This window comes from Mycobacterium gordonae, assembly GCF_001417955.2.
GTDB classification, from domain to species: Bacteria; Actinomycetota; Actinomycetes; order Mycobacteriales; family Mycobacteriaceae; genus Mycobacterium; species Mycobacterium gordonae_B.
The window spans coordinates 1-55,305 of sequence record NZ_LKTM01000179.1; the positions used below are offsets into that span (position 1 = coordinate 1).

At 67.5% G+C, this 55,305-nt stretch carries 60 protein-coding genes (1 of these 60 only partly in view); 33 read left to right on the forward strand and 27 right to left on the reverse strand.

Annotated elements, in window-relative coordinates; translation table 11 throughout:
• Together AO501_RS14545 and AO501_RS14550 are read right to left on the reverse strand one after the other, a co-directional pair.
• The coding region (locus tag AO501_RS14545; RefSeq protein ID WP_156452563.1) for a PE family protein at positions 1-854 on the reverse strand (854 nt) is incomplete at its 3' end.
• 161 nt (positions 855-1,015) lie between these two features.
• Positions 1,016-1,468 carry a limonene-1,2-epoxide hydrolase gene (locus tag AO501_RS14550; protein WP_055578393.1) on the reverse strand — a complete coding sequence of 151 codons (453 nt, stop codon included), beginning with the start codon at positions 1,466-1,468 and terminating at the stop codon, positions 1,016-1,018.
• A 43-nt stretch (positions 1,469-1,511) separates the two neighbouring features.
• Between AO501_RS14550 and AO501_RS14555 the strand changes: the two genes are divergently transcribed.
• Both AO501_RS14555 and AO501_RS14560 read left to right on the forward strand, forming a co-directional pair.
• Positions 1,512-2,678: a glycosyltransferase gene (locus AO501_RS14555; protein WP_055578394.1), complete on the forward strand. Its 1,167-nt coding sequence runs from the start codon at positions 1,512-1,514 to the stop codon at positions 2,676-2,678.
• 17 nt (positions 2,679-2,695) lie between these two features.
• On the forward strand, positions 2,696-2,890 hold the full coding sequence (locus tag AO501_RS14560; protein ID WP_055578395.1) for a DUF3046 domain-containing protein: 195 nt from the start codon (positions 2,696-2,698) through the stop codon (positions 2,888-2,890).
• 14 nt (positions 2,891-2,904) lie between these two features.
• Here the strand turns inward: AO501_RS14560 and AO501_RS14565 are convergent, their stop codons facing one another.
• Complete coding sequence (locus AO501_RS14565) at positions 2,905-3,558, reverse strand: (2Fe-2S)-binding protein (protein WP_055578453.1); 654 nt, start codon at positions 3,556-3,558, stop codon at positions 2,905-2,907.
• 168 nt (positions 3,559-3,726) lie between these two features.
• Between AO501_RS14565 and recA the strand changes: the two genes are divergently transcribed.
• The 4 genes from recA to AO501_RS14585 all read left to right on the forward strand — a co-directional run bounded on the left by recA (position 3,727) and on the right by AO501_RS14585 (position 7,498).
• On the forward strand, positions 3,727-4,767 hold the full coding sequence (gene recA, locus AO501_RS14570) for a recombinase RecA (protein ID WP_055578396.1): 1,041 nt from the start codon (positions 3,727-3,729) through the stop codon (positions 4,765-4,767).
• Positions 4,733-5,257: a recombination regulator RecX gene (gene recX, locus AO501_RS14575; RefSeq protein ID WP_055578397.1), complete on the forward strand. Its 525-nt coding sequence runs from the start codon at positions 4,733-4,735 to the stop codon at positions 5,255-5,257. Before recA ends, recX begins: the two co-directional genes overlap by 35 nt.
• 134 nt (positions 5,258-5,391) lie before the next feature.
• Complete coding sequence (gene miaB / locus AO501_RS14580; RefSeq protein WP_269435176.1) at positions 5,392-6,897, forward strand: tRNA (N6-isopentenyl adenosine(37)-C2)-methylthiotransferase MiaB; 1,506 nt, start codon at positions 5,392-5,394, stop codon at positions 6,895-6,897.
• 19 nt (positions 6,898-6,916) lie between these two features.
• Positions 6,917-7,498 (forward strand): hypothetical protein, encoded by a 582-nt coding sequence (locus AO501_RS14585; protein ID WP_055578398.1) that lies wholly within the window; start codon positions 6,917-6,919, stop codon positions 7,496-7,498.
• Here the strand turns inward: AO501_RS14585 and AO501_RS14590 are convergent.
• Positions 7,495-8,865 (reverse strand): DUF349 domain-containing protein, encoded by a 1,371-nt coding sequence (locus AO501_RS14590; protein WP_055578399.1) that lies wholly within the window; start codon positions 8,863-8,865, stop codon positions 7,495-7,497. The two genes, AO501_RS14585 and AO501_RS14590, sit on opposite strands and share 4 nt — an antisense overlap.
• 522 nt (positions 8,866-9,387) lie before the next feature.
• Between AO501_RS14590 and AO501_RS14595 the strand changes: the two genes are divergently transcribed.
• From AO501_RS14595 to AO501_RS14620, 6 genes are all read left to right on the forward strand, one after another.
• Positions 9,388-10,323: a DMT family transporter gene (locus tag AO501_RS14595; protein WP_055578400.1), complete on the forward strand. Its 936-nt coding sequence runs from the start codon at positions 9,388-9,390 to the stop codon at positions 10,321-10,323.
• A 25-nt stretch (positions 10,324-10,348) separates the two neighbouring features.
• Positions 10,349-11,035: a hypothetical protein gene (locus AO501_RS14600; protein WP_055578401.1), complete on the forward strand. Its 687-nt coding sequence runs from the start codon at positions 10,349-10,351 to the stop codon at positions 11,033-11,035.
• Positions 11,032-11,952: a tRNA (adenosine(37)-N6)-dimethylallyltransferase MiaA gene (gene miaA, locus AO501_RS14605; RefSeq protein WP_055578402.1), complete on the forward strand. Its 921-nt coding sequence runs from the start codon at positions 11,032-11,034 to the stop codon at positions 11,950-11,952. The genes AO501_RS14600 and miaA overlap by 4 nt, the downstream gene beginning before the upstream one ends.
• Positions 11,953-11,965: 13 nt before the next feature.
• The gene (gene dapF / locus AO501_RS14610) at positions 11,966-12,838 is read left to right on the forward strand and encodes a diaminopimelate epimerase (RefSeq protein ID WP_055578403.1); all 873 of its coding nucleotides are present in this window, start codon (positions 11,966-11,968) and stop codon (positions 12,836-12,838) included.
• Between the two features lie 46 nt (positions 12,839-12,884).
• Entirely contained in the window at positions 12,885-14,321 is a 1,437-nt protein-coding gene (gene hflX, locus AO501_RS14615; RefSeq protein WP_055578404.1) for a GTPase HflX, read from the forward strand.
• A gap of 89 nt (positions 14,322-14,410) precedes the next feature.
• Positions 14,411-15,571 carry an acyl-CoA dehydrogenase family protein gene (locus AO501_RS14620; protein WP_055578405.1) on the forward strand — a complete coding sequence of 387 codons (1,161 nt, stop codon included), beginning with the start codon at positions 14,411-14,413 and terminating at the stop codon, positions 15,569-15,571.
• A gap of 3 nt (positions 15,572-15,574) precedes the next feature.
• Here the strand turns inward: AO501_RS14620 and AO501_RS14625 are convergent, their stop codons facing one another.
• Entirely contained in the window at positions 15,575-16,741 is a 1,167-nt protein-coding gene (locus AO501_RS14625) for a TerC/Alx family metal homeostasis membrane protein (RefSeq protein WP_055578455.1), read from the reverse strand.
• A 302-nt stretch (positions 16,742-17,043) separates the two neighbouring features.
• On the opposite strand from AO501_RS14625, the gene AO501_RS14630 reads away from it, so the two are divergent.
• The gene (locus AO501_RS14630; RefSeq protein WP_082658634.1) at positions 17,044-19,356 is read left to right on the forward strand and encodes an LGFP repeat-containing protein; all 2,313 of its coding nucleotides are present in this window, start codon (positions 17,044-17,046) and stop codon (positions 19,354-19,356) included.
• 26 nt (positions 19,357-19,382) lie between these two features.
• Here AO501_RS14630 and lexA read toward each other — a convergent pair whose 3' ends face one another.
• Positions 19,383-20,117 carry a transcriptional repressor LexA gene (lexA, locus tag AO501_RS14635; protein WP_055578406.1) on the reverse strand — a complete coding sequence of 245 codons (735 nt, stop codon included), beginning with the start codon at positions 20,115-20,117 and terminating at the stop codon, positions 19,383-19,385.
• Between the two features lie 293 nt (positions 20,118-20,410).
• Here lexA and AO501_RS14640 point away from each other — a divergent pair, with 293 nt between their 5' ends.
• The 3 genes from AO501_RS14640 (at position 20,411) to AO501_RS14650 (ending at position 22,037) form a co-directional block, all read left to right on the forward strand.
• Positions 20,411-20,917, forward strand: coding sequence for a LysM peptidoglycan-binding domain-containing protein (locus AO501_RS14640; protein WP_082658635.1), 507 nt, complete (start codon positions 20,411-20,413; stop codon positions 20,915-20,917).
• Positions 20,918-21,079: 162 nt separating this feature from the next.
• Complete coding sequence (gene nrdR / locus AO501_RS14645) at positions 21,080-21,541, forward strand: transcriptional regulator NrdR (protein ID WP_055578407.1); 462 nt, start codon at positions 21,080-21,082, stop codon at positions 21,539-21,541.
• Positions 21,542-21,551: 10 nt separating this feature from the next.
• Positions 21,552-22,037 (forward strand): peroxynitrite isomerase, encoded by a 486-nt coding sequence (locus tag AO501_RS14650; RefSeq protein WP_055578408.1) that lies wholly within the window; start codon positions 21,552-21,554, stop codon positions 22,035-22,037.
• 3 nt (positions 22,038-22,040) lie between these two features.
• On the opposite strand, the gene AO501_RS14655 is transcribed toward AO501_RS14650, so the two are convergent.
• Genes AO501_RS14655 through AO501_RS14665 form a run of 3 tightly spaced genes read right to left on the reverse strand, consistent with a single transcriptional unit; the run spans position 22,041 to position 24,811 of the window.
• The gene (locus AO501_RS14655; RefSeq protein ID WP_055578409.1) at positions 22,041-22,727 is read right to left on the reverse strand and encodes a PhzF family phenazine biosynthesis protein; all 687 of its coding nucleotides are present in this window, start codon (positions 22,725-22,727) and stop codon (positions 22,041-22,043) included.
• Between the two features lie 33 nt (positions 22,728-22,760).
• Complete coding sequence (locus tag AO501_RS14660) at positions 22,761-23,786, reverse strand: alpha/beta fold hydrolase (RefSeq protein ID WP_055578410.1); 1,026 nt, start codon at positions 23,784-23,786, stop codon at positions 22,761-22,763.
• 44 nt (positions 23,787-23,830) lie between these two features.
• On the reverse strand, positions 23,831-24,811 hold the full coding sequence (locus AO501_RS14665) for a proteasome assembly chaperone family protein (protein ID WP_055578411.1): 981 nt from the start codon (positions 24,809-24,811) through the stop codon (positions 23,831-23,833).
• Positions 24,812-24,990: 179 nt separating this feature from the next.
• Here AO501_RS14665 and AO501_RS14670 point away from each other — a divergent pair, with 179 nt between their 5' ends.
• Entirely contained in the window at positions 24,991-25,800 is an 810-nt protein-coding gene (locus tag AO501_RS14670) for a trypsin-like serine peptidase (RefSeq protein WP_055578412.1), read from the forward strand.
• Positions 25,801-25,833: 33 nt separating this feature from the next.
• On the opposite strand, the gene sthA is transcribed toward AO501_RS14670, so the two are convergent.
• The gene (sthA, locus tag AO501_RS14675; protein WP_156452567.1) at positions 25,834-27,240 is read right to left on the reverse strand and encodes a Si-specific NAD(P)(+) transhydrogenase; all 1,407 of its coding nucleotides are present in this window, start codon (positions 27,238-27,240) and stop codon (positions 25,834-25,836) included.
• 112 nt (positions 27,241-27,352) lie between these two features.
• Here sthA and AO501_RS14680 point away from each other — a divergent pair, with 112 nt between their 5' ends.
• Complete coding sequence (locus AO501_RS14680) at positions 27,353-28,408, forward strand: DUF4192 domain-containing protein (protein WP_055578458.1); 1,056 nt, start codon at positions 27,353-27,355, stop codon at positions 28,406-28,408.
• Positions 28,409-28,424: 16 nt separating this feature from the next.
• Here AO501_RS14680 and AO501_RS14685 read toward each other — a convergent pair whose 3' ends face one another.
• The 3 genes from AO501_RS14685 to AO501_RS14695 all read right to left on the reverse strand — a co-directional run bounded on the left by AO501_RS14685 (position 28,425) and on the right by AO501_RS14695 (position 30,792).
• Positions 28,425-29,117: a metal-dependent transcriptional regulator gene (locus tag AO501_RS14685; protein WP_055578414.1), complete on the reverse strand. Its 693-nt coding sequence runs from the start codon at positions 29,115-29,117 to the stop codon at positions 28,425-28,427.
• 147 nt (positions 29,118-29,264) lie between these two features.
• Entirely contained in the window at positions 29,265-30,236 is a 972-nt protein-coding gene (sigB, locus tag AO501_RS14690) for a sigma-70 family RNA polymerase sigma factor SigB (protein ID WP_055578415.1), read from the reverse strand.
• A 148-nt stretch (positions 30,237-30,384) separates the two neighbouring features.
• Entirely contained in the window at positions 30,385-30,792 is a 408-nt protein-coding gene (locus AO501_RS14695; protein WP_055578416.1) for a DUF3099 domain-containing protein, read from the reverse strand.
• Between the two features lie 76 nt (positions 30,793-30,868).
• Here AO501_RS14695 and AO501_RS14700 point away from each other — a divergent pair, with 76 nt between their 5' ends.
• Positions 30,869-31,108, forward strand: coding sequence for a DUF3039 domain-containing protein (locus tag AO501_RS14700; protein ID WP_055578417.1), 240 nt, complete (start codon positions 30,869-30,871; stop codon positions 31,106-31,108).
• Here AO501_RS14700 and AO501_RS14705 read toward each other — a convergent pair whose 3' ends face one another.
• On the reverse strand, positions 31,109-32,104 hold the full coding sequence (locus AO501_RS14705; protein ID WP_055578418.1) for a YihY/virulence factor BrkB family protein: 996 nt from the start codon (positions 32,102-32,104) through the stop codon (positions 31,109-31,111). It abuts the gene before it with no gap.
• A gap of 65 nt (positions 32,105-32,169) precedes the next feature.
• Positions 32,170-32,355 (reverse strand): DUF7455 domain-containing protein, encoded by a 186-nt coding sequence (locus tag AO501_RS14710; protein WP_055578419.1) that lies wholly within the window; start codon positions 32,353-32,355, stop codon positions 32,170-32,172.
• Positions 32,356-32,481: 126 nt separating this feature from the next.
• On the opposite strand from AO501_RS14710, the gene AO501_RS14715 reads away from it, so the two are divergent.
• On the forward strand, positions 32,482-32,862 hold the full coding sequence (locus AO501_RS14715; RefSeq protein WP_156452564.1) for a DUF952 domain-containing protein: 381 nt from the start codon (positions 32,482-32,484) through the stop codon (positions 32,860-32,862).
• On the opposite strand, the gene AO501_RS14720 is transcribed toward AO501_RS14715, so the two are convergent.
• A complete protein-coding gene (locus AO501_RS14720) occupies positions 32,847-33,218 on the reverse strand; it encodes a RidA family protein (RefSeq protein WP_055578420.1) in 372 nt (123 codons plus the stop codon). The genes AO501_RS14715 and AO501_RS14720 overlap by 16 nt on opposite strands.
• A gap of 63 nt (positions 33,219-33,281) precedes the next feature.
• On the opposite strand from AO501_RS14720, the gene AO501_RS35785 reads away from it, so the two are divergent.
• Positions 33,282-33,737, forward strand: coding sequence for a DUF4352 domain-containing protein (locus AO501_RS35785; protein ID WP_055578421.1), 456 nt, complete (start codon positions 33,282-33,284; stop codon positions 33,735-33,737).
• Between the two features lie 19 nt (positions 33,738-33,756).
• On the forward strand, positions 33,757-34,452 hold the full coding sequence (locus tag AO501_RS14730; protein WP_055578422.1) for an alpha/beta fold hydrolase: 696 nt from the start codon (positions 33,757-33,759) through the stop codon (positions 34,450-34,452).
• Here AO501_RS14730 and AO501_RS14735 read toward each other — a convergent pair.
• Together AO501_RS14735 and ppgK are read right to left on the reverse strand one after the other, a co-directional pair.
• Positions 34,449-35,933, reverse strand: coding sequence for an RNA polymerase sigma factor (locus tag AO501_RS14735; protein ID WP_055578460.1), 1,485 nt, complete (start codon positions 35,931-35,933; stop codon positions 34,449-34,451). The two genes, AO501_RS14730 and AO501_RS14735, sit on opposite strands and share 4 nt — an antisense overlap.
• Before the next feature lie 178 nt (positions 35,934-36,111).
• Entirely contained in the window at positions 36,112-36,906 is a 795-nt protein-coding gene (gene ppgK, locus AO501_RS14740) for a polyphosphate--glucose phosphotransferase (protein WP_055578423.1), read from the reverse strand.
• A gap of 113 nt (positions 36,907-37,019) precedes the next feature.
• On the opposite strand from ppgK, the gene AO501_RS14745 reads away from it, so the two are divergent.
• Positions 37,020-37,910, forward strand: a complete 891-nt coding sequence (locus AO501_RS14745) for an inositol monophosphatase family protein (protein WP_055578424.1) — start codon at positions 37,020-37,022, stop codon at positions 37,908-37,910.
• Positions 37,911-37,916: 6 nt separating this feature from the next.
• Here the strand turns inward: AO501_RS14745 and cei are convergent, their stop codons facing one another.
• Entirely contained in the window at positions 37,917-38,570 is a 654-nt protein-coding gene (cei, locus tag AO501_RS14750) for an envelope integrity protein Cei (protein ID WP_055578425.1), read from the reverse strand.
• 191 nt (positions 38,571-38,761) lie between these two features.
• On the opposite strand from cei, the gene AO501_RS14755 reads away from it, so the two are divergent.
• A complete protein-coding gene (locus AO501_RS14755) occupies positions 38,762-39,064 on the forward strand; it encodes a DUF4193 domain-containing protein (RefSeq protein ID WP_008258544.1) in 303 nt (100 codons plus the stop codon).
• 15 nt (positions 39,065-39,079) lie between these two features.
• Here the strand turns inward: AO501_RS14755 and AO501_RS14760 are convergent, their stop codons facing one another.
• A complete protein-coding gene (locus tag AO501_RS14760) occupies positions 39,080-39,556 on the reverse strand; it encodes a DUF3093 domain-containing protein (RefSeq protein ID WP_055578426.1) in 477 nt (158 codons plus the stop codon).
• 25 nt (positions 39,557-39,581) lie between these two features.
• On the opposite strand from AO501_RS14760, the gene dut reads away from it, so the two are divergent.
• Positions 39,582-40,046: a dUTP diphosphatase gene (dut, locus tag AO501_RS14765; protein WP_055578427.1), complete on the forward strand. Its 465-nt coding sequence runs from the start codon at positions 39,582-39,584 to the stop codon at positions 40,044-40,046.
• A 45-nt stretch (positions 40,047-40,091) separates the two neighbouring features.
• Positions 40,092-40,868 (forward strand): DUF3710 domain-containing protein, encoded by a 777-nt coding sequence (locus AO501_RS14770; RefSeq protein ID WP_055578428.1) that lies wholly within the window; start codon positions 40,092-40,094, stop codon positions 40,866-40,868.
• Here AO501_RS14770 and AO501_RS14775 read toward each other — a convergent pair.
• A complete protein-coding gene (locus tag AO501_RS14775; RefSeq protein WP_055578429.1) occupies positions 40,865-41,566 on the reverse strand; it encodes a hypothetical protein in 702 nt (233 codons plus the stop codon). The two genes, AO501_RS14770 and AO501_RS14775, sit on opposite strands and share 4 nt — an antisense overlap.
• A 155-nt stretch (positions 41,567-41,721) precedes the next feature.
• Here AO501_RS14775 and AO501_RS14780 point away from each other — a divergent pair, with 155 nt between their 5' ends.
• Together AO501_RS14780 and AO501_RS14785 are read left to right on the forward strand one after the other, a co-directional pair.
• A complete protein-coding gene (locus AO501_RS14780; RefSeq protein WP_055578430.1) occupies positions 41,722-42,090 on the forward strand; it encodes an OB-fold nucleic acid binding domain-containing protein in 369 nt (122 codons plus the stop codon).
• Between the two features lie 33 nt (positions 42,091-42,123).
• Positions 42,124-42,786, forward strand: a complete 663-nt coding sequence (locus AO501_RS14785; RefSeq protein WP_055578431.1) for a DUF3159 domain-containing protein — start codon at positions 42,124-42,126, stop codon at positions 42,784-42,786.
• On the opposite strand, the gene AO501_RS14790 is transcribed toward AO501_RS14785, so the two are convergent.
• Positions 42,783-43,445 carry a potassium channel family protein gene (locus AO501_RS14790; protein WP_055578432.1) on the reverse strand — a complete coding sequence of 221 codons (663 nt, stop codon included), beginning with the start codon at positions 43,443-43,445 and terminating at the stop codon, positions 42,783-42,785. The genes AO501_RS14785 and AO501_RS14790 overlap by 4 nt on opposite strands.
• The gene (locus AO501_RS14795; protein ID WP_133435350.1) at positions 43,442-44,113 is read right to left on the reverse strand and encodes a potassium channel family protein; all 672 of its coding nucleotides are present in this window, start codon (positions 44,111-44,113) and stop codon (positions 43,442-43,444) included. The genes AO501_RS14790 and AO501_RS14795 overlap by 4 nt, the downstream gene beginning before the upstream one ends.
• Before the next feature lie 133 nt (positions 44,114-44,246).
• Between AO501_RS14795 and AO501_RS14800 the strand changes: the two genes are divergently transcribed.
• From AO501_RS14800 to dxs, 4 genes are all read left to right on the forward strand, one after another.
• A complete protein-coding gene (locus AO501_RS14800; RefSeq protein ID WP_055578433.1) occupies positions 44,247-46,244 on the forward strand; it encodes an APC family permease in 1,998 nt (665 codons plus the stop codon).
• The gene (locus AO501_RS14805; RefSeq protein WP_055578434.1) at positions 46,241-47,437 is read left to right on the forward strand and encodes a class I SAM-dependent RNA methyltransferase; all 1,197 of its coding nucleotides are present in this window, start codon (positions 46,241-46,243) and stop codon (positions 47,435-47,437) included. The genes AO501_RS14800 and AO501_RS14805 overlap by 4 nt, the downstream gene beginning before the upstream one ends.
• 98 nt (positions 47,438-47,535) lie before the next feature.
• Positions 47,536-48,999: a cation:proton antiporter gene (locus AO501_RS14810; RefSeq protein ID WP_055578435.1), complete on the forward strand. Its 1,464-nt coding sequence runs from the start codon at positions 47,536-47,538 to the stop codon at positions 48,997-48,999.
• 49 nt (positions 49,000-49,048) lie between these two features.
• Positions 49,049-50,965, forward strand: a complete 1,917-nt coding sequence (gene dxs / locus AO501_RS14815) for a 1-deoxy-D-xylulose-5-phosphate synthase (RefSeq protein WP_055578436.1) — start codon at positions 49,049-49,051, stop codon at positions 50,963-50,965.
• On the opposite strand, the gene AO501_RS14820 is transcribed toward dxs, so the two are convergent.
• The 4 genes from AO501_RS14820 to AO501_RS14835 form a co-directional block, all read right to left on the reverse strand.
• Positions 50,946-52,301 carry a cytochrome P450 gene (locus AO501_RS14820; RefSeq protein ID WP_082658637.1) on the reverse strand — a complete coding sequence of 452 codons (1,356 nt, stop codon included), beginning with the start codon at positions 52,299-52,301 and terminating at the stop codon, positions 50,946-50,948. The genes dxs and AO501_RS14820 overlap by 20 nt on opposite strands.
• A 170-nt stretch (positions 52,302-52,471) precedes the next feature.
• Positions 52,472-53,779 (reverse strand): HRDC domain-containing protein, encoded by a 1,308-nt coding sequence (locus AO501_RS14825; protein WP_055578437.1) that lies wholly within the window; start codon positions 53,777-53,779, stop codon positions 52,472-52,474.
• 1 nt (position 53,780) lies between these two features.
• Positions 53,781-54,365, reverse strand: a complete 585-nt coding sequence (locus tag AO501_RS14830) for a DUF3000 domain-containing protein (protein ID WP_055578463.1) — start codon at positions 54,363-54,365, stop codon at positions 53,781-53,783.
• Between the two features lie 57 nt (positions 54,366-54,422).
• Entirely contained in the window at positions 54,423-55,229 is an 807-nt protein-coding gene (locus AO501_RS14835) for an enoyl-CoA hydratase/isomerase family protein (protein ID WP_055578438.1), read from the reverse strand.
• Between the two features lie 58 nt (positions 55,230-55,287).
• Between AO501_RS14835 and hemE the strand changes: the two genes are divergently transcribed.
• On the forward strand, positions 55,288-55,305 hold the 5' portion of the coding sequence (gene hemE, locus AO501_RS14840; protein WP_055578439.1) for a uroporphyrinogen decarboxylase. It continues 1,047 nt past the right edge of the window; only the first 18 of its 1,065 coding nucleotides appear in the window; the start codon lies at positions 55,288-55,290; its stop codon lies beyond the right edge, outside the window.

The window sequence follows — 55,305 nt, forward strand, 5'->3', positions numbered from 1 at the left end:
CCCGCTCCGCCGATGCCACCCCGGTTCGTGGGGTCGCCACCCGCCCCACCGACTCCACCGGCGCCACCCGCACCGAACAGACCGCCCGCGCCGCCGGCGCCGCCGGCGCCACCGGTGTTGCCGGCGAAGTTGGCCGAGCCGCCAATGCCGCCGTTGCCGCCGGCGCTGAACAGTCCGCCTGCGCCGCCTGCGCCGCCTGCGCCGCCGTTCAAGCTGCCGGCAAGGTCGGTCCAGCCGCCGTTGCCGCCGTTGCCGGCGCGGCCGAAGAGCAGCCCGGCCGCCCCACCATTGCCGCCGGCCCCACCGGCTTTGCCTGCGGCGGTTGAGAACGAACCATCACCGCCGGTGCCGCCGTTGCCGAACAGGCCTGCCGCCCCGCCGTTACCACCTTTCTGGCCGGCACCGCCCAGGCCGGATCCACCGTTGCCGCCGTTGCCCCACAGAATCCCGCCGGCCCCGCCGTCGGCTCCGGTCCCCGGTTTGCCGTTCGCGCCGTTACCGATCAGAGGGCGCCCGAGCGTCGCGAGGAAAGGTGCGTTGACGAGGTCCAGCACGCTCTGCAACGGGGTCGCGGCGGCGGCTTCTGCGGCCGCGTATTGCCCTGCGCCCGCGCTAAGGGCTTGCACGAATTGTTGATGGAACGCCTCAGCCTGGACGCTGAGGGCCTGATAGGACTGGGCGTGCCCGCTGAAGACCGCGGCGACGGCCGCCGAGATCTCGTCCGCGCCCGCGGACAGCAACGACACCGTCGGGGCCGTCGCCGCGGCGTTGGCTGCGCTGACCGTCGAGCCGAGGCTGGCCAAGTCCGATGCGGCCGCCGTCACTGACTCCGGAGTGATGAAAACAAACGACATCCCAGACCTCCACACGCCATGCCCAATAGGTCATGCCCGTCCGGGGTCGCCAGCTCACCCTCGAGACTCGGCAGAAGGATGGTATAGCGATGCGGCGCGCGCGGTTTCGGAATCTGATGCGGTATTTCGCATTTTGTCCGGTGCCGTGACGGCGGATGCCGTTACAGCGTCGCGCGCAGCGACGGAACCACCACTCCGGCCACGCCGCGCAGCGTCGCCTTCAGCATGTCGAAGCTGTCGAAGTAGTCGCGCCACAGCGTGATCCGCCCGTCTTGCAGCTCGAAGGTCCCGCAGACCCAGAACTGCAGCCGCAGTGGGCCCAGGATCAGTGCGTCGGTGCGCTCGGTGAGGACGGCGGAACCGTCGGCGGCGATGCGGTGGATCTTCACCTCGAAGCCGATGCGCCCCTGCATCTTGCTCAGCAGCGCTGTCGTCTTGCGGCCGCCCCGAATTCGGGAGAACCCGACGTTCTCGTAGACGAGGTTGTCGTGCAGCAACTCGTCGACGGTGTCGAAGTCCTCGGCCTGCAGGGCATTGAGGAAGTCCTCGACCGCACGGATGTTGTCGGTGGTGTCGGCTCCGGATCCGGGCCCTTTCTGAGTCAGCTCAGTCATAGTCGCCAGCGTAGGCGAGCCCGGGTGTGGCAGGGTGAGGCGGATGCGCGTCGCCGTGGTCGCCGGACCCGATCCGGGACACTCGTTTCCCGCGATTGCGCTGTGCCGACGCTTCCTGGCGGCCGCGGATTCGCCCACGTTGTTGACCGGGGTGGAGTGGCTGGACACCGCCCGCGCGGCGGGGATCGACGCGGTGGAGCTGGACGGCCTGGTGGCCACCGACGACGATCTCGACGCGGGGGCCCGGATTCACCGGCGCGCCGCACGGATGGCGGTGCTCATCGCGCCGACCTTGCGTGACCTGGCGCCGGATCTGATTGTGTCCGATGTCATTACGTCTGGCGGCGGCCTGGCCGCCGAGCTGCTCGGGATCCCGTGGGTCGAGCTCTGCCCGCACCCGCTCTACCTGCCGTCGAAAGGGTTGCCGCCGATCGGGAGCGGACTTGCGCCCGGCACCGGGCTGCGGGGCAAGCTGCGCGACACGGTGATGCGGGCGCTGACGGCGCGGTCCGTGCGGGCGGGGCTGGAGCAGCGGTCGGCCGTCCGGGTCGAGATCGGCCTGCCGGCGCGTGATCCCGGGCCAGTGCGACGGTTGATCGCCACTCTGCCCGCACTGGAGGTGCCCCGCCCGGACTGGCCGGCCGAGGCCGTCGTGGTGGGCCCGTTGCATTTCGAACCGACCGACCGGGTGCTGCAGATCCCGCCGGGTTCGGGGCCGGTGGTGGTGGTCGCGCCGTCGACGGCGTCCACCGGCACCATCGGGATGGCCGAGCTGGCATTGCAATCCCTCAGGCCGGGGGAGACGTTGCCCGCGGGTGCACGGGTGATGGTTTCCCGGCTTGGTGGTGACGAACTGGCCGTCCCGCCCTGGGCCGCGGTAGGGCTGGGCCGTCAGGACGAGCTGTTGACACATGCGGACGTGGCGGTCTGCGGCGGCGGCCATGGGATGGTCGCCAAGGCCCTGCTGGCCGGGGTGCCGCTGGTGGTGGTCCCCGGCGGAGGGGATCAGTGGGAGATCGCCAACCGGGTGGTACGTCAGGGCAGCGGGCGGTTGATCAGGCCATTGACCGGCGAGGCGCTGGCGGCAGAGGTTAACGAGGTGCTGGCGTCACCGTGTTATCGGGTTGCGGCCCAGCGGGCCGCCGCCAGCGCGGCCGAGGTCGCCGATCCGGTGCAGGTGTGTCACGAGGCGTTGGCGGTCGCCCGCTGACCGGTAGGTTGGCGGGCGTGCGGCTGACCGAGTTCAACGAACGGGTGGTGCTGCGCTTCGGCGCTGCATATGGATCTTCGGTGCTGGTCGACCACGTGCTGACCGGGCTGGGCGGGCGTACCGCGGCCCAGGCGATCGAGGAGGGCATCGAGCCGCGCGAGGTGTGGCGGGCTTTGTGCGCCGACTTCGACGTGCCGCGCGATCAGTGGTGACCCCCCCTGCAGATTCAGCGCAGCGCGCAGTCGCCGCACGTGCCCCCGCCCGGGATGCGGTAGTAGAGGCAACAGCTGTTGCGCCGGAAATCCAGCTTCGCGCTGGTGATCACGCCGGTGCCGGCCAGGTTGCCGATGTCCAGCAACGCGGACGTGGTCCGGGCGATCGTCACGCGAAGATCGGGGCGCGCCAGCATCAGCTGCCGTGACGTGCCCACCAGCGCCGACGCGATGTTGCCGTAGAGCAGTCCGGGCGCCAGGCCGACCCGCAAGCCGGCCCCAAGCCGGTCCAAGTGGTCCTGCACCACGATCCGGTACATCAGCTCGGGGGCGACGGTCTCGACAGGCACTCCGACGGGCTCCGGAAGCCGTAACCGGGCGCCGTCGTCGGCACGCTGCAGGTCGGCCAGGTCCGGGACGACGCCGTGGGCCAGTGCGCACGCGAGAACCGGTGACCATAGCCGGGCGGCGTGCCCGAGCTGTACCAGAGACGCGCCGATGCGCAGGTCGGATGTCCCGTACCGCGTGGCGGTGGCGTCGACGAGGTCTGAAAAGCCGATGGCGTAGGACCGCGCGACAGGGTGCCACCCGGCCGGATCTCCGCCCACGGTCAGGGCGAAAAACCCGCCATAGGCGGAAATTTCGGCCAGTTCCGCAGCGATGTTCATGTGTTCTTCGAGGTGATCCTGCCACACGCGGCGTGTCGAACTCGAGTCGAACAGGTGTTCGGCTACTGTGGTGATCATTCGGAGATCTCAACTTGTCGGTGGCCTTCTCTAGTGTCACGGACAACCGACCGATACCGGTCACCGAACACCGACTACAGGAGAGGCATCATGGCTCAAGCCCCCGATCGCGAGAAGGCTCTCGAACTGGCTATGGCCCAGATCGAGAAGAGTTACGGCAAAGGCTCGGTGATGCGCCTCGGAGACGAGGTCCGCCAGCCCATTTCGGTGATCCCGACCGGGTCCATCGCACTGGACGTGGCCCTGGGCATCGGGGGCCTCCCCCGGGGCCGTGTCATTGAGATCTATGGCCCGGAGTCCTCGGGTAAGACCACCGTCGCGCTGCACGCGGTGGCCAACGCCCAGGCTGCCGGCGGTGTCGCGGCGTTCATCGACGCCGAGCACGCGCTGGATCCGGACTACGCCAAGAAGCTTGGCGTCGACACCGATTCGCTGTTGGTCAGCCAGCCGGACACCGGAGAGCAGGCGCTCGAGATCGCCGACATGCTGATCCGTTCGGGTGCGCTCGACATCGTGGTCATCGACTCGGTGGCGGCGCTGGTGCCGCGCGCGGAACTCGAAGGCGAGATGGGTGACAGCCACGTCGGCCTGCAGGCCCGGCTGATGAGCCAGGCGCTGCGGAAAATGACTGGTGCACTGAACAATTCGGGCACCACGGCGATCTTCATCAACCAGCTTCGGGACAAGATCGGGGTGATGTTCGGCTCGCCCGAGACGACCACGGGCGGCAAGGCCCTGAAGTTCTACGCGTCGGTGCGTTTGGACGTCCGGCGGATCGAGACGCTCAAGGACGGCACCAATGCGGTGGGTAACCGCACCCGGGTCAAAGTGGTCAAGAACAAGGTGTCGCCGCCGTTCAAGCAGGCCGAGTTCGACATTCTCTACGGCAAGGGCATCAGCAGGGAAGGGTCGCTGATCGACATGGGTGTCGACCAGGGCTTCATCCGCAAGTCCGGTGCCTGGTTCACCTACGAGGGTGAGCAACTCGGTCAGGGCAAGGAGAACGCGCGCAACTTCCTGCTCGAAAACGGCGACATCGGCAACGAGATCGAGAAGAAGATCAAGGAAAAGCTCGGCATTGGCGCAGTGGTGACCGATGACAGCGTCCTGCCCGCCCCCGTCGACTTCTGAGTCCTCTCGTCGCGAGGAGCAGGCGCGGGCGCTGTGCCTGCGCCTGCTCACCGCGCGATCGCGGACCAGGGCCGAGTTGGCCGGTCAGTTGGCCAAGCGGGGATACCCCGACGACGTCAGCAACCGGGTGCTTGATCGGCTGGCCGGCGTCGGCTTGGTCGATGACACCGACTTCGCCGAGCAATGGGTGCAGTCGCGGCGGGCCAAGGCCGGAAAGAGCAAGCGCGCGCTGGCCGCCGAGTTGCACACGAAGGGTGTCGATAACGAGGTGATCGACACGGTGCTGGCCGGTATCGACGCCGGCGCCGAACGGGAGCGGGCAGAGCAGCTGATACGGGCCAAACTGCGGCGTGAAGTGCTCAGCGAGGACGACGCCCGAGTGACTCGCAGGCTGGTCGGGATGCTGGCCCGCCGCGGGTACAGCCAGACGGTGGCGTGCGAGGTGGTACTGGGCGAGTTGGTGGCCGAACGGGAGCGCCGGCGGGTCTGAAAGGGCCCGGCCGGCGCGGCCGCTGCGGCGGTCGCCACGCAGGCCGACAACCAAGGCCGACAACCAGGGCCTGCGTGGTGCGCCAGTACGATGGCTCCGTGACTTCGACGGTGGCACCGGGCTCGCCGGGCGCTCTGGGCGCGCCAGCTGATGCTGTGGTGAACGCCGAGTCGGGCCGCACCTACCAGGTACGCACCTACGGCTGTCAGATGAACGTCCACGATTCCGAACGCCTCGCCGGACTGCTCGAATCGGCCGGCTACCGGCGTGCGGCCGACGGTGCCGACGCCGACATCGTCGTCTTCAACACCTGCGCGGTCCGTGAGAACGCCGACAACAAGCTCTACGGCAACCTCAGCCACCTGGCGCCGCGCAAGCGCAGCAATCCCGACATGCAGATCGCGGTCGGCGGCTGCCTGGCGCAAAAGGACCGGGATGCGGTGCTGCGCAAGGCACCCTGGGTCGACGTCGTCTTCGGCACCCACAACATCGGGTCGCTGCCCACGCTGCTCGAACGGGCCCGGCACAACAACGAGGCCCAGATCGAGATCGCCGAAGCGTTGCAGGAATTTCCGTCGTCGCTGCCCAGTGCCCGTGAATCCGCTTACGCTGCTTGGGTTTCCATCTCGGTGGGCTGCAACAACAGCTGCACGTTCTGCATCGTGCCCTCGCTGCGGGGCAAGGAGGTCGACCGCAGCCCGGCTGACATCCTGGCCGAGGTGCGGTCGCTGGTGGATACCGGGGTGCTCGAGGTCACTCTGCTCGGCCAGAACGTCAACGCCTACGGCGTCTCATTCGCCGACCCGGCCATCCCGCGTAACCGGGGTGCCTTCGCGGAACTGCTGCGGGCCTGCGGCGACATCGAGGGCCTGGAACGTGTCCGCTTCACCTCGCCACACCCGGCCGAGTTCACCGACGACGTCATCGAGGCGATGGCACAGACGCCCAACGTCTGCCCGGCGCTGCACATGCCGCTGCAATCGGGATCGGACCGGATCCTGCGCGCGATGCGGCGTTCCTACCGCGCCGAGCGCTATCTCGGCATCATCGAACGGGTACGGGCGGCCATGCCGCACGCCGCCATCACCACCGATCTGATCGTCGGCTTCCCCGGGGAAACCGAACAAGACTTCGCCGCCACCCTCGATGTCGTGGCCCAGGCCCGTTTCTCGGCCGCGTTCACCTTCCAGTACTCCCAGCGCCCCGGCACCCCCGCCGCCGAACTTCCCGATCAGTTGCCGAAAGCCGTTGTGCAGCAACGGTACGAGCGGCTGGTCGAACTGCAGGAGCGGATCTCGCTGGAGCACAACAGCGCGCTGGTCGGTCAGGCCGTCGAGTTGCTGGTCGCCACCGGCGAAGGACGCAAGGACAGCCGCACCGCGCGCATGACCGGCCGCGCCCGCGACGGCCGGCTGGTGCACTTCGCCGCCGGCGACCGGCAGGTGCGCCCCGGCGATGTCATCACCACCGTGGTCACCGACGCCGCGCCCCACCATCTCATCGCCGACGCCGGCATCCTGACGCACCGGCGCACCCGCGCCGGCGATGCGCACGCCTCGGGTCGAAGTGGTGTCGGACTGGGTATGCCTGGTATCGGGGCACCTGTCGCGCCGGCTCAGCCGGCCGGCTGCGGCCAATAAACGAACGGAGAACCTTCACGTGGCGGAATTCGACGCCTACCGGTCTGAACTCGAGGCGGCCGAACGCCGGGTGGCGCGGGAAATCGAGCCGGGGGCCAGGGCCCTCGTGGTCGCGATTCTCGTGTTCGTCCTGCTGGGATCGTTCATCCTGCCGCACACCGGCAGCGTGCGGGGCTGGGACGTGCTGTTCAACAGCCACGGCGCCGATTCCGCTGTGGTCGGCCTGCCGCAGCAGGTATTCACCTGGCTGGCACTGGTGTTCAGCGTCGGCTTCTCGATTCTGGCCCTGCTGACCCGGCGTTGGGCGGTGGCCTGGGTGGCCCTGGCCGGTTCCATGCTGGCCAGCTTCACGGGCCTGTTGGCTGTCTGGTCGCGCCAGACCGCCCCGGCGGGCCACCCCGGACCCGGCATCGGGCTGTTCGTCGCGTGGATCACCGTGATCCTGCTGACGTTCCACTGGGCCCGGGTGGTGTGGCAGCGCACCATCGTCCAACTGGCCGCCGAGGAGCAGCGCCGGCGCGTGGTCGCACAGGACCAGTCCAGGACACTGCTGGACACTCTGAAAACCGAAGAGCCGGACGGCGAGCCGAAGAACCCCTAAGACCTGCGGGTCAACGCTTTGGCCGCGGCATCGGCCCACTGACGCCACTGTTCGGCATTCGCGTTGGCCTCGTCGGCTTCCTTGGTCTTCCCGGCCGCAGCCGCCTTCGCGGCCTGCTGTTCGAACTGCTCGGCGCGGGCGCGGAACTGCTCGGCACGGGCCTGCGCCTGCGGGTCGGCCCAGTCCGACTCTCCAGCGTCTCGCACCTTCTTCTCGACCGCGCGCAGTCGCCGCTCCAACTCGGCGGACCGCTCCCTGGGGACCTTGCCGATCGCGTCCCACTTGTCGGCGATGCTGCGCAGCGCCGCCCGTGCGGCGTCGTGGTTGCTGGTGTCGATCTTCTCGGCGTCGGCCAGCAGTGCCTCTTTGGCGGCGGCGTTGGCGCGGAACTCCGCGTCCTTTTCCGCGGTGACCGCGTTGCGGGCGCTGAAGAACGAGTCCTGAGCGGCCTTGAACCGGCGCCACAGGGCGTCATCGACGTCCTTGCTCGCGCGGCCCGCGCCTTTCCACTCGGTCAGCAACTTGCGGAATTCCGCGCTGGTGGCTGTCCAGTCGGTGGAGTCGGACAACGCTTCGGCCCGCTCGCATAACCGCTCCTTGGCCTGGCGCACACCGGAGCGCTCCCGGTCGAGTTCGGCGAAGTGCGATCCGCGCCGCCGGTTGAAGATCTCGCGGGCCGCGGAGTAGCGCTTCCACAGCGCGTCGTCGACCTTGCGGTCCAGGCCGGTGATCGTCTTCCATTCGTCGAGGATCGCCCGCATCCGGTCTCCGGCGGACTTCCACTGCGTCGAGTTGGCGGCCAGATCCTCGGCCTCCGCGGCGAGTGCCTCCTTGCGGGCGGTCTGGGCGGCGCGGTGCTCCATGCGCCGGGAGCGGTGTGCGGTGACGTAGACGTCGATGCGGGCGCGGATGTCGGACAACCGGCCGGCCAGCGCGTCGATGTCGCCGAGCACGCAGGCCGTCGGCAGGGTCTCGAGCAGGGCCCCCGCGTTGGCGTTGATCTTGCGGGGATCCCCGGTGCCCGACACCAAGCGCTCCTCCATGAGGGCGATCTCGGTGCTCAGGTCGTCGTAGCGCCTGCCGAAATATGCGAACGCCGCGTCGGCGTCGCCGGCCTGCCACGAACCGACCACGCGCTCGCCGGATGCGCTGAGCAGCCATACCGTGCCGTCGTCGTCGACACGTCCGAACCGGTGCGGATCGCTGTGCGGCAATGTCGACGTCGGATGTGCCGACGCATGGGCGGCGGGGCGGGGAGCCGCGCCCGGCCGGGGACCGGGTCGTGGCCCCGGTCGTGGGCCCGGAACCGGTCTGGAGACCGGTTCTGCTGTTGCTGCGTCGTTGCTGCTGGGCTGCTCACCCGTCATTGCGCTCGTCACCTACCCTCTGCCAGTAGCGCGGTCGACTTCCCGCGCAGCTGCCGCGCGAAGCGGCACCCGTCCGGTCGGCGACTCTGGTGAACCCCCGCGGTCTCCGACCGGTTTCCAACAAGTATTCAAGCAGCTTGACAGGCGGTCTGCCCCCACCTTCCGATGACCCGGTGCCATTTTCCGCCAGGCTGACCGATCGTGGCGGCGGCCCGCGGCGGGGCGGCCATCTTGGCGCCGTCGCACGGCGGCGTGAAAACCCAGCTGACGTGGGTAACGAAACGATTCCCGTTGGGTTGCACGTGATAGCGAACGGGCGCGGGCGGGTACCGTTACCTAGGACGCCCGGTCGGACTTTCACAGCTGCCTCTCAGCTGATTCTGGGAGGAGCTCAGCTCGGTCAGAAAGTCTGGGCTGAGCATAATCACTGTTCAGAGCATGGGCAGAGCCATAGAGTGTTCGATGAACTGCCGGCGAACATCGCGGGAACGCTGGTGGCGAAATTGGGAATTGAGGGTCGCCATGTCAATGGTCGGAATCGCCGCGATAATCGCGATATTTGCAGCGCTCGCGTCGGCCACCGGGGACGTGATCCGGCAGCGCTCGGCTCACGAGATCACCGATGAAGAGGTAGGCCACCTCAAGCTGTTCGGCATGTCGCTGCGCGACGCCAAGTGGTGGACGGGCGGCGGGTGCGCGGTGCTCAATTACAGCCTGCAGGCGATGGCGCTGGTGTGGGCGTCGGTGATGCTGGTGACCGCACTGCAGGTGACCGCCCTGCTGTTCGCCCTGCCGATCTATGCGCGCCTCGCCCACCACAGAATCACCCGTTCGCAGTGGCTGTGGGCCACCGTGCTGGCCGCATCGCTCGCCGTGGTGATCATCGTCGGTGACCCGACAGCGGGCCATGACCGGGCGCCGCTGAGCACCTGGATCATCGTCGCGGCGGTGATGGGACCGCTCCTGGTGTCGTGCGTGGTCGCCGCCAAGGTGTGGTCCGGCCGGCCCCAGGCGGCCGCGCTGCTGGCGTTGGTGGCGGGCTCGTCGCTGGCGCTGTTCGCCGTGCTGACCAAGGGCGTGGTCGACGTTCTGCACCACCAAGGTCTGTGGGCCGCCGTCAGCTGCCCGGAGTTCTTCCCCTGGCTGGTCGTGATGCTGTGCGGCATGATCTTTCAGCAGTCCGCGTTCCGTGCCGGTTCGCTGACCGCTTCGTTGCCCACGATGACCGTCGCCAAGCCCGTGGTGGCGACCACGTTGGGGGTCCTCGTCCTCGGCGAGACGCTGGACGCGGACGGACCGGAAGGTGTCGTGCTCGCCATCGCCGCGGCCGCGGTGATCGCCGCGACGGTGGCACTGGCCCGCGGCGAGGCCGCCGAAATGGAAGCCGATGCCGAGAAGGCGCACCAGGCCGACGGGCCGGAAAAAGGCGCCGCGGTCAGCACCGCTGCTGACGGGTAGGACGCGGCCACGTTAGTTTGATCGCGTGCTGAGCGCCATCGCCATCGTTCCGTGCGCGCCGGTGCTTGTTCCCGAACTTGCCGGCGCCGCGCGTGCCGAGACCGCCGATCTAACAGCCGCCATCCTCGCCGCGGCGGCGGTGCTGCCGAACCGTTGGGTTGCCGTCGGAACCGGTCACGTGGACGCCGTCATAGGTTCTGACGGCCGCGGCACTTTCGCCGGATTCGGTGTCGACGTCCCGGTCCGCCTGGCGCCGAAACCGGTCGGCGGTGTCCAGGACCTGCCCCTCTGCGCGCTCATGGCCGCCTGGGTGCGTGGCCAGGCGCGACCAGACGGCTCCGTGGATGTTCATGTGTGCGCGGCCGACGGAGACCCCGTCACGGCGGTAACTCGCGGTCGGCAGTTGCGGGCCGAGATCGACGGGCAGGCTGACCCGATCGGCGTCCTGGTCGTGGCCGACGGCGCCAATACCCTGACCGCCAGGGCGCCCGGCGGCTTCGACCCCGCCGGCGAAGGCGCCCAGCAGCTCCTGGACGACGCGCTGGCCGGCGGCGATGTCGCAGCGCTGAGCCGGTTGCCGCAGCGGATCCTCGGCCGGGTGGCGTTCGCCGTGCTGGCCGGACTGGCCGGGCCAGGCCCGCGCTCGGCCAAGGAGCTCTACCGTGGTGCCCCCTACGGCGTGGGCTACTTCGCCGGCGTCTGGCTGCCGTGAGACCGCTGGCGATCATCGGCCCGACGGGTGCCGGCAAGTCGCAATTGGCGCTCGACGTCATCGAACGGCTCGGCGGTGCGGCAGAAGTCGTCAACGCCGACGCGATGCAGCTCTATCGCGGTATGGACATCGGGACCGCCAAATTGCCCGTCGAGCGGCGCCGCGGCATACCGCATCACCAACTCGACGTCCTCGACGTCACCGAGACGGCGACCGTGGCGCGCTACCAGCACGCGGCGGTCGCCGACATCGAAGCGATCCAGCGCAGGGGAGCGGTGCCGGTCGTGGTCGGCGGGTCCATGCTCTACATCCAGTCACTGCTGGACAACTGGGCGTTCCCCGCCACCGATCCGGCGGTACGGGGACGCTGGGAGCAGCGGCTGGCCGAGATCGGCGTCGCCCGGCTGCACGCCGAACTGGCCCGTCGTGATCCGGCCGCGGCGGCCGTCATCCTGCCCACCGACGGCCGGCGCACGGTGCGGGCGCTGGAGGTGATCGAGCTGACCGGCCGGCCGTTCGCGGCGTCCGCGCCGCGCATCGGCGCGCCCCGCTGGGGCACCGTCATCATCGGGTTAGATTGCGAGACAACAATTCTGGATGAGCGGCTGGCGCGCCGCACCGAGCTGATGTTCGCCGAAGGGCTGGTCGAGGAAGTACGCACGCTGCTGGGCCGCGGCCTGTGCGACGGGGTCACCGCGTCGCGGGCGCTGGGCTATGCGCAGGTGCTGGCGGCCCTGGATGCCGGCGGGACGCCGCAGCTGCTGCGCGAGGCGCAGGAGCAGACCTTCATCGGCACCCGTCGCTATGTGCGGCGCCAGCGTTCCTGGTTCCGCCGCGACCACCGCGTGCAGTGGATCGACCCGGGCGGTGCGGATGCCGTCGACGACGTGATCCGGGCCTGGCGGCACGTAACCTGATCTGGTGATGCCCATGAAGTTCGCCAAGGGTCACGGCACCCAGAACGACTTCGTTCTGCTTCCCGACCTGGATTGCCGGGTGGACCTGTCCGCTTCCCGGGTTGCGGCTCTGTGCGACCGGCGCCGTGGGCTGGGCGCTGACGGGGTACTGCGGGTCACCACCGCCGGTGCGGCGAGCGGCGCCGGTGTGCTCGAGCGGCTGCCCGACGGGGTCGGCGAATCCGACTGGTACATGGACTATCGCAACGCAGACGGGTCGACGGCGCAGATGTGCGGCAACGGGGTGCGGGTGTTCGCTCACTATCTCAGGGCCAGCGGGCTGGAGTCACGCGACGAGTTCGTCGTCGGATCGCTCGCCGGACCGCGACCGGTGACCCTGCACCATGCCGATTCGACCGACGCCGATGTCGCCGTGGACATGGGCAAGGCCAACAAGCTGGGCACCGGCGAGGCGGTAGTGGGCGGCAGGCGGTTCACCGGGGTGGCTGTCGACGTGGGTAATCCACACCTGGCGTGCGCGGATCCGCAGCTCACGGTGGACGCCCTGGCGGCGCTGGACGTCGCGGCGCCGGTGCGGTTCGACGCTGAGCAGTTCCCCGAGGGCGTCAACGTCGAGGTGCTCACCGTCCCGGTCGGCGGCCTGGTCCGCATGCGCGTGCACGAACGCGGCGTCGGCGAGACCCGCTCGTGTGGCACCGGAACGGTGGCAGCCGCCGTCGCCGCGCTGGCGGCCACCGGCGCCGACACCGGGGTGCTGACCGTGCGGGTGCCCGGTGGTGACGTCACCGTCACCATCACGGAAGCGACCAGCTACCTGCGCGGGCCGTCGGTGCTGGTCGCGCACGGCGAGGTGAGTGGGGAATGGTGGCGCGCGCAAGAGCGTTAAATCGGATGCATGACGCCGAATCGGCGTGCAACATTGCTAATTGCCTATGAAAAATTCTGAGTCTTTTCCCGAATTTGCTGACCGCACTGGGCCGGAGCCCAGCACCGGCGAGCTGGCCCTCGAAGACCGATCGGCACTGCGCCGGGTGGTCGGTCTGTCGACCGAACTCACCGACATCTCCGAGGTCGAGTACCGCCAGCTGCGCCTGGAACGTGTGGTGCTGGTCGGTGTCTGGACGGAGGGCACGTCGGCCGACAACCAGGCCAGCCTGGCGGAATTGGCGGCGCTCGCCGAAACTGCCGGCTCCCAGGTGCTCGAGGGACTGATCCAGCGGCGCGACCGCCCCGACCCGTCGACCTACATCGGCTCGGGCAAGGCCCAGGAACTCCGGGAGGTGGTGCTGGCCACCGGGGCCGACACCGTGATCTGCGACGGTGAGCTGTCCCCGGCCCAGCTGACCGCGCTGGAAAAGGCCGTCAAGGTCAAGGTCATCGACCGCACCGCGCTGATTCTGGACATCTTCGCCCAGCACGCCACCAGCCGGGAAGGCAAGGCGCAGGTCTCGCTGGCGCAGATGGAGTACATGCTGCCGCGGCTGCGCGGCTGGGGCGAGTCGATGTCGCGGCAGGCCGGCGGCCGGGCCGGCGGCAGCGGCGGCGGTGTGGGTCTTCGTGGCCCGGGTGAAACCAAGATCGAAACCGATCGGCGCCGCATCCGCGAACGCATGTCCAAGCTGAAGCGTGAGATCAGGGCGATGAAGCAGGTCCGCGACACCCAACGCAGCCGGCGCCTGCACGCCGATATGCCGTCGATCGCCATCGTCGGTTACACCAACGCGGGCAAATCCAGCGTGCTCAACGCGCTGACCGGGGCCGGGGTGCTGGTCCAGGACGCGCTGTTCGCCACGCTGGAACCCACCACCCGGCGCACCGAGTTCGACGACGGACGCCCTTTCGTGCTCACCGACACCGTCGGCTTCGTTCGGCACCTCCCCACCCAGTTGGTCGAGGCTTTCCGCTCCACTCTGGAAGAAGTCGTCGACGCGGACCTGCTGGTACACGTCGTCGACGGCTCCGACGTCAACCCGTTGGCCCAGATCAGCGCGGTTCGTCAGGTGATCTCGGATGTGGTCGCCGACCACGGGGCCGAAGCGCCGCCGGAATTGGTGGTGGTGAACAAGACCGACGCCGCGGGCGACCTGATGCTGGCCAGACTGCGCCACGAACTTCCCGGAGCGGTGTTCGTCTCCGCCCGCACCGGCGACGGCATCGACGCGCTGCGACGGCGGATGGCCGAGCTCGCGGTGCCGACCGACACCGCCGTCGACGTCGTCATCCCGTATGACCGCGGCGACCTGGTGGCGCGGGTGCACTCCGACGGGCGGGTCCATCAGGCTGACCACCAGGCCGACGGCACCAGAATCCAGGCGCGGGTCCCGGTGGCACTGGCCGCCGCGCTGCGCCAATTCGGGTCGGACACCTAACCAGGCGGACGCGCCCGCTCGACCAACCGCCCGGTTGGTATATGTTGGGCGCAAGAGTCTTCCACCTATGACAGCCGGAGGTCGCACCCATGGGCAGCGCCGTCAAGTATCAGCGCACACTTTTCGAACCCGAGCACGAGCTGTTCCGGGAGTCATACCGGGCATTCCTGGACCGCCACGTCGCGCCGTATCACGACGAATGGGAGAAGGCGCACATCGTCGACCGCGGGGTGTGGCTGGAAGCCGGCAAACAGGGCTTCCTGGGCATGGCGGTTCCGGAGGAGTACGGCGGCGGGGGCAACCCGGACTTCCGCTACAACACGATCGTCACCGAGGAGACCACCCGGGGACGCTACAGCGGCATCGGCTTCGGCCTGCACAACGACATCATTGCGCCCTACCTGCTGCATCTGGCCACCGAAGAGCAGAAGCAGCGCTGGCTACCGAAGTTCTGCACCGGAGAACTGATCACCGCGATCGCGATGACCGAGCCGGGCACCGGAAGTGACCTGCAGGGCATCAAGACCCGCGCGGTCAAAGAGGGCGATCACTATGTGCTGAACGGGTCAAAGACGTTCATCACCAACGGAATCAACTCCGACCTGGTGATCGTGGTGGCGCAGACCGACCCGGAGAAGGGCGCGCAGGGCTTCAGTCTGTTGGTCGTCGAGCGTGGCATGGAGGGCTTTGAGCGCGGCCGTCACCTCGACAAGATCGGCCTGGACGCGCAGGACACCGCCGAACTGTCGTTCACGGACGTGAAGGTTCCGGCCGAGAACCTGCTCGGCCAGGAGGGCATGGGCTTCATCTACCTGATGCAGAACCTGCCCCAGGAACGGCTGAACATCGCCGTCATGGCGGCAACAGCCATGGAAACGGTGCTTGAGCAGACACTGCAATACACCAAGGAGCGCAAGGCTTTTGGCAAGCCGATCGGTAGCTTCCAGAACAGCCGGTTCGTGCTGGCCGAGCTGGCTACCGAGGCCACCGTGGTACGCATCATGGTGGACAACTTCATCGCGCTGCACCTGGAGGGGAAGCTGACGGCCGAGCAGGCCGCGATGGCCAAGTGGTACTCCACCGAAAAGCAGGTTCATCTGATCGACCGCTGCCTGCAACTGCATGGTGGATACGGCTACATGCGCGAATACGATGTTGCCCGTGCCTATCTCGACGCCCGGGTGCAGACCATCTACGGCGGTACCACCGAGATCATGAAAGAGATCATCGGCCGTGGACTCGGTGTCTAGCGTCTAGCTCGCATCGTGCGCATCGTGCGCGCGTCGTAGCAGCGCCGCGAGTTCATGATCCTCGCGCGCCTCGTATTTGCTTGCCAGCGAGTTCATTTCGCGCTCCGCCCGCAACAATTCGGCATATGCCGCTTCGCGCTGCGCCGGATCCTGCGTCGAGGTCAGGTACTCGAGCGCGTGCCGGCGGGCCCGGCTCGCGGCGTTCTGTATGCGACCGCGCGCCGAAAGCAGCGACACCGCTGTGGTTGTGAGCAGCACGGCGACGATCACCAGCAGCGACACCGTGATACTCAACTCCACGACCGGGACCGGCCTGCCGTGGTTGATGAATGGAAGGTTGTTGTCGTGCAACGCTTCCAGGATCAGCTTCACGCCGATGAAGCCCAGAATCACGGCCAGGCCGTAGGTCAGATAGACCAGTCGATCGAGCAGGTTGTCGATCAGGAAGTACAGCTGACGCAGACCCATCAGCGAAAAGGCGGTCGCCGCGAAAACCAGGTAGATGTTCTGTGTCAGACCGAACATCGCCGGCACCGAATCGAAAGCGAACAACAGATCGGTGCCACCGACGGCGATCATCACCAGCAGTAGCGGTGTCATGACCCGTCGACCGTCCTGCACGACGAACAACCCGTCGCCGTCGTACTCCTTCGATGTCCGCAGGAAGCGACTGGCCAGCCGGATGACCAAGTTGTCGGCGTTACTCTCTTCTGTCTCTGCCGGTTTGGCGAGCTTTCCGGCCATGATCAGCAGCCCCACACCGAACAGGTAGAAGACCGAGTTGAAGTTGTTCAGGAGTGCGCCGCCCAGGACGATGAAGACGGTGCGCGCGATGAGCGCGAACGCGATACCGAACAACAGCACCTTCTGCTGCGCCACCCGCGGAACCCCGAAGCTGCTGATGATCAAGAGGAATACGAAAAGGTTGTCCACGGAAAGGGCTTCGTTGCTCAGGTAGCCCGCGAAGTATTCGACGGCCATGCGCGGGCTGCCCAGTACGGCGATGCAGATGCCGAAAAGCACCGCTATTCCGATATAGGTTGCCGACCAGGCTGCGGCCTGACGTAGCGTCGGCACGTGCGTCTTGCGTACCTGAAAGACATAGTCGAACAGCATCAACCCGGCGATCAGCACGATGGTCAAGGCCCAGCCAAGTCCGGAAACACCCATGCGCGCTGGATTTCCTCTCGCGGGATCGGCCGGCATGCCAGGCGGGATGTCGTCTCCGGCACGGTAACCCAACTGATGCCCGGGGCGCAGCGCGGTTTCTCGCGACATGAGCGCGGCACGGCATCATTTCGACATCGGCTCGGTATCCGTTTCCGTAATATGTACGATTTGACTTCGCATATCTCGTTCGCTAGAGCAAAGTTATGCGAGCCCGGAAGCGATGCGCATCGCTGCCGGGAAACGGCCCACGGCGGTGAATCCGCCTGCTCGCCAGGTGGGCAGGGCATCGGCTGGGAGGCTTGGTGAACGGGCAAAGGGGTCAATTGAGCAAGTTGGTCGGGCGTGCGCGAGTCGGCCTGACGGCCGCCGCGTTGGCCACCGGGCTGGCCCTGGCGCTGCTGGCGCCTACCGCGTCCGCGTCGCCGATCGGCGACGCCGAGGCGGCCATGATGGCCGCGTGGGACAAGGCCGGCGGCGCGTCATCGACGCTGGGGGCCAGGAAAGGCGACGTCTATCCCATCGGCGACGGGTTCGCTCTGGACTTCGACGGCGGCAAGATGTACTTCACCCCCGCCACCGGTGCCAAGTACATGTTCGGCCCCATCCTGGACAAATACGAATCGCTGGGCGGTCCGGCCAACAGTGATCTCGGTTTCCCGACCATCAACGAGGTACCCGGCCTCGCCGGACCCGACAGCCGGGTCAGCACATTCGCGGCCAGCGACAATCCGGTGATCTTCTGGACCCCCGATCACGGCGCGTTCGTGGTTCGCGGCGCCCTGAACGCAGCGTGGGACAAACTCGGCAGTTCCGGCGGAGTCCTGGGAGCGCCGACCGGGGACGAAACCTACGACGGTGAGGTGGCGTCGCAGAAGTTCACCGGCGGAGAGGTCTCCTGGAACAGGAAAACCAAGGAATTCAGCACCAACCCGCCGGCGCTGGCTGACCAGCTCAAAGGCCTTCAGATACCCATCGATCCCACCGCTGCCATCAACATGGCGTGGCGCGCGGCCGGCGGCGCGAACGGACCACTGGGGGCCAAGAAGGGCGGCCCGAGTCCGATCGGTGGCGACGGCATCGTCCAGGAGTTCAACGGCGGCAAGATCTTCTTCAGCCCGGCGACCGGCGCGAACGCCGTCGAAGGAGCGATCCTGCAGAAGTACGAGTCGTTGGGCGGACCGGTCAGCAGCGACCTCGGCTTCCCGATCGCCAACGAGGCCGACGGTGGAATCACGCCGGCCAGCCGGATCGCCACGTTCTCGGCCGCGGACAAGCCGGTGATCTTCTGGACTCCTGATCACGGCGCATTCGTCGTGCGCGGAGCCATGAAGGCGGCGTGGGACAAGCTCAAGGGAGCCACCGGCAAACTCGGCGCGCCGGTCGGCGACCAGGCGGTGGACGGCGACGTGGTATCGCAGAAGTTCACCGGCGGCAAGGTGTCGTGGAATCGCGCGAAGAACACCTTCACCACCGATCCGGCGAACCTCGCGCCGCTGCTGTCCGGCCTGCAGGTGTCGGGACAGAACCAGCCGAGCACCTCCGCGTCGCCCCCACCCGGCAAGAAGTTCACCTTCCACTGGTGGTGGTTGGCGGTGGCGGTGCCGGTGCTGCTGCTCATCCTGATGTCGGTGCTGGTGGTATTCGGCCTGCGCCGCCGTCGCGCCGGCCGGGCCGCTCCCGCTTACGACCGCGGCCATGACGTGGCCGACGAGTTCGACGCGGGTGCAGACGGGCGCTGGTCGCACGACGACGTCGATTACGGCTCCGAGCGCTTCCCGCCCGTCGAACACCACCCCGAAGAGCACGAGGTGCCGGAATACGGTGCAGCGCCGCGGGTGAGCTGGTCCAGAGGGGGCGGGACCCCGGCCGGTGTCGGGGAACGTGATCTCGGTGGCGAGGACTATCACGACGAGCGCGACCAGAGCGCCGATTACCGCGACGACTACGCCCGTGGCGCCGATGACTATGCCCACGGTGCCGAGCAGGAAACCGACTTCGAGGAATACGAACACGACGAGTTCGAAGGTGACGAGGATCCGGACGCGGTGGACACCACCCCGACGCCCATCGTGACGCGCGGCGCCTTCGGCCAGCTCGTCGAGGCCGAGCCGGAGGTCGCGGAAACGATCTCGCCGGAAGCCTTCGAGGCGGAGTCCTCGGTGCCGCGCAGCGAGGGTCCGGTAGCGCCGGAGGTGCCCGAAACCCATCCTGAGCACGAATTCCCGGACATCTTCTACCCCCGCGGTGGTCCCGCCGAAGAGGAGGTGCCCGACGCGGCCGCCTCGGATACCGTCGTCGGCGCACCCGAGCCGCGGAAGGGGCGGCATGCCGCCGCGGATGAACCGGGCTACGCACCGGCGGCGACGGAGGCGGCCTATGCCGCGCCGCCCCAGGCCGAGGCTCCTCTGGCCGCAGACACAGCGGCGCGGCCGACCATCCACCTACCCTTGGACGACGACCCGTATCGGGCGCCGGACGGCTACCCGATCAAGGCCAGCGCGCGGTTCGGCCTGTACTACACGCCCGACAGTGCGCTGTACCACGACACACTGGCCGAGATCTGGTTCGCCAGCGAGGTCGTCGCGCAAGCTAACGGCTTCGTCAAAGCCGACTGATCGCGACCTGCCTCAGCGCTCCGGCGCTACACCTTGCGGATGACGGTGACGACCTTGCCGAGCACGGTCGCGTCGTTTCCGGGGATCGGATCGAAGGCCGGATTGTGGGGCATCAGCCAGACCTGACCGCCCGCCCGCTTGAAGGTCTTCACGGTGGCCTCACCGTCGATCATGGCCGCCACGATGTCGCCGTTGTCGGCGACGTTCTGCTGGCGCACCACGACCCAGTCGCCGTCGCAGATGGCGGCTTCCACCATCGAGTCGCCGACGACCTTGAGCAGGAACAGCGTCCCTTCGCCGACCAGCTCTCGCGGTAGCGGGAAGACGTCTTCGACCGCCTCTTCGGCAAGTATCGGTCCGCCGGCGGCGATACGGCCCAGCACGGGTACGTAGGTAGGTTCCGGCAACACGTCCGACCCGGCCACGTCGGTGCCGATGGGTGTGACGGCGTCATCAGCCGCGCGGACATCGACGGCCCGCGGCCGATTGGCGTCCCGGCGCAGATAACCTTTGCGCTCCAGCGTGCGCAACTGGTGGGCCACCGAGGACGTCGACGTCAGGCCCACCGCGTCACCGATCTCGCGGATGCTGGGTGGATAGCCGCGGGTGGTGACCGAAGCGCGGATGACTTCGAGGATGGTGCGCTGCCGCTCGGTCAGCGCGGCATCGACGGCATGCAACCGGCCGTCTGCGGTGGCTCGTCCGGATGCGCTACCGGAACCGGCTCGATCAGCTACTGGGGGGTCGTTGCTGTCGCTCATGCCACTGAATGTAACCGCCACCGACCGAAGAATCAAACATGTGTTCGAGCGGCGTGTCGGAGCGGCCGGCGCAGCCTTCCTAGCGGCCCGGATCAGCGGAATCACAAGTGTGTAACTTTCGGATGGATCGGGTATTCGAAATTCATCCAGCTGGTTGCACCGACAAAACCTTGTCGGTGGTGAGGTCTACCGTTTTGCTCGTGCGACACGCCTCGCTCAGATGTTCGATATCGAATATGTGAGCGACTAGGGTCGAACACACGAGCGATATTTAGTCGACCGGAGGCAACGACATGACGATCAGCTACGCGGGCCCGCAGCGCATCTGGAACGGGCAGAGGCTGGTGAACAGGCCGGCAAACAGGCCGTTCGACGAGTCGCCTACATATCGCGGCGGGCAGATCCGGTCGAACCGGCCGGGTCCCAGCCGTCCGGCCGGCGCGCCCATGCATTACCGCGGCACCGGCGTTGCAATGTCGACAGCGTCGCACCGGCGGCGTCCGGTCTCGGTGCTGACGACGATGGGGCTGGCCCTGCTCGCCGGCATCATCACGCTGTGGCTGGGCTTGATGGCCAATTTCGGCAGTGTGCTGAACGACGAACCGGCCGGCGCGTCGGCGCAGGTACCGGCTGCACTCGCCGTGGTGCGCGTGGAGCCGGGTGAGTCGCTGCAGCAACTGGCCACCCGGGTCGCGCCCGGCGCCCCGGTTCGCGACGTGGTGGAACGGATCCGCAATCTCAACGCGCTGGACTCCAACGCGGTGGCCGCGGGCCAGACGTTGATCGCCCCGATCGGGTGAACCCGCGGGGAGCAGGACGAATTGCGCTCTGCGCCAACCTTGCTCGGTCGTCTCCACTGGCTGCTGGACTGATCGCGCCAGCGGTGGCCACGCCGGTGGCGCACAGGTACTCTCGGGGTGGTTCTGCGGTACCCCGAAGTCAGGCGCGGCAAAGGAGCGGCTATGCACTGCCCGTTCTGCCGGCACCCCGACTCGCGAGTGATCGATTCGCGGGAGACCGATGAAGGCCAGGCGATCCGCCGGCGCCGCTCGTGTCCCGAGTGCGGGCGCAGGTTCACCACCGTGGAGACCGCGGTGCTCGCGGTCGTCAAGCGCAGCGGCGTTACCGAACCCTTCAGCCGGGAAAAGGTGATCAGCGGCGTGCGCCGCGCCTGCCAGGGCCGCCAGGTAGACGACGATGCGCTGAACCTGTTGGCCCAGCAGGTCGAAGATTCAGTGCGGGCCGCGGGGCCGGAGGTGCCCAGTCACGAGGTCGGTCTTGCCATCCTGGGACCGCTGCGCGACCTCGACGAGGTGGCGTACCTGCGCTTCGCGTCGGTTTACCGGTCCTTCTCGTCGGCCGACGACTTCGAGCGGGAGATCGAGGCACTGCGTGCCCATCGCAACGTGTCGACTCCGGGCTGAGGCTCGATAGATGCCCGTCGAACTCCACCCCGCTCTCGCAGCGCTGGAGCCCCTGCTGGGTACCTGGACAGGACGGGGCGCTGGCGAGTACCCCACCATCGAACCTTTCGACTACCTCGAAGAGGTCGTTTTCACGCACGTGGGCAAACCGTTTCTGGTCTACGGGCAGAAGACAAAAGCCCCCGCCGACGGCAAACCCCTGCACGCCGAAACCGGCTACCTGCGGGTACCGCAGCAGGGAAGGCTCGAACTGGTCCTCGCTCACCCGAGCGGCATCACCGAGATCGAAGTCGGTTCGTACTCGGTGGCCGGTGACGTCATCGAGATCGAGCTGGCAACCACCGACATCGGGCTCACGCCGACCGCGAAAGAGGTGACCGCCTTGAGCCGTTCCTTCCGCATCGACGGCGATCAACTGTCCTACTCCCTGCGGATGGGGGCCGTGGGTCAGCCCGAGCAGCACCATCTGGCTGCAGTGCTGCACCGGCAGAGCTGAGCGTCAGTTCACCTGCCGCACGCCGTCATCGGCGACGCGACCGCCGACCTTCGCCCATCCCTCCGCGCTCCACGTCGTCTTGATCAGCGACCCACGGCCTTGCGTGATCACCAGGTCCCGACTGAGGTATTCGGTGATCCGGACCGCCGCGGAGCCGGTCGCCTCGTCTTCGGCCACACCCAGGTTCGACGCGAACATCCGGCTGCGCACCGACCCGCTCTCTCGATCCGCCCACGCCCACAGATAGTGCGCGACGTCGTCGGGGAAATCGGCGGGATCGGCCCGCAGCACCGCATCCGGTGAATCGAAATCGTGGATGGCGAATTCCGGCGCCCATTCCGCGGGTGCGCTGATCTCGGTGAACTCACCGGAGTAACTCACCCGCACCAACCCGGCGGGCAGGTGCAGCGTGTTGATCGGCGTTCCACGTCGCCGCAACCACCACGACGCGCCGACGCACGGGTGACCGGCGAAGGGCAGTTCGGTGCGGGGGGTGTAGATGGTCGCGCGCGCGGTCGTTGCCCCCTGGGCGGGGAGTTCAACGAAAATCGTCTCGCTGTAACCCAATTCGTGTGCGAGTTGCTGGCGGTCGCCCGGGTCGACCAGGCTGGCGTCGACCACACCCAGCGGGTTGCCGAAGTTTCCGTCCGCGTCGGTGAATACCCGCAGCACGGTGACGTCGATGCTCATGGCCCGACCCTACGGGTCGATACGAGTGCTCGATCAGGTGGCGCTGCGCTCGTCGGCCCCCATGGCGTTGAGGACGGCGACTCGGGTGTCGGTCGGCCCGGACACGGTGCGGGCACCGCCGCCGCTGCGCAACAGCTCGCGCAGCGCTGCCTGATCGTATTCGGGTGGCTCGGTGGTGTCGATGAACCGGTGCACGATGTCGAGGAACCGGGCGGGGTCGTCGTGGAAGGGGAAATGGGCGGAATTCTCGAAGATTTCGAGCCGGGATCCGGGCATCGCGGCGTGCGCCATGTGGGCGTGCCGAACCGGGATCACCGAGTCTTTCTCACCCCAGATGATCTGAACCGGGATGGCTTCGGTCAAATAACATCGGTCCAGCATTGTGACGATCTGACCGCGCCAGTCCACCACGGCCCGCAGCGTGCGGGTGAACGCCGAGGACGCCGTCGGCTCGGGCAGGTCGTTGAGGATGCGCAGCATGTTGGGCAGATCGCGGCCTATGGCCGTGGAACCGAGCGCCAGTCCCGCCAACTGTCCGAGTACCTGGACCGCGGGCAGCACCATCGGCAGTCGCAGCAGCGCCAGCGCCTCGGCCCCCATCGGCAGCGAGGCGAACCGCAATGCGATGTTGACGTCCTTGGTGACACCGCCGGCACCCACCAGGATCAGCCGGTCGACCAAATGCGGGAACTGGTAAGCGAATTGCATCGCAACCCCGCCACCGAGGGAATGACCGATGATCGTCACCCGTTCGATGTCCAGCACGCTGAGCAGGTCCCGCATACCGTTGGCGTAGGCCGCAGTGGAGTAGTCGGCGCGCGGTTTGTCGGATTTGCCGTGGCCCAGCAGGTCCGGGGCGATGACGGTGAATCGCTGGGCGAGCTTGGCGTGCACGCCGGTCCAGGTGGTCGAGTTGTCGCCGATGCCGTGGATCAGCAGGATCGCCGGACCGGACCCTGCGATCCGGAACGCCCGCTTGTAGCCGTGGATGGTGCGAAACTGCAGTGACGGGGATGTCACTTCTCGCACCGGGCGGAGAGTACGCGTCCGCTCGGTCATGTCGGCAACCTCGTTGTCGGGCCGGGTAGGCGTGTCGGAAGCGGTTACTTCGCGTTGTCGTCGTCGTCGAATTTCTTCTCAGCCTGTTGAGCCAGGAACCGCTCGAATTCGGCACCCAGTTCATCGCCGCTAGGCAGGTCCTCGTCGTTCGTCAGTAAGGATCTGTTTTCCTGAGCGTCAATGAACGCATCGTACTGGCGCTCGAGTGCGGCCACCACTTGAGCGACTTCCGCGCTCGCCTGCACCTGTTCGTCGATCTTGGCCCGAATCTCGGTGGCCGCCTCGGTGAGTGCCGTCAGCGGCAAGTCCAGCGAACCCGTCTTGGCCACCTGCTCGAGTAACGCCTGGGCCGCGGCCGGGTAGTCGGTCTGCGTCAGGTAGTGCGGGACGTGCACCGTGAACCCGACGACCTCGTGCCCGTGCTGTGCCATGCGGTATTCCAGCAGGTTGGATGCACTGCCGGGAACCTGGATTTCGGAGATCCACGGCTGGAAGTCCGCGATCAGGTCCGCGTTGTTGGAGTGTGCGGTCATCGTGACGGGACGGGTGTGGGGAACGGCCATCGGGACCGTGCCGAGTCCGATCGTCTGGCGCACCCCGAGTCGTTCGGCGAGCAGTCGCACGGCGGTGATGAAGCGCTCCCACTTCAAGTCCGGTTCCATGCCGGCCAGCAACAGAAACGGTGTGCCGACGGTGTCGCGCAGCGCGTACAGACTCAGCTCTGGGTCGTCGTAATTGGTGAAGTGGTCGGTCTTGAACGTCATCAACGGTCGCCGCGAGCGGTAATCCAGCAGTTCGTCGATGGCGAACGACGCGACCAGTTCGGTGTCCAGCGCCGCCCGCAAGTGGCGGGAAGCCAGCCGGATGGCGTGACCGGCGTCGGAGAAGCCTTCCAGGGCATGTATCAACACCGGCCCGCGGCCGTCGGACGTCGACAACACAGGGGCCGGGAACTCCAGCTCATACATGCCGGGTTGTCCTGGCTGGTACTCCTGCGCCTCTTCGGGTTCGTAGTGGTCGGACATCGGTGCTGCCTCCTCTCGGGGTCTCGCAAGGTTTCTCCAGGGTGCCCTGTCCAGTGTCCCTCAATCGATGCGGCTCTCCATTATCGATGACCCGGGCCTTTTGCTGCCCCACTTACCAACGCACGAGGCGAAGTTTCTATTCGCTTGCCAGGGCCCGCTGTCAGGCATGATGGATCTCGATGCGCGCCGTGACGGGGATTCTGTGCCTGCCGGTAAGCCTGGCGGTGTTACTCACGTCATGCGCCCGGCCGGCTCATCATGCGTCCGTCGGCGGTAGCCCGCCGTCGAAGCCGGGCAGTTCGATGCAGCGCCTCAGCGAACCCGGGAAAGCGGTCCTGGATCCGCGGGTGGGCGCGATATTTCGCGGCGTTTCCCAGGAGGGCGGCAACCTGCACGTCTGCACCGGGTCGGTGGTGCATTCCACGGGCGGCGACCTGGTGCTGACCGCTGCGCACTGTCTGCTCGGTGAGATGGACGCCACGTTCGTTCCCGGTTTTGTCGGCGAGGCGACGACCAACGACACCTTCACGGTCGACGAGGTCTTCTTCGACGCTCGCTGGATCGCCAGCCGGGATCCGCACGCGGATTACGCGATCGCCAAGGTCAGCGGCGGCACCGGATCGGTGGAGCGGCGGGCCGGCGCAGCCCTGGCGCTGGGTACCGCGCCGGCGGCAGGCAGCCGGGTGAGTGTGACGGGGTACCCCGCCGGCGTCGGCGGCCGGCCCGTTGCCTGCGAAGGCACCACCGGTGTCACCGATGGCGGGTTTCCGTCCGTGCCGTGCAAAGGACTCGTCGACGGAACCAGTGGCGCGCCATGGATCAGCGGGTCGACGGTCGTCGGAGTGGTCGGTGGATTCGAAGGCGGCGGGTGCACCGAAAGTGTCTCGTATTCAGCGCCTTTCGACGAGAATACCAGGCAACTGCTGGCCCGTGCCGAAGCCGGCGGTCCCGGTGACAGCCCGCCGGCCGATTACGACGACACCTGCTGACGCCACGCTTTAGCGCCGGAAGCTGACGCCCCGTTAGCGCCGGAACTGGTGCAGCGCGCGCATCTTGTTGGTCACGTCCAGCGCGGCGACCTTGTACGCCTCCGAGAACGTCGGGTAATTGAACACCGCATCCACCAGGTAGTCGACGGTGCCTCCGCAGCCCATGACGGCCTGTCCGATGTGCACCATCTCGGTGGCGCTGGTGCCGAAGATGTGGGCGCCCAGCAGCGTGCGGTCGGTGGTGGACACCAGCAGCTTGAGCATGCCGTAGGAGTCGCCCGCGATCTGGCCGCGGGCCAGTTCCCGGTACCGGCACACGCCCACCTCGTAGGGAACCGAGTCCTTGGTCAGCTCCACCTCGGTCTTGCCGACATAGGACACCTCGGGAATCGAGTAGATCCCGATCGGCTGCAGTTCGGTGATGCCGTCGGTCGGCTCGCCGAAGGCGTAGTAGGCGGCCAGTCGCCCCTGGTCCATCGAGGTCGCGGCCAGCGCCGGGAATCCGATGACGTCACCCACGGCGTAGATGTGTTCGACCTTGGTGCGGAACTGGTCGTCGACGAAAATCCTTCCGCGGTGGTCGCTTTCGAGGCCGGCGTGCTCCAGGCCCAGGTGCTCGGTCTGGCCTTCGCGGCCCGCCGAGTACATCACCGTCTCCGCGGGGATCTGCTTTCCGCTGCCCAGGGTGGTGACGGTCCCCGACGAGCCGACGTCGACGGCGGTGACTTCCTCGCCGAACCGGAACGTCACTGCCAGGTCGCGTAGGTGGAACTTCAGCGCCTCGACGATCTCCGGGTCGCAGAAGTCGAGCATGGTGTCCCGCTTCTCCACAACGGTGACCTTGGTGCCCAGTGCGGCGAACATCGACGCGTACTCGATGCCGATCACGCCCGCGCCTACGACGACCATCGACGCCGGCAGCGACCGCAGGTCCAGGATGCCGTCGGAGTCCAGCACCCGATGCTCGTCGAACTCGACGCCGGATGGCCGTGCGGGTTTGGTGCCCGTAGCGATGACGATGTAGTCACCGCTGACCGTCACGCGCTCGCCCTGGGCGTCTTCCTCCACCAGGACGGTGTGGGGGTCGATGAATCGGCCGTGCCCGAGCACCAGGTCGATCCGGTTTCTCATCAGCTGCGAGCGCACCACATCGACTTGCTTGCTGATCACGTGCTGGGTCCGTGCCAGCAGGTCGGCGGGGGTGATCTTGTCTTTCACCCGGTAGCTGGCGCCGTAGAGTTCGCGCTGGCTCATTCCGGTCAGGTAGACGACCGCCTCGCGCAGCGTTTTCGACGGGATCGTGCCGGTGTTGACGCAGACGCCGCCGACCATCCGGCCACGCTCGACGATGGCGACCGACTTGCCCAATTTGGCCGCTGCGATGGCGGCCTTCTGGCCGCCGGGCCCGGATCCGATAACGACCAGGTCGTACTCGCGCATCGAAGTCATGTGTAGACGATAAAGCCCACAGTCGCGACTTTCTCCACAAGCGGGCGGCTGAATCACGTTGCGCGAGCACGCAGTGACGGTGAGTGTCGTCACCGTTGACGCCATGACGACGCATGGACCTGGTTTTGAACTGAAAAGCCCCGGCAGTCTGATCGCCGCGCTGCCGGCGATCCTCGGCTTTGTACCGGAGAAATCGCTGGTGCTGGTGACATTCGAGGGCCGAGCCCTCGGGGCGGTGGTGCGCGCCGACTTGTCCGACGAACTCCTCGACCGGGTGGACGACCTCGTCAAGGTCGCTGCCGCGGCGGATCCGGACAGGGTGATCGCGGTCATCGTCGACGCCGAGGGTGCGGCGTGTCCGGGATGCAACGAGGAGCACCGTCAGTTGTGCGAAGCGCTCACCGATGCTCTGTCGGAGTACGGCATCGAGCACTACGCGGCGCATGTGGTGGATCGCATCGTCGCGGGCGGCCGCTGGCACTGCGTCGACGGTTGCGGCGCGGGCGGCGAGATCGACGATCCCTCGGCGTCACCGGTTGCTGCGGCGGCGGTTCTGGAAGGTCGCCGCCTCTACTCACGACGTGCCGATCTGCAGGCGGTGATCGCGCTGGACCCGCTGCGCAGCGCGGCACTTTTGCCGGTGGTGGAACGGGCCGCGAGCGCCCGCGAGATCGAGCACGACGCAGACCCCGCCGGCTGCAGCCGCCGCGATGTGGAGAACGCGATGGCGGCGGCCGCGCGGGTCGACGACGGGGAATCGCTGTCCGACGCTGAGTTGGCCGAGGTGGGTTGCGCGCTGACCGACGTCCAGGTGCGCGACACGTTGTACGCGCTCGCGGTGGGGGAGGACGCGGATGCCGCGGAGTCGCTGTGGGTCCTGCTGGCGCGCCTGCTGCCGCAGCCGTGGCGGGTGGAAGCGTTGGTGTTGCTGGCGTTCAGCGCCTACGTGCGCGGCGACGGACCGCTGGCGGGTCTGTCGCTGGACGCGGCGCTGCGCTGCGACCCGGGTCACCGGATGGCAGGCATGCTGGATCAGGCGTTGCAATCAGGCTTGCGGCCCACGGACATTCGGCAGCTGGGCGGCACGGGCTATCGGCTGGCCGAGCAACTCGGCGTGCGATTGCCGCCGCGGCAGACCTTCGGCCAACGCGCGGGCTGAGTGAACCGGACGGGGGTCAGACCTTCTCGACCTTGACCGCGTGCGCCATCTCGTGTGGCAGGGTGACGTTCTCGTGACCGGGAATGAGGATGGTTACCCCGCCGCTCTGGCCGTTTTCGACGGTGACGCGCGCATTCGGCACCACGCCGGCGTCCTTGAGGCGGGCGATCAGGTCGATGTCGCCCTGCACGTGCTCGGTGAGCTGGCGGACCACGACGGCAACCGGTGATCCGGGGGGAAGTTCGGTCAGCCGCACCAGGCTGACGTCGTCGGCGCCGGAGTCCGGGCCGACACCGAGGTCCAGTAGTCCGGGAATCGGGTTGCCGAACGGCGACGTCGTCGGGTTGTTGAGCACCTTGACCAGCCGGCGCTCCACGTCCTCGCTCATCACGTGCTCCCACCGGCATGCCTCGGCGTGCACTTCCTCCCAGGGCAGTCCGATGACGTCGACCAGCAGGCGCTCAGCGAGGCGGTGCTTGCGCATCACCGAGATGGCCAGCGCCCGGCCCTTATCGGTGAGTTCGAGGTGCCGGTCGCCCGCGACACGGAGCAACCCGTCGCGTTCCATCCGGGAGACGGTCTGGCTGACGGTCGGTCCGCTCTGCTCGAGCCGTTCGGCGATGCGGGCGCGCAGCGGCGTTACGCCCTCTTCCTCGAGGTCGTAGATCGTCCGTAGGTACATCTCGGTGGTATCGACCAGGTCGTTCATTCAGCATCCTCCGTTGCCGCCGAGTCTACTTCGCCAGCCGCGCCAGTGGTTTGTCCAAAACGCCCCACCGCAGCAGTATGCCCGCCGCGCATGCGCGGCGGGCACACCGTCTCGTACCAAGCTTGCCAAATGGGCCTGGGCGACGCCTCAGCTGGCGTACGACCGCAGGCGGTCGGCCCGCTCGCCGTGGCGCAACTTGCACATCACGTCACGCTCGATCTGGCGAACCCGCTCGCGCGACAGGCCGAACAGCTTGCCGATCTGGTCCAGGGTGCGCGGCTGGCCGTCATCCAGACCGAAACGCAGCCGGATCACCTGATGCTCGCGTTCGTCGAGCGTGGCGAGCACGCTGCGGATGTCGGTGTGCAGCAGTTCGGCGATCACCGCGTTCTCCGCGGACATGGCTTCGGCGTCCTCGATGAAGTCACCCAGCGGGGCCTCTTCCTCGGAGCCGACCGGCATGTCCAGGCTCACCGGGTCGCGACTGTGCTCGAGCAGGTCGTTGATCTTCTCGATGGGGATGCCGGATTCCTCGGCCAGCTCCTCGTCAGTGGCTTCGCGGCCCAGATTCTGGTGCATCTCCCGCTTGATCCGCGCGAGCTTGTTGACCTGCTCGACAAGATGGACGGGAAGCCGAATCGTGCGGCTCTGGTCGGCCATGCCGCGGGTGATGGCCTGCCGGATCCACCACGTGGCGTACGTGGAGAACTTGAAACCCTTTGCGTAGTCGAACTTTTCCATCGCCCGGATGAGACCGAGGTTGCCCTCCTGGATCAGGTCGAGCAGCGGCATGCCGCGTCCGGTGTAGCGCTTGGCCAGCGACACCACCAATCGCAGGTTGGCTTCCAGCAGGTGACGACGGGCGGCCTGACCATCGCGAACCACCGCAGCGAGATCGCGTTTCCGGTTCTCGCCGAGGCGCTTCCGGGTTTCCAGCAGGTGCTCGGCATACAACCCGGCCTCGATGCGCTTGGCCAACTCGACTTCGTCGGCGGCGTTGAGCAACGCCGTCTTTCCGATGCCGTTCAGATACACGCGCACCAAGTCTGCAGCTGGGCTTTGAGCATCCAGATCGCCGTCGAACCGGCTTGTGGTGGCCCGTGTAGTGAGTTCGGCCATTGCGCCCTCCCGATTGGCTTGTCTTGTCATGTGGTTAACGAGAAGCCCGCCGGTTGAGTTCCCACCCGATCCTCATCTCACACCCCGTGACGTGCACAAATACGGCGCTGACCTGAGAATGTCCTGAGAAGTGGCGCGAGAGGGACGGTTAGTCGGAACCGTCCGGGTCAATCGTCTGCGGATCAGGCCGCGGTGCGAAGTGCGGCCGCGGCTCCAGCGCCGGGCGCTCGGCGGTCGGGAACAACGGCGTGCGATGCCTGGCGGGCTCGAAGCGCCGTGGCTCGTCGGCGCTGCGCGGCGGCCGGTCGTTGGCGATCAGAACGGCGATCCACGGCAACGGTATAGAGGCCGCCACGATCAGCAGCGAGACCAGACCGTTGTGCCACGCGCCGTAGGCGAAAGCGGCCAGCAGCAGTGCCGGTATCCGAAAAGCCATGATGCTCAAGTATTTACGCACCCGCGCGCGATGCTGCACCTCGTAGGACGGTGCGGCAGCAGTGATCAGTACAGGCCGGCCCTCTTGGTCGAAGCCGTCGAACTCTGGGCCCCGCTTCATACATCCACTGTTGCACACTCAGCCGATTCCGGTTTCCCCGGTGTCTGGTGGCAGGCCAGGAGGCAGAATATGAGGGATGGACACCCAGACGATCGAGCGCACCGATACCCGCGAACGCACCGACGACGGGACCGGTAGCGATACGCCGAAGTACTTCCACTACGTCAAGAAGGACAAGATCGCCGAGAGCGCGGTCATGGGCAATCACGTTGTCGCGTTGTGCGGCGAGGTATTTCCCGTCACCAAGGCCGCCAAGCCGGGCTCGCCCGTGTGCCCCGACTGCAAGCAGATCTACGAGCGGCTCAAGAAGGGCTGATCAGGCCTTCGGTTCCACCGGGTCGGCCGGTTCCATCGCCGCGGTGTTGGGCTGCGGTGGCGCCGGGTCCGCCGAGCCCGACAGCGCGGCGGTGCGGCGCAGGACCCAGTTCCGCAGGCGGTGCGCGTGCGTGGCTGGTGCCGGCCATTCCTCTTGGATGGCGGCGTTGAACTCAGCGCCGATCATGATCGAGAAGCCGCCGAAGAACGCGAACAGCAGAAACGCGATCGGCGTGGCCAGTGCACCGTAGGTATAGCCGGTGCTGCCGATCCACCGCAGGTAGAAGCGCAAGCCGAGAGTCGCGACCAGGAACACCACCGAGGCCAGCACGGTGCCCGGTATCAATCTGTGCGTCGGCAGCGGCACCGGCAGCGCCACGCGGTACAGCACGGTCACTCCGGCCATCAGACCGAGGATCAACGCCGGGTAGTAGCCGTAGTGCAACAGATTCTGCAGACCGACCGGGATGTGCTCGCTCACTTTGCGCGGGCCCACCACCGCCACCGGCGCCGTGATGACCACGAACGCCAACATCACGATGTAGAGGAACAGCGAGAAGAACCGCTGCCGGACCGGATGACGCAACGGCGTCTGATCGTGGGCCTCCACCACGGCGTCGACGAACGAGGAGATAGCCGACGAGCCTGCCCACAACGAGATGAGGAAACCCAGCGAGGCGACCTCGCCACCGGCAGTGGTGGTGATGTCGCGGATGGACGGCTCGATGATCTCGTTGACGACGTTGGGAGAGAAGAAGTTCCGGGCCGTCGACAGCGTGCTCTTGATGATCGAGGGCAGGGTGTCCGCGCCGAATAGCGGCGCCACCCAGGCCAATGTGCCCAATATGCCCAGCAATAGCGGGGGCGTCGAGAGACAGGTCCAAAAACCGGCTTCCGCCGATTCCGAGAAAATCGAATCGTCCCACGCCTTGGACAGCGTCCTACGGCTTATTTGCCAGACGTGGTGGCGGGCGGGTTTTGGGACCTGGTCGCTCATACCCGTCCAGCATTGCCCATCAGACCTCGCACGCGCGACATTGGGCCGGGCGAGTTCTGCGGCAATTACTGGCCGCTGACCTCCAGCACCGCCGCCAGCTCAGCCAGCTTGGCTTCGTGCTTGTTGGCGTGGTGCTGGCAGAAGAGGAGCTCAGCGCCCGAAGGCAGCTTGGCGCGGACCCGGGCGGCGGCACCGCAGCGATCGCAGCGGTCCGCTCGAGTGAGCTCGGGACTGGTCAGAGTTGCGTTCATGGCTCCTCCGTTCTGGCGATAATTTCACTCTGTCAGACGTTCAGAGTTTTCGCCTTGTTCCCTGACCGTTATGAGGTGTGTCGTTTCTCACGAATATTTGCCCACAAATGGGGCAGGGTAATCACCGTGTCGGAAATTGCCGCTGTACTGGTGCGTTTGTGCTCTGAGCAGGAGTGGTCCGGCGCTCAGGAGCGGGGTTTCTTCCCGCCGGAGTCCGCCGGCCCGGAGGCCGAGGCGTTCGTCCATCTGTCGACCATCGAGCAGGTTCACCTGCCGGCCAATCGGCTCTACCGCGGCCGTGGCGACATGATGCTGCTGTATCTCGACGCCGCGGCTCTCGACGCGCCCGTCCGATGGGAGCGCGGAGTGCCGACCGACCCGGAGTCGATGCGCTTTCCCCATCTGTATGGCCCGCTGCCGGTCCAGGCGGTCATCAAGGCGGTGGCCTACCCGCCAGCGGCCGACGGTAGTTTCCCGGCGCTACGCGGCGCTCAGGACGCGACGTAAGCGTCGGCCTCGATCTCCACCAGCAGCTCGGGTGCGATCAACGCCGACACCTCGACCATGGTGGCGACCGGACGGATCTGTCCGAACACCTCGGCATGTGCGTCGCCCACTTCGCGCCATCGGGAAATGTCGGTCACATAGATGCGGGTGCGAATGACGTCGGCCAGCGTGGCTCCGGCCTGGCCGAGGGCAGTTTCGATGCGGCGCAATGCATCCCGGGTCTGCGCAGCGAGGCTGTCGCCGCTGCCGGTAGTGCCGGCCACCGCCACCAACGGGCCGACGCGCACTGCTCTGGAATAGCCGACGACCGGTTCGAACCCGGAGTCTGAGGGAATGTTGTGGCGGTTCGCTGACATGGGCGACACAGTACGAGGGTGCGCCGCTTTACCCGCGCGGGATCTGCTGGTACCTGTGCTGGGGTGCGCAGCAACACCGCTGTGGTGTGGACCCTGGCAGCCCTGGCGTCCTCGGGTTGCCTGGGCGCGCCGCACGCCTCCAACCCGTCACTCAACGACGAGGTCCGGGTCGGCGACCTGGCTTTCACCGTGACGGCGATCAACCTCGGGGTCCCGCAGACCGGCCACCGGACCGCGCAAGGTGTCTTTGTGGTCGTCAACCTCGCGGTAGGGAACAGGGGCGATCGGCCGCGATCGGTGTATTGCCAGGACCAGACGCTCAGGGACCCCGCGGGCAAGAGTTACGGGAACGCGCTGAACCTCGACTCACCTGCGGACGTCGTCTCCGTCGGTCCGGGCAACACGGTGCTCGTCAAGTGCGCGTTCGACGTCCCGACCGGAACGCTGCCCGCTGCGATCGAACTGCGCGACTCGCAGTACTCCAAGGGCGTGCGGGTGGCACTGCTGGGCGGAGGCTGAATGACGTTACCGTGATTCGGTGACGACTTTCGCGTTGGTGCACGGTGGCTGGCTGGGGGCGTGGTCGTGGGACGAAGTGGCTGCACTGCTGCGGCAGGCTCAACACCACGTGATCGCGGTGGATCTACCCATCGATGACCCGACGGCAAGCTTCGCGACGTATGCGGACGAGGTGTGCCAGGCACTGGGAGGCTGTGACGACGACGTCGTGGTCGTGGGGCACTCGCTCGGCGGTCACACGATTCCGTTGGTCGCGGCTCGCCGTCCGGTCCGGCACCTCGTCTACCTGTGTGCGCTGCTGCCGGACATCGGTCGCAGCCTGGCGGACCAGGTGGCCACCGAGACCGACATGCTGAATCCAGTCTGGCTGAGCGGCCTCAGCGAACCGGATGATCAGCTGCGGACGAGATGGGTCGACCGGGACATAGCCCGGACCCTTATCTGTGCTGACTGCGACGACGCCACGGCGGAAGCCGTACTCGACCGGCTCCGGCCGCAAGCAGCGCTGCCCAATGTGGCGCCGTTCTCGCTGGCCGAATTTCCGGACGTGGAGTGCACGTACGTGGTGTGCACCGAGGACCAGTTCGTCCAGCCGGACTGGTCACGGCGGGTCGCCCGCGAACGGCTCGGCGCCCAGATCGTCGAACTGCCGGGTGGTCACTCCCCGCTGCTGTCTCGCCCGGCCGCGGTGGTAGACGTACTGCTGAGCCGCTAGTCCAGGTAGTCGCGGAGGACCTGCGAGCGGCTGGGGTGGCGCAGCTTGGACATCGTCTTGGACTCGATCTGACGGATCCGCTCGCGGGTCACGCCGTACACCTGACCGATCTCGTCCAGGGTCCGCGGCTGGCCGTCGGTGAGCCCGAAGCGCAGCCGCACGACGCCGGCCTCGCGCTCGGAAAGCGTGTCCAGCACCGACTGCAGCTGGTCCTGCAGCAGCGTGAAGGACACCGCGTCCACCGCCACGACGGCCTCGCTGTCCTCGATGAAATCGCCGAGCTGGCTGTCACCCTCGTCGCCGATGGTCTGGTCCAGCGAGATGGGCTCCCGGGCGTACTGCTGGATCTCCAGCACCTTCTCGGGCGTGATGTCCATTTCCTTGGCGAGTTCCTCAGGTGTGGGCTCGCGGCCCAGGTCCTGCAGCAACTCGCGCTGGATGCGGCCCAGCTTGTTGATGACCTCGACCATGTGCACCGGGATGCGGATGGTGCGGGCCTGGTCGGCCATGGCGCGGGTGATGGCCTGGCGGATCCACCACGTCGCGTAGGTGGAGAACTTGTAGCCCTTGGTGTAGTCGAATTTCTCGACCGCGCGGATCAGACCGAGGTTGCCCTCCTGGATGAGATCCAGGAACGCCATGCCACGACCGGTGTAGCGCTTGGCCAGCGACACCACCAGACGCAAGTTGGCTTCCAGCAGATGGTTTTTCGCGCGGTCGCCGTCGCGGCAGATCCACAGCATGTCGCGGCGCTGGGCGGCCGGCAGCTTCTCGCCGCGATCGGTCAGCTCGACCATCAGCTGGGTCGCGTACAGGCCGGCTTCAATGCGCTTGGCCAGCTCGACCTCTTCCTCGGCGTTGAGCAGCGCCACCTTGCCGATCTGCTTGAGGTACGCGCGCACCGAGTCGGCGGAGGCGGTCAGCTCGGCGTCCTTGCGGGCCTGGCGCAACGCCTCGGACTCGTCCTCGTCCCAGACGAAATCGCCGGAGGCTTTGTCCTTTTCGGTGGGCTCGGCGATGTCCTCGTCTTCTTCGACGGGGGCGGCGGTGACCACGGCGGCCGTCGGGGTCTCAGCCTCCTCGGCGTCGCCCGGGTCGATGTCGGAGTCCTCGGCGTCCGGGGCCACGTCCTCGTCCAGGTCGTCGAGGCTCAGGTCGCCCGCTTCGATTTCGATGTCGTCGCCGGGCTCCACGTCGAGGTCGGTGTCGAGTTCCTCACCGGCTTCGAGGGTGACGTCATCAGGCGATACACCGTCGGCATCCTTGGTCCTGGCGGCCGGTGCCTTCGCGGCGGCCTTGGCGCGGGTCTTCCTCGGAGCCGCGCCGGGCGCGCCGTCGGCTGCGGATCCGGCGGCCTTTGCGGCCCGCTTCGCCGGAGCGGCGCCAGGGGCGGCCTTGGCCGCCGTCCGCTTGGCGGGAGACTTCGCGGCGGTGCGCTTCACCGGCTCATCGGTTGCCGCACTTGCCTTGGTCGGTGCCACGTACACCCCTTCAGTTGGACGCACTTCCGGTGGGTCTGGGCATGGAAGACCGAAAGTGTCTGTTATGTCGATTGTCGGCGTTTGATATCAGCGTGAGTATCGCGCGCTATCGGTTTGGGCGGCCGCCGACGACCATTGTAACTTCACACGGCCCTCGTACTGGTCGAGCGGACAAAATTCAGTGCGTCACGTCGCCGGCCGACGCCATCGCAGCGCCCACGATTCCGGCGGCGTTCTGCAGGGTTGCCGGCACGACCGGGGTGCGGTTTTCCAGCAGATGCACCCATTTATCGGCCTTGCGGCTGATACCGCCGCCCGCGATGAACAGGTCGGGCCAGATCGCGTTCTCGATGGCGACCAGCACCCTGGTCACCTGTTTGGTCCACTTTTCGTAGCTCCATCCGTTTCGTTCTTTCACCGACGAAGCCGCCCGCTGCTCGGCTTCTTTACCGCCGACCTCGAGGTGGCCGAACTCGGTGTTGGGAATCAGCTTGCCGTTGTGAATGAGCGCCGATCCGATGCCGGTGCCGAAGGTGAGCAGTACGACCAGACCCTCATGGCCTTTGCCGGCGCCGTAGCGTTCCTCCGCCAGGCCCGCGGCATCGGCGTCGTTGAGGATCGTGACCTCCTGGCCGGAGAGTTCGGCGCTGATGATGTCGCGGGCGTTGGTCCCGATCCAGGCCTTGTCCACGTTTGCCGCCGTCTGCACGATGCCGTGCGTGACAACGCCCGGGTAGGTGACCCCGAGCGGTCCGGTCCAGCCGAATCCGTTGACCACCTCGGCGATGGTCTTGGCGACGGCGTCGGGGGTGGCGGGTTGCGGGGTGAGCAGTTTGATCCGGTCACCGATCAACTGACCGGTGTCCAGATCGACGATCGCTCCCTTGATGCCGCTGCCGCCTACGTCGATTCCGAATCCTCGGCGCTGCGACGGGGGGCCGCCGGCATCAATCCCAGAGACGGTGCTGGTCATCGAATCTCCTCGGCGAGACTTGGTGGTTTGCCCACCTTATCGACCCGGTACGCCAAACGGGGTGAGGCGGGTTGCGTCCGTTGAGGAGTCGGCGCCTGTGGTGCGATAGATCGGTGACACGCCCCGACAAACCCGGTGCGGAGCCCGCGCGGCTGCGCGAAGTGGCCGTGACGGTCGCCACCGAGGCCGCCGCGTTCGTCCGGCGCCGGCGCGGCGAGGTGTTCGGCCCGAGCGCCGAAGTCGACCCCTCCCGCGGCAGCGACGCCGACACGGTGCGCGCCAAGACCACCCCGACCGATCCGGTGACGGTGGTCGACATCGATACCGAACAGTTGTTGCGGGACCGGCTGGCCGTACTGCGGCCGGGTGACCCCATCCTCGGTGAGGAGGGTGGCGGGCCTCGCGATTCGACGGCCGATTCCGCCGGCGCGGTCACCTGGGTGCTCGATCCCATCGACGGCACGGTGAACTTCGTCTACGGCATCCCGGCGTACGCGGTGTCGGTCGGCGCTCAGATCAACGGTGTGTCGGTGGCCGGTGCGGTGGCCGACGTCGTTGCCGGGCGGGTGTATTCGGCGGCCAGCGGGCTCGGGGCGCACGTCACCGACGGGCACGGAACTCGGCAACTCTGGTGCAACAACGTGGATGAGCTGTCAATGGCGTTGCTGGGCACCGGATTCGGATACTCGCCGACGCGCCGGGTCCGCCAGGCCGAGTTGGTGGCACGGATGCTGCCGGTGGTCCGCGATGTGCGCCGCATCGGTTCGGCGGCCCTGGACCTGTGCATGGTCGCGGCCGGGCACTTGGATGCGTATTACGAGCATGGCCTGCAGGTCTGGGATTGCGCGGCGGGCGCGCTGATCGCCGCGGAGGCCGGCGCGCGCGTGCTGCTACCGGCCCCGGACGCGGACGGGGCCGGCCTGGTGGTCGCCGCGGCGCCTGGCATCGCCGACGCGCTGCTTGCGGCCCTCGACGATGTCGGGGCGCTCGATCCGATTCAGTGACTGCGATCAGCAGCTGTTGGCGTGGATCTTCGCCAGCAGCGTGTGATCGGCGGGCTCGCTGGCCCCTGGACGCAGGGTTGCCAGTACGGCGTCGATGTCGTCGTTGTGCGCCAGGGAGCTGAAGTCGGTACCCAGCGCGAGATCGACGGAGTCGTCACCGCGGCTGTCGTGGAACAGTTCGGTGCACGGCGCCACCAGCCACAGCGCCGCGGCGGTGGCCTGGCCCGCGGTGCCGAACCGGATCTGCCCCTGACAGTTCAGCCGGGTGCCGGCGTAGATCGGGTCGTTGGCGGACGTGGGCTGCGCGAAGCCCAAATCCTGTAGCGCACCGGCGATGTCGCCGGCCTGGCCGCCTCGGCCGCTGGCATTGAGAACCCGCACCTTGGTGTCGCTGAGCTTGGCGGGCGTGACGTCGATCATTTCCGTCCGCGAGACCTGCTCGCCGAGCTTGGCGGGCGTTTCGGTCCCGGCCGCCTGTGGGGGAGGGTTGCACACCGCGACCTCGCGGACGTCCGCCGGCCGGGTCAAGGCGACGGTCCACACCACACCGGTCACCACCACGAGGAAAATGACGACGATGATGGCGGGGCGGGGATTGCGTCGCCGGAAGGGCCGACCGTGCTTGTCGAAGGCGGTACCCTCGGTGATGTGTGCAACCACACATGCACTCTAATCGCACCGTAATCGCACCGTTTAAGGCCAAGTACAAGGGCCATTCCATCGGTGTGACGCAAATCACATCCAATCCACCCGCATTACGGGCACGAATAGTTTGGTGCAAGCGTTCGACGCTGGTACAAAGCGTTCCTTGAGCTTATGAGGGCCCTGAGGGGATAAGGACGGGGAAGAAGATGCCTACCGACTACGACGCTCCGCGGCGTACCGAGACCGACGACGTCTCAGAAGATTCGCTGGAGGAGCTCAAAGCACGACGGAACGAGGCGGCGTCAGCCGTGGTCGACGTCGACGAGTCCGAGTCCGCCGAGAATTTCGAACTGCCTGGCGCCGACCTCTCGGGTGAAGAACTGTCGGTGCGCGTGGTTCCGAAGCAGGCCGACGAATTCACCTGCTCGAGTTGCTTTTTGGTGCAACATCGCAGCCGGCTGGCCAGCGAGAAGAACGGCGTGATGATCTGTACCGACTGCGCGGCCTGACCGCCGCGCTCTCAGTCAGCTTCGAAGCGCCGACAGCACTCGCTCCGGGTGCCGGCAGCTTACGAGCCAGTACGGCGTCGGGTCATCGGGATCATCGAGCACCAGCAACACCATCGGGCCGACCCAGGCCCGATGCAGGACGTAGGCCGCCGGGTCGAGCTGGCGGCCTAATGCCGCCGACTTCGCCGCACGCCCTATCTCCGCGGACCGGGAGACCACTGTGACCGGTAGATGCGCGTCACCGGCCCACAGTTCGACACCGCCGTCATCGGCGGTGACCCGTACCTCGACGCGGCCCAGCCACAGCAACACGGCGGTTGCGACCGCGAACAGGACTGCGAACGGAAGCCAACCAGGTAGCGAGCGGATGCCCAGGTCGACCTCGTACGCGATGACTGCGGCAAGCACGAAACCCAGCGGCCACCACCACCAGGGCACCCACAGCCGTTCGCGATATCGCACGCTTTGCGGCGCGATGCGCGTATCGGACACGCGGTCAAGGGTAGTCTGTGCCCCCGTGTCGACCAGTCTGGCCATCGTTCGTCTCGACCCCGGCCTTCCGATGCCCAGCCGGGCTCACGACGGCGACGCGGGCGTCGACCTTTTCAGCGCCGAAGACGTCGAACTCGCGCCTGGCCAGCGGGCTCTGGTGCCGACCGGCATCGCGATCGCCGTCCCGTTCGGCATGGTCGGGTTGATACACCCGCGTTCCGGACTGGCCTCGCGGGTAGGGCTGTCGATCGTCAACAGTCCCGGCACTATCGACGCAGGCTATCGTGGCGAAATCAAGGTCGCGCTGATCAACCTCGACCCCACCACCCCGATCGTGGTGCACCGCGGCGACCGCATCGCCCAACTGTTGGTGCAGCGGGTGGAACTGGTCGAATTGATGGAGGTTTCGTCGTTCGATGAGGCCGGGCTCGCCGAAACGTCCCGTGGCGAGGGTGGTCACGGTTCCTCCGGCGGGCACGCGAGTCTGTGAGCGCTGAGGACGAGGCGATGAGGGCGATGAGAAGGAGCTGCGCTGATGCCAGCATTCGGTAGACGCACACGCAAGGACGACAGCGCTTCGCAGCAGCGGCCGACCGATCCACCCGTCGAAGAAGGTGTGGGGGACGGCCCCGCCGACGGCGACGAGTCGCTCGAGGGTCCGTTCGACATCGAGGACTTCGACGATCCGGCGGACGCCGAAGTGGCCCGGCTCGATCTGGGCTCGGTCCTGATTCCCATGCCGGCGGCGGGCCAGGTGCAGGTCGAGCTGACCGAGACCGGAGTGCCCAGCGCGGTGTGGGTCGTCACGCCCAACGGACGGTTCACCATCGCTGCCTACGCCGCCCCCAAGACGGCGGGCCTGTGGCGTGAGGTGGCCGGTGAGCTCGCCGACTCGTTGCGGAAAGACTCGGCCACGGTCTCCATCAAGGACGGGCCCTGGGGCCGGGAAGTCGTGGGCAGTGCATCCGGTGTGGTGCGCTTCATCGGAGTCGACGGCTACCGCTGGATGATCCGCTGTGTGGTCAACGGACCGCACGAGACCGTCGAGGCCCTGACCGACGAGGCGCGCGAGGCCTTGGCGGACACGGTGGTTCGGCGTGGCGACACCCCGCTGCCGGTACGCACTCCGCTGCCGGTGCAGCTGCCCGAGCCGATGCTGCAGCAGCTGCGTGAGGCCGCGGCCGCGCAACAGGGCGCCGAGCAGACCCCCGAGCAGGCCCAGGCGCAACCCCCGTCGGACGAGCCGGCCGCGCGCCGCAGCACCGAAGGCTCGGCGATGCAGCAGTTGCGCAGCACCTCAACCGGCGGTTAGCCGGCGGCGTCCAGCGCTTCCAGGCAGGCTGCGCCCAAAGCGTCCGGGCGCGCACCGATCTCGTCCAGTGTCACCGTGCGCAGGGCAGCTCTGGGCGCATCGGTCGCCCACTCGACACCGACCTGCAAGGGGTGGATCGGGTCATCGACCGCGGCCGCCACGCCCAGCGGCGGGACCAGCCGCGTCAGCTCGGTGCGGCTCGGTGCGACGTACGCGGCGGCCTGTTCCATGGCATCCGGCAGCAGCGGCCACTGAGCCGCCCAGGACCGGGCCAGCTCGTCGGCGAGCCAGGGCGGGCTGGATGCCCGCATCTGCGCCGTCGTCGCGTCCAGCCCGTCGCGGCGCAACTGCAAAGCCGTGTAGTGCGCGGCCAGTGCCGCAGGCGCCGAGCCGGGGTCTCCGCTCCAGGCCGGCAGGGCCGCCAGTACGGCCACGGTGTGCTGCGGGTGGGCCAGCGCCCACGTCGCGGCGACGGCGGCGCCGATCGACACCCCACCGACCGCGATCGGGCCGGCACGTGCCGCCTCGTCGAGCGCGGCCACGTAACCGCCGACCAATCGGTGCGGTTGCGGCGCAGGTGTGACCAACACCGCACCGAGTTTGTGCAACGGGGCTGAAAAGGCCCGGTAGACGTAGTTTTCGTCGGATCCGGTGCCAGGCAGCAACACCGTTGTGACACCACGCAGATCGACCACCACCTCCCCATACTGCCCGGTACCGTGAAACACCCGAAGATCAGTGGTTTCATCCGTGTGGCATCAGGGAACCAACAGGTCTACGGTGACCGTTGGCATGGTGGAATGCTGATTTGAGGCATAGCTTTCTTAACGACGTCGAAGTGTCAGGAGTGGCCATGGGGGCCCAAGGGTATCTACGCCGGCTCACCCGTCGGTTGACGGAGGACCCGGAGCAACGCGACGTCGAAGAACTGTCCGACGAAGTCCTCAATACCGGCGCGCAGCGGGCAATCGACTGCCAGCGCGGCCAGGAGGTCACGATGGTGGGCACGCTGCGCAGTGTCGAGACGAACGGCAAGGGGTGCTCCGGCGGGGTTCGCGCGGAGTTGTTCGACGGCAGCGACACAGTCACGCTGGTGTGGCTGGGGCAGCGGCGCATCCCCGGCATCGAGTCGGGACGCACCCTGCGGGTGCGGGGCCGCATGGGCAAGATGGAGAACGGCACCAAGGCCATCTACAACCCCCACTACGAAATCCAGCGGTGACGATTTTCGTCACCATCGACACCCCGAATTCCCGTGAGCGATAACCGTTTCAGTGCCGAGCGCCTGCTGGCGCAGTCCGGTGGCGTGAGCGGGCTGATCTACTCCTCGTTGCCCGTACTTGTCTTCGTCATCGCATCCAGTGTCGCCGGCCTGCTGGCCGCGATCGGGAGCGCGTTGGCCGCGGCGGCCCTGGTTCTGCTCTGGCGGCTGTTCCGCCGGGACTCCTTGCAGCCGGCGCTGTCCGGGTTCTTCGGTGTCGCGGTGTGCGCGCTGATCGCCTACCTGGTCGGTCAGTCCAAGGGCTATTTCCTGCTGGGCATCTGGATGTCGTTGTTCTGGGCCGTGGTGTTCGCCGCCTCGATCGTGATCCGTCGCCCGGTGGTCGGCTATCTGTGGAGCTGGGCCAGCGGTCGCGACAACGGGTGGCGCGCGGTGCCGCGGGCCGTCTACGCGTTCGACATCGCGACGACGTGCTGGACCGTGGTGTTCGTCGCCCGTTTCGGCGTCCAGGGGCATCTCTACGAGCTCGGCAAGACCGGCTGGCTGGGCGTGACCCGGATCGCGATGGGATGGCCCCTGACCGCGCTGGCCGCCCTGGTGACCTACGGGGCCATCAAGGCCGTGCTGCGGGCCCTGCCCGCGGTGGAGAGCCCAGTGGTGGCGGCCGAGATCGACGGCGAGGCAGTACGCGACTAGCTGGTCGGCAGCAGCAGCCGGCGCAGTTCCTCTTCGGCCTCGGTGACCGCGACGAACAGCAACTCGTCGCCGCCTTCGAGCGGTTCGTCGCCCTCCGGGACGATCACCCGCGGACCCCGCAGGATGGTCACCAGCGACACATCGCGCGGCAACTGCAGTTTGCGTACCGGCTTGCCGCCCCAGGGCGTGTCGTCGGGCAGGGTGATCTCGACCAGGTTGGCCTGACCCTTGCGGAACTCCATCAGCCGCACCAGGTCGCCCACGGCCACGGCTTCCTCGATCAGCGAGGCCAGCATGCGCGGTGTGGACACCGCCACGTCGACCCCCCATGCGTCGGTGAACAACCACTCGTTGCGGGGGTCATTGACCCGGGCCACCACCCGCGGCACCGCGAACTCCGTCTTGGCCAGCAGGCTGAGCACCACGTTCACCTTGTCGTCGCCGGTCGCCGCGACCACGACGTCGAAATCCTCGAGGTGCATGTGTTCGAGCAGGCTCAACTCGCAGGCATCGCCCAACAGCCAGTGCGCCGCGGGGATGGCGTCGGTGTCGACGTGGTCGGCGTTGCGCTCGATCAGGGTGACGTCGTGCTTGTTGGCGACGAGCTCCCGGGTGACCGAGCGCCCGACCGCGCCCGCGCCGGCGACAGCTACCTTCATTTGTCCAAGTCCTCGCTCGGCGGCAGCGCCGCGATGGCCACAGCTTCAGCGGCGCGGCCGGAGATGGCGGCGACATAGACCTGGTCGCCGGCCTGCAGCACGGTCTTGGGTTCGGGCAGGATGCCGGTGCCGAAGCGGATCAGAAACGCCACGCGCGCGCCGGTGGCCTGCTCCAGATCGGTGGCGCGGTGTCCCACCCAGTCTTCGTGCAGCACCACCTGCGCCACCGCGACGGTGCCCGTCGGATCTCGCCATTTGGCCGTCTCGGTCTCCTGCGTCAAGGCATTCAACAGGCGATCGGTGGTCCAGGGCACGGTGGCGATCGTCGGGATGCCCAGGCGTTCGTAGACCTCGGCGCGCTTGGCGTCATAGATTCGCGCGACCACGCGCCGCACGCCGAAGGTCTCCCGGGCCAGCCGCGCCGAGATGATGTTGGAGTTGTCTCCGGAGGACACCGCGGCGAACGCGTCGGCGCCTTCGATGCCGGCCCGCAGCAGCACGTCGCGGTCGAATCCCTGACCGAGCACGCGGTCGCCGTCGAACTCGGGGCTGAGCCGGTTGAAAGCCGCGCTGTCGCGGTCGATGACCGACACGTCATGGCCGATTCGGTACAGTCCGTCTGCCACCGAAGAACCGACCCGGCCGCACCCCATCACAACCACCTTCACTCGGAGGTCCTTTCGGTTGTGTCCTGCGCGTCATTGTGATCGGCAACCTACGCTGGCGGGCCGATTTCGGTCGTGAGAATTCTCGCGTACGGAACGCTACCGCCAAAGCCGAGTGGGCTTACTCTTGGCTCTCGTGTCCAAACTTTCAACCGCTGCGCGCCGGCTGCTGATCGGACGGCCTTTTCGCAGCGACCGGCTGGCCCACACGCTGCTGCCAAAGCGCATCGCCCTGCCGGTGTTTGCCTCCGACGCCCTGTCCTCGGTGGCCTATGCCCCCGAAGAGGTCTTCCTGATGCTCTCGATCGGCGGCCTGGCGGCCTACGCGCTGTCGCCGTGGATCGGGCTGGCGGTGGCCGCGGTGATGCTGGTGGTGGTGGCCAGCTACCGGCAGAACGTGCACGCCTACCCCTCCGGCGGAGGCGACTACGAGGTGGTGACGACCAATCTCGGCCCCAACGCCGGCCTAACGGTGGCCAGTGCGCTGATGGTGGATTACGTTCTCACCGTTGCCGTTTCGACCGCTTCGGCGATGTCGAACATCGGCTCGGCGGTGCCCATCGTGGCGCACCACAAGGTGTGGTTCTGTGTGGCCGCGATCCTGTTGGTGACGGCGATGAATCTGCGCGGCGTCCGGGAATCCGGGCTGGCGTTCGCGATCCCCACCTACGGCTTCATCATCGGGGTGACCGGCATGATCGGCTGGGGACTCTTCCGCATCTTTGTGCTGGGAAACCCGCTGCGAGCGGAGTCAGCCGGCTTCCAGATGCATTCCGAGCACGGGAAGATCGTCGGTTTCGCGCTGGTGTTCCTGATGGCGCGGGCGTTCTCCTCGGGCTGCGCGGCGCTCACCGGTGTCGAGGCCATCAGCAACGGGGTGCCGGCGTTCGAGAAACCGAAGTCGAAGAACGCTGCCACCACCCTGCTGATGCTGGGTGCCATCGCCGTCACCCTGCTGATGGGGATCATCGTGCTGGCCAAGAAGATCGGGGTTCAGCTGGTCAGCGACCCCGCGACGCAACTGGCCGGAGCGCCGGCGGGCTACTACCAGAAGACGCTGGTCACTCAGCTGGCCGAGACCGTCTTCGGCAGCTTCCACATCGGGTTCGTGCTGATCACCGCGGTGACGGCGTTGATCCTGGTGCTGGCGGCCAACACCGCGTTCAACGGATTCCCGGTGCTCGGTTCGGTGCTGGCCCAGCACAGCTACCTGCCCCGCCAGTTCCACACGCGCGGCGACCGATTGGCGTTCTCCAACGGGATCGCGTTCCTGTCCCTGTCGGCGCTCCTCGCCATCATCGCGTTCCGCGCTGAACTGAGCGCCCTGATCCAGCTCTACATCGTCGGCGTGTTCATTTCGTTCACGCTGAGTCAGATTGGCATGGTGCGGCACTGGACCCGGCTGCTGCGCACCGAAACCGATCCGGCGGCGCGGCGGCGGATGCATCGTTCGCGGATCGTCAACACGGTCGGGTTGCTCGCGACCGGTGCGGTGTTGCTGGTCGTCATGGTCACCAAATTCCTGGCCGGCGCCTGGATCGCCCTGGTCGCCATGACGCTGCTGTTCGCACTGATGAAGCTGATCCGCCGCCACTACGACGGCGTCACCCGCGAGTTGGCCGAGCAGGCCGCCGAGCACGGCGACGAAATAGTGCTGCCCAGCCGCAATCACGCCCTGGTGCTGGTGTCGAAGCTGCATCTGCCCACGCTGCGTGCCCTGGCCTATGCCCGTGCGACCCGTCCGGACGTGTTGGAAGCCGTCACGGTGAGCGTCGATGACGCCGAAACCCGCGAGCTCAAGCATGAATGGGAAGAGAGCGACATCAGCGTCCCGTTGAAGGTGATCGCCTCCCCGTACCGCGAAATCACCCGGCCGGTACTTGATTACGTCAAGCGGGTCAGCAAGGAATCGCCGCGCACGGTGGTGACGGTGTTCATCCCGGAGTACGTGGTGGGTCGCTGGTGGGAACAGTTGCTGCACAACCAGAGTGCACTGCGACTCAAAGGGCGCCTGTTGTTCATGCCGGGTGTCATGGTCACATCGGTGCCCTGGCAGCTGACGTCCTCGGAACGGATCAAGACGCTGCAGCCGCGTGTCGCGCCCGGGGACGCCCGACGGGGCATATTCGATTGAGCCTCGAATCCGCCGGCGGGGAACTGACTTTGGTCACGGGCGCCCCCGCCAATGGCGGCAGCTGCATCGCGCATCACGAGGGCCGGGTGGTCTTCGTCCGCTATGCGCTGCCCGGGGAGAAGGTACGGGTGCGGGTCACCGCCGACCGCGGATCCTATTGGCACGCAGAGGTTGTCGAGGTGCTTCAGGCGTCGGAAGACCGCACGGATTCACTGTGCCCGATCGCGGGCGCGGACGGTGCCGGATGCTGCGACCTGGCCTTCGCAGCGCCCGCGGCGGCACGTGACCTCAAGGCGCAGGTGGTGGCCAACCAGCTGGACCGGCTGGGCGGACACAGCTGGTCGGGGATCGCTGAAACGCTGTCGGCCGACGGGCCGACCGGCTGGCGCACCCGGGTTCGCCTCGAGGTCGGATCCGACGGCCGCCCCGGGTTTCATCGCTACCACAGCGACGAGTTGGTTACCGATCTGCGCTGCGGACAGTTGCCGGCCGGGATGCTCGACGGGCTGTCCGGCACCGAGTGGCCGGCCGGTGCGCACCTGCACGTGGTCCTCGACGACGACGGTGAGCGGCACGTGCTGCGTACAGCCCGGCAGGGTAAGCGCACGGTGTCGAAGGTGATCGAAGGCGACTATCACGCCGTGCAGCGGGTGGGTACGCGCAGCTGGCGAGTACCGGTGACGGGGTTCTGGCAGTCGCATCGCGAAGGGGCGCGGGTGTACAGCGAACTGGTTGCGGACTGGGCCCAACCGGCGTCCGGGGCGACGGCCTGGGACCTCTATGGCGGAGCCGGGGTCTTCGCCGCCGTGCTCGGCGCCGCGGTGGGGGAGTCGGGCCGGGTGCTGACCGTAGACACGGCGCGCAGCGCGTCGGGGGCGGCACGTGCCGCCCTGGCCGACCTGCCGCAGGTCGAGGTCGTCACGGATTCGGTGCGACGGACGCTGGCCGGGCAGGACAGGGGTGCCGACGTCGCGGTGCTGGACCCGCCGCGCACCGGCGCCGGTCGCGAGGTGATCGATCTGCTGGCCGCCGCCGGTGTGCCGCGGGTGGTGCACATCGGTTGTGAGGCAGCATCTTTCGCCCGCGATATCGGGTTGTACCGCGGGCACGGCTACACCGTCGGGGAGATCAGGGTGTTCGACGCTTTCCCGCTGACCCATCACGTCGAGTGCGTCGCGTTGCTGACCCGATAGTCCGGACGTCGCGACAGGCTAGACTCCTTCGCGGTGTGCCGGGAAGTCTGGTCGGCGATGTCTTGTTGTCGAACCGAAAGGCTTGAGCGGTTGCTGTCGTGAGCGAGACTGCCCGTTACGCACTGATCGTCTTGTTCACCAGCGCCGTCGGATTGATCGCGGTCCTCGCGAACCGGCTCACCGAGCGGGTGAAGATCCCGGTGCCGCTGCTGGTGCTGGTCGGAGCCGCCGTGGCGGTGCACGCGGTGCCGGTGGTGCAGCCGCCCTCCGAGCGGACGGTGGAGCGGGTGCTGACCATCGCGCTGGTGCTGGTGTTGTTCGACGGCGGGATGCACATCGGTCCCGCGCGGTTCCGCGCAGCGGCCGGTCCCATCCTGTCCGTCGGGGTGCTGGGCACCGCGCTCACCGCCGCCGGGGCGGCGCTGATGTTGCATTACGCGTGCGGAATCAATTGGTACGCCGCGGTTCTGGTGGCTACCGCGGTGGCTCCCACCGATCCGGCCGTGGTCTTCTCCGTGCTGGGCAAACGCGAGATCTCCGGTCGCAGCAGCACCATCCTGGAGGGTGAGTCCGGCGCCAACGACCCGGTCGGCATCTCGCTGATGGCCAGCCTGATCGCCGCGGGTGGTCTCAGCGCGGCCGGGTTCGCCGGTGTGGGAACGCAATTCGTGCTGCAGATGGCGATCGGTGGGGCCGTCGGAGTGCTCGGCGGCCGGGCCCTGCTCGTGTTCATGCGCCGCGTGGCCCTGCCCAGCGAGGGCCTCTACCCGCTGCGGACACTGGCCTCGGCGCTGATGATGTACGGCATCGCCACGCTCGCGCACGGCTCGGGGTTTCTGGCGGTGTTCGTCGCGGGCATCGTGATCGGCGACGCGCGCGCCCCGTACAAGCCGGAGATCAAGCGGTTCCACGCCGCGCTGGCGGGGCTGGCCGAGATCATTGCCTTCACCGTGCTCGGGCTGACCGTCGACATCGGCGTGCTCGCCCACCCGGATGTCTGGATTCCCGGGCTGATCCTGGGCGTGGGCCTGACCGCTCTGATCCGGCCGTTGGCAGTGAGCGCGTGCCTGATGCCGGTGCGACTGGAGCGCAACGAGCGCAGCTTCATCCTGTTCGCCGGCCTCAAGGGGGCGGTGCCGATCCTGCTCGGCGAGTTCCTGCGGGCCGCCCATATCGCCGAGGCCGAACGGTTGTACGGCATCGTGGTCGTCGTCGTCATCTTCTCCGTTCTGGTGCAGGGCAGCTCGGTGCCCGGCGTGGCGAGGCTGTTGCGGTTGCCGATGCGGACCGTTGAGACGCAGCCGTGGGAGATCGGGGTCCGGCTCGCCGACGAACCCCACGGCGTCCACCGCTTCACGGTCGCCCAGGGCTCCACCGCGCAGGGATGCACGGTCGAGGGGCTCGGTGACCAGGTCGGTGACATCTGGGTGAGCATCGTGGTGCGCACCACCGGTGTGGTGCCGGTGCGCGGCGACACCGAACTGCAGGCCGGCGACGAGGTCGTCGTCCTGGCGGATCCCGAACTGCATGACACGCTCGCCGAACTGTTCGGTGCCTCATAGGGCGGCCGCTCGCCCTGCTGCGGTTGCGCGCGCTGCGTAGACTGGCCAGATGCTGGAACAGATCCGCGGGCCCGCCGATCTGCAGCACCTTTCGCAACAGCAGCTCCGCGACTTGGCACAAGAGATCCGCGAGTTCCTGATCCACAAGGTTGCTGCCACCGGAGGACACCTCGGCCCCAACCTCGGTGTCGTCGAACTGACCCTCGCCTTGCACCGGGTGTTCGACTCGCCGCACGACCCGATCATCTTCGACACCGGTCATCAGGCCTATGTGCACAAGATGCTGACCGGTCGCGCCCACGAGTTCGAGACACTGCGCAAGAAGGGCGGCCTGTCGGGATACCCGTCCCGCGCCGAGAGTGAGCACGACTGGGTTGAATCCAGCCATGCCAGCGCGGCGCTGTCGTATGCGGACGGCCTGGCCAAGGCGTTCGAACTCACCGGACACCGCAACCGGCACGTGGTCGCGGTGGTCGGGGACGGCGCGCTCACCGGCGGCATGTGCTGGGAGGCGCTGAACAACATCGCCGGCTCACAACGTCCGGTGATCATCGTCGTCAACGACAACGGACGCAGCTACGCGCCGACGATCGGCGGGGTGGCCGACCACCTGGCCACCCTGCGATTGCAGCCGGCCTACGAGCGACTCCTGGAGCGGGGCCGCAACGCAATGCAGGCGGTGCCGGTGGTCGGCGAGGTCGCCTACCACTTCATGCACAGCGTCAAGGCCGGCATCAAGGACTCCCTGTCGCCGCAGCTGCTGTTCACCGACCTCGGCCTGAAGTACGTCGGTCCGGTCGACGGCCACGACGAGCGGGCGGTGGAGGTCGCGCTGCGCAGTGCCCGCGGCTTCGGCGCCCCGGTGATCGTGCACGTCGTCACTCGCAAGGGGATGGGATACGGCCCGGCCGAGGCCGACGAGGCCGAGCAGATGCACTCCACGGTGCCGATCGACCCGATCACCGGCGTGGCCACCAAGGTGGCGGGCCCGGGCTGGACGTCGACATTCGCCGAGGCGCTGATCGACGTCGGTCGAAAGCGCCGCGACATCGTGGCCATCACCGCGGCGATGCCCGGACCGACCGGGCTCTCGGCGTTCGGCGAGGTGTTTCCCGACCGGTTGTTCGACGTCGGCATCGCCGAGCAGCATGCGATGACGTCGGCGGCCGGGCTGGCGATGGGCGGAATGCACCCGGTGGTCGCGATCTACTCGACATTCCTGAACCGGGCCTTCGACCAGATCATGATGGATGTGGCGTTGCACAAGCTGCCCGTCACCATGGTGCTCGACCGCGCCGGGGTCACCGGCAACGACGGCGCCAGCCACAACGGCACGTGGGACCTGTCGATCCTGGGAGTGGTGCCCGGCATGCGCGTGGCAGCGCCCCGCGACGCCACCCGGCTGCGCGAGGAACTCGGCGAGGCGCTCGACGTCAATGACGGCCCCACTGCTTTGCGTTTCCCCAAAGGCGATGTAGGCGAAGACATTCCGGCGTTGGAGCGACGCGACGGGGTGGACGTGATGGCGGTGCCGGCCGCGGGCTTGAACACCGACGTGTTACTGGTGGCGGTCGGCGCGTTCGCCTCGATGGCCCTGGCCGTCGCGAAGCGTCTGCTCGACCAGGGGATCGGTGTGACCGTCATCGACCCGCGCTGGGTGCTGCCGGTGCCCGGCGCGGTGCGCGAGCTGGCGGTGCAGCACAAGCTGCTGGTCACCTTGGAGGACAACGGGTTGGCCGGAGGTGTGGGCTCGGCGGTATCGGCCGCGCTGCGGGCAGCCGACATCGACATCCCCTGCCGCGACGTCGGGCTCCCGCAGCAGTTCTACGAGCACGCGTCGCGTGGTGAGGTGCTCGCCGAGCTGGGGCTCACCGACCAGGATGTGGCCCGGCGGATCACGGGTTGGGTTGCGGCGCTGGGGACTTCACCGGTGGAGCAGTCCGCGATCAGCGAGCAGCTGGACTAGCGCGTTCGGCGATCTCCACGGTCAGCCCGGGCCAGGGCCGCAGCGCCGCGATGTTGTGAGCCCGGATATGCTGCGGCGGCAAACGCAGGGTCGTCCTCCCGACCAGTCGGGCGAGCATCACCATCATCTGAGTGATCGCGATGGACGAGCCGATGCATCGATGCAGCCCACGGCCGAACGGGATGAACTCGTACGGTGTCGGTTTGCGATAGTCGGGTGCGGCAGAATCCCAACGTTCGGGACGGAATTCCCATGGTTCGGGCCAAAGCTCGGGAAGCCGGTGGGTGACGTAGGCGCTGAAAATCAGGCGCTGGCCGGCCCGGATCGGGTGCCCCTCGAACCGCAAGTCACGCTTCACTTTTCGTGCCGAGTTCGTCGTGCACAGCCGCACTGTCTCGTGCACGACGCCGTTGAGATAGGTCAGGTCCCTGAGGGTGGCCGGGGTTGGTGGCCGGCCGTTCAGTACCCGACGCACCTCGGCGGCGGCGGCGTCCCAGGCGCCTGGAACCGTCAGCAATGCGTAGATCGCCCACGCGAGAGCCCCGCTGGTGACCTCGTAGCCGTCTGCGATCAGTGAGACGATCATGTCCCGAATCTCGTTGTCGCTCAGTGATTCACAGCGATCAGCGCGACCACTGATCAACGTCGTCAGCATGCGGTCGTCGGCTCTGGGCCGCAGGCGGGAGTCGGCTATCACCGCGTCGACGAGTTCATCGATGCGTTCTCGCGAGGCTTTTGCCCGGCGCGCGAATGGTGACCCGAGCCACCGATGCAGCCGTCTCCTGCTCGGATTGAGATTTGTAAGGTCGATCAGCGGCTGCAGCTGTTCACCGAGGTAGTCGGCGTGGACCGCGATACGCGGACCGAACAGGCACTCGGCGGTGTTGCGCCGGATCACCGAGCGAAATTGCTGGAAGATGTCGACTCGCGTCCCCGGCAGCCAGGCATCGATCACGGCGTCGGTGTTGACAGCCATTGTCTGCACATAGTCTCCGACCCGCCTGTGCTGCAGTGCCGGAAGCGCGAAGCCACGCCGCCGGCGATGGTCGTCGCCATCGCTGACGATCAGCGCCGTCGGGCCGTCTACTGGGATCAACTCCTCGAACGCTTCCCTCCAACTGAACGCGTCGGAATTGGTGAAGACGAACTCGTTGGCTGCGGCGCCTAGCAGGATCACCGTGTCGCGACGACGGACGTTGATCACGGGGCCCCGTTGCCGGTACAGCGTCAGCAACGCCTCGCACGGCGGAAACGCACATAGCCGAGGATGTTCCGCCACGTTGACCTCCTCAGGAGCGTCGGTCAGCGAAAGGCTATCGCTGCCGATCACGGACATGTTAAGCTCCGTTATACGAATCAACAAGATTCGAAATGCGGATCGCAACGGCTAGGACTAACGATGGATCACGAACTTCTGTTTTTCGAGGACGAGGCGGCGTACACCATGCCGCAAGCCACCTTCAACGCCTACAACTGCGAGTAACGGTCCAGGTCAGGAGACGTGCGTCAGTCGGTTTCGGCGCCGGACTGCGGGGCCTGGGTCACCGCGGCGGCCAGCGCCGGGACGACGAGTTCGCGCTGCCACGGCCGTGCGTGACCCGCGCGCAGGTATTCGTCGGTGATGGCGACCGGGTCGCTGCCGCCTGCGGCGAGCGCCTCCCAGTCCCAGCACAGCCGTCGCACCAGATCCGGCGCGATCAGGTTCTCCGTTGGGATTCTGACTTGCTCGGACAAGGCGCCCAGCGCCGCTCGGGCGACTTCCAGCCGGGCGGCGGCGTCGGGCTTGCGCCGACTCCAGCGCGCGGGTGGAGGCGGTCCGGCGGATTGCTCCGCGACGTCCGGCAGGTCCGGATTCTGCCGGGCGGCCTCCAGCGCCGCCAACCACATCGGCGCGCTGCGCCGCTGATTGCGTCCGCCGAACACGGGCAGTGCCACCAGTTCGTCGATCGAAGTCGGGTTGGCCAGGGCGGCGTCGATGATGGCCGAATCCGGCAGGATGCGGCGCGGCGCGATGTCGCGGCGTTGCGCGATCCGGTCGCGGGTGGTCCACAGTTCGCGGACCGCGGCCAGTGCCCGGCGGTCGTGCACCTTGTGGATGCCCGACGTGCGACGCCAGCGGTCGCGCCGGGTGGGTACCGCGGCCGAACGCTCCTCGGAGGTCCGCAGATGTTCGAATTCCTGTGCGGCCCAATCCGTTTTACCTTGCTCGGCCAACACCTGGGCGATCGCTTCACGCAGCTCGATGAGCAGTTCCACGTCCAGCGCGGCGTAGTTGAGCCAGGCCGACGGTAACGGCCGCTTGGACCAGTCGGCGGCGCCGTGCCCCTTGGCCAGGCCCTGGCCCAGCAGCCGCTCGACCATGGTCGCCAGATTGACCCGGTCGAAGCCGGCCAGCCGGCCGGCCAGTTCGGTGTCGTACAACGCCGGCGGGCGCATCCCGACCTCGGCCAGGCAGGGCAGGTCCTGGTCGGCGGAGTGCAGGATCCATTCGTCCTGGCCGAGTACGTCGGCCACCGGCCGCAACACGTCCAGTGGGTCCCCGCCGTGGCTGACCGGGTCGATCAGCACGGTGCCCGCGCCGGACCGGCGAACCTGGATCAGATAGGCCCGGTTGGAGTAGCGGAAGCCCGAGGCCCGTTCGGCGTCCACGGCGAACGGGCCTCGGCCGCGGTCGAGTTGTTCGGCCGCCGCGGCGATGTCGCTGGCGTACACGGACAGGTTCGGCATGCCGTCGGCCGGTTGCAGGAGCAGCGGAACTTCGGGCTCCGTGCTGCCCGGCGGATCGGTCTCCGCCGGAGACGGGTCGGGGCACATGTCAGGCGCGTGACCGTGAACTCAGGTCGGTGACACCAGCCGGCGGCAGACCCGCGGCGTGTTCGAGGACGTCGCAGAACGCCTCGACGTGGCTGCCCACATCCGGGGTGGTGGCGGTCCACGATGCGCGTAGCTCCAGCTGGTGGGCGCGCGGCGGACCGGAGATGTCGCCGTAGCGCACCGACGTGGTGGCGGTGACCGTCCCGCCCAGGGCGGTCATGTGTTTGGTGTGCGAGTCCAGCGCCTCGGCCAGCCAGCTCCACGCGACTTCCGGCAGCAGGGGATCGATGGCCTCGTGCGAGTCCAGGTCCGCCTGAATGTAGGCGACGAGACGGATCGTGCCGTCCCAGGCGTCGGAGCCCTCGGGGTCGTAGAGCAGGATGAGCCTGCCGAACGCGTCACCCTCGGACCGCTCGGGAATGATTTCCAGGTCCGGGTGCTTGACCTCGGCGCCCAGCGCGTAGCTGAACGGCGCCAGCCGCTGGGGCGGGCGGATGGGGCCGAGCTCGATCTCGGGCCGCACGGTGACACCGTTCATCGCCGCGACCGCTTCGCGGAATGGCTCGGGTTCGACGGCTGATGTCATGAATTTCGACGGTAGACCCATCGGCCGACACGCGCGCACAGGCGCGCCGAATCAGGCTCAGCTCTGCGGACGGCCGTCAAACCGGGCGGGGCGCTTCTCGCGATGTGCGGCCAGCCCTTCGCGCACGTCAGGGCCGCTGAAGCCGATGAATTCCAGGCCGAGCGAGGTCTCGAAGGCGGGGGCGAACATGCGATACCAGTGGTTGAGGCTGTGCTTGGTCCACCGGATCGCGTGCTGCGCGCCGGCGGCCAGATTCTCGGCCACGCGGGTTGCGATGGCCAGCACGTCGTCGTCGTCGACGCAGGTCGAGACCAGGCCGATCCGCTCGGCCTCTTCGCCGGAGAGCGTCTCGCAGGTCAGCAGGTAGTACTTGGCCTTGGCCATCCCGACCAGCAGCGGCCAGCAGATCGCGGCGTGATCGCCGGCGGCGACGCCCAGCTTGGTGTGCCCGTCGATGATCTTGGCAGTCCGTCCCGCCACCGAGATGTCGGCCAGCAGCGCCACCACCAGCCCGGCGCCCACGGCAGGCCCCCGGATCGCCGACACCACCGGCTTGTCGAAATTGACCAGGTTGAGCACCAGGTCGCGGGCCTCGCGCATGATGCGGATGCGGCCCTCGTAGTCGCCGATCGTCTCGTCGATCAGGTCGAAGCTGCCGCCGGAGGAGAACGCCTTGCCCTCGCCGCGGACCAGGACGACGTTGACGTCGGGGTCGCGGTTGATCACCGGCCAGATGTCGGCCAGGTCGCGGTGCATCTGGGGTCCGACCGAGTTCAGTCCGGGGGCGTCGAGCACCAGGTTGAGGATTCCGTTGTCGCCGCGTTCGCAGCGCAGACTGGGAAAGTCGTCATAAGTTGCGGGCATCCCGGCTGATGTTACGCAGCGGTGGCGGCGGCTTTCGCTTCTGGCAGCATTGAGCGCGATGAACACAACCCGTCGC

What these genes read in the sequence shown, in the direction of transcription:
- sthA (WP_156452567.1), bottom strand. Translation starts at nt 27,240, where the DNA reads ATGCGCGAGTACGACCTGGTCGTTATCGGATCCGGGCCCGGCGGCCAG.
- ppgK (WP_055578423.1), bottom strand. Translation starts at nt 36,906, where the DNA reads ATGACCAGCACCGTCTCTGGGATTGATGCCGGCGGCCCCCCGTCGCAG.
- AO501_RS14670 (WP_055578412.1), top strand. Translation starts at nt 24,991, where the DNA reads ATGCGCGCCGTGACGGGGATTCTGTGCCTGCCGGTAAGCCTGGCGGTG.
- AO501_RS14695 (WP_055578416.1), bottom strand. Translation starts at nt 30,792, where the DNA reads ATGAAGCGGGGCCCAGAGTTCGACGGCTTCGACCAAGAGGGCCGGCCT.
- AO501_RS14625 (WP_055578455.1), bottom strand. Translation starts at nt 16,741, where the DNA reads ATGGGTGTTTCCGGACTTGGCTGGGCCTTGACCATCGTGCTGATCGCC.
- AO501_RS14790 (WP_055578432.1), bottom strand. Translation starts at nt 43,445, where the DNA reads ATGAAGGTAGCTGTCGCCGGCGCGGGCGCGGTCGGGCGCTCGGTCACC.
- AO501_RS14665 (WP_055578411.1), bottom strand. Translation starts at nt 24,811, where the DNA reads ATGTCCGACCACTACGAACCCGAAGAGGCGCAGGAGTACCAGCCAGGA.
- AO501_RS14770 (WP_055578428.1), top strand. Translation starts at nt 40,092, where the DNA reads ATGCCAGCATTCGGTAGACGCACACGCAAGGACGACAGCGCTTCGCAG.
- AO501_RS14825 (WP_055578437.1), bottom strand. Translation starts at nt 53,779, where the DNA reads ATGTGCCCCGACCCGTCTCCGGCGGAGACCGATCCGCCGGGCAGCACG.
- AO501_RS14590 (WP_055578399.1), bottom strand. Translation starts at nt 8,865, where the DNA reads ATGACGGGTGAGCAGCCCAGCAGCAACGACGCAGCAACAGCAGAACCG.
- AO501_RS14565 (WP_055578453.1), bottom strand. Translation starts at nt 3,558, where the DNA reads ATGAACATCGCTGCGGAACTGGCCGAAATTTCCGCCTATGGCGGGTTT.
- sigB (WP_055578415.1), bottom strand. Translation starts at nt 30,236, where the DNA reads ATGGCCGAACTCACTACACGGGCCACCACAAGCCGGTTCGACGGCGAT.
- AO501_RS14705 (WP_055578418.1), bottom strand. Translation starts at nt 32,104, where the DNA reads ATGAGCGACCAGGTCCCAAAACCCGCCCGCCACCACGTCTGGCAAATA.
- dapF (WP_055578403.1), top strand. Translation starts at nt 11,966, where the DNA reads ATGAAGTTCGCCAAGGGTCACGGCACCCAGAACGACTTCGTTCTGCTT.
- dxs (WP_055578436.1), top strand. Translation starts at nt 49,049, where the DNA reads ATGCTGGAACAGATCCGCGGGCCCGCCGATCTGCAGCACCTTTCGCAA.
- AO501_RS14660 (WP_055578410.1), bottom strand. Translation starts at nt 23,786, where the DNA reads ATGACCGAGCGGACGCGTACTCTCCGCCCGGTGCGAGAAGTGACATCC.
- AO501_RS14830 (WP_055578463.1), bottom strand. Translation starts at nt 54,365, where the DNA reads ATGACATCAGCCGTCGAACCCGAGCCATTCCGCGAAGCGGTCGCGGCG.
- AO501_RS14780 (WP_055578430.1), top strand. Translation starts at nt 41,722, where the DNA reads ATGGGGGCCCAAGGGTATCTACGCCGGCTCACCCGTCGGTTGACGGAG.
- AO501_RS14620 (WP_055578405.1), top strand. Translation starts at nt 14,411, where the DNA reads ATGGGCAGCGCCGTCAAGTATCAGCGCACACTTTTCGAACCCGAGCAC.
- nrdR (WP_055578407.1), top strand. Translation starts at nt 21,080, where the DNA reads ATGCACTGCCCGTTCTGCCGGCACCCCGACTCGCGAGTGATCGATTCG.
- AO501_RS14820 (WP_082658637.1), bottom strand. Translation starts at nt 52,301, where the DNA reads ATGTCCGTGATCGGCAGCGATAGCCTTTCGCTGACCGACGCTCCTGAG.
- AO501_RS14595 (WP_055578400.1), top strand. Translation starts at nt 9,388, where the DNA reads ATGTCAATGGTCGGAATCGCCGCGATAATCGCGATATTTGCAGCGCTC.
- AO501_RS14640 (WP_082658635.1), top strand. Translation starts at nt 20,411, where the DNA reads ATGACGATCAGCTACGCGGGCCCGCAGCGCATCTGGAACGGGCAGAGG.
- AO501_RS14755 (WP_008258544.1), top strand. Translation starts at nt 38,762, where the DNA reads ATGCCTACCGACTACGACGCTCCGCGGCGTACCGAGACCGACGACGTC.
- AO501_RS14680 (WP_055578458.1), top strand. Translation starts at nt 27,353, where the DNA reads ATGACGACGCATGGACCTGGTTTTGAACTGAAAAGCCCCGGCAGTCTG.
- AO501_RS14720 (WP_055578420.1), bottom strand. Translation starts at nt 33,218, where the DNA reads ATGTCAGCGAACCGCCACAACATTCCCTCAGACTCCGGGTTCGAACCG.
- lexA (WP_055578406.1), bottom strand. Translation starts at nt 20,117, where the DNA reads ATGAGCGACAGCAACGACCCCCCAGTAGCTGATCGAGCCGGTTCCGGT.
- AO501_RS14555 (WP_055578394.1), top strand. Translation starts at nt 1,512, where the DNA reads ATGCGCGTCGCCGTGGTCGCCGGACCCGATCCGGGACACTCGTTTCCC.
- AO501_RS14655 (WP_055578409.1), bottom strand. Translation starts at nt 22,727, where the DNA reads ATGAGCATCGACGTCACCGTGCTGCGGGTATTCACCGACGCGGACGGA.
- AO501_RS14550 (WP_055578393.1), bottom strand. Translation starts at nt 1,468, where the DNA reads ATGACTGAGCTGACTCAGAAAGGGCCCGGATCCGGAGCCGACACCACC.
- AO501_RS14710 (WP_055578419.1), bottom strand. Translation starts at nt 32,355, where the DNA reads ATGAACGCAACTCTGACCAGTCCCGAGCTCACTCGAGCGGACCGCTGC.
- AO501_RS14835 (WP_055578438.1), bottom strand. Translation starts at nt 55,229, where the DNA reads ATGCCCGCAACTTATGACGACTTTCCCAGTCTGCGCTGCGAACGCGGC.
- recX (WP_055578397.1), top strand. Translation starts at nt 4,733, where the DNA reads ATGACAGCGTCCTGCCCGCCCCCGTCGACTTCTGAGTCCTCTCGTCGC.
- hflX (WP_055578404.1), top strand. Translation starts at nt 12,885, where the DNA reads ATGAAAAATTCTGAGTCTTTTCCCGAATTTGCTGACCGCACTGGGCCG.
- AO501_RS14685 (WP_055578414.1), bottom strand. Translation starts at nt 29,117, where the DNA reads ATGAACGACCTGGTCGATACCACCGAGATGTACCTACGGACGATCTAC.
- AO501_RS14700 (WP_055578417.1), top strand. Translation starts at nt 30,869, where the DNA reads ATGGACACCCAGACGATCGAGCGCACCGATACCCGCGAACGCACCGAC.
- AO501_RS14650 (WP_055578408.1), top strand. Translation starts at nt 21,552, where the DNA reads ATGCCCGTCGAACTCCACCCCGCTCTCGCAGCGCTGGAGCCCCTGCTG.
- recA (WP_055578396.1), top strand. Translation starts at nt 3,727, where the DNA reads ATGGCTCAAGCCCCCGATCGCGAGAAGGCTCTCGAACTGGCTATGGCC.